Annotated in this window: 37 protein-coding genes, 1 tRNA gene and 1 pseudogene; 20 read left to right on the top strand and 19 right to left on the bottom strand. The window is 70.5% G+C overall.

Translation table 11 applies throughout. From position 1 onward, the window contains the following. The 3 genes from M3B01_RS07105 to M3B01_RS07095 all read left to right on the top strand — a co-directional run. A partial coding sequence (locus M3B01_RS07105; protein ID WP_259790605.1) for a class F sortase occupies positions 1-678 on the top strand: 678 nt, incomplete at its 5' end. An 88-nt stretch (positions 679-766) separates the two neighbouring features. Then, positions 767-1,300: an RNA polymerase sigma factor gene (locus M3B01_RS07100; protein WP_259790602.1), complete on the top strand. Its 534-nt coding sequence runs from the start codon at positions 767-769 to the stop codon at positions 1,298-1,300. Then, on the top strand, positions 1,293-2,147 hold the full coding sequence (locus tag M3B01_RS07095; RefSeq protein WP_259790599.1) for an anti-sigma factor: 855 nt from the start codon (positions 1,293-1,295) through the stop codon (positions 2,145-2,147). The genes M3B01_RS07100 and M3B01_RS07095 overlap by 8 nt, the downstream gene beginning before the upstream one ends. 40 nt (positions 2,148-2,187) lie before the next feature. On the opposite strand, the gene M3B01_RS07090 is transcribed toward M3B01_RS07095, so the two are convergent. The 5 genes from M3B01_RS07090 to M3B01_RS07070 all read right to left on the bottom strand — a co-directional run bounded on the left by M3B01_RS07090 (position 2,188) and on the right by M3B01_RS07070 (position 10,034). Then, positions 2,188-3,315, bottom strand: a complete 1,128-nt coding sequence (locus M3B01_RS07090) for a glycosyltransferase (RefSeq protein ID WP_259790597.1) — start codon at positions 3,313-3,315, stop codon at positions 2,188-2,190. A 10-nt stretch (positions 3,316-3,325) separates the two neighbouring features. Then, on the bottom strand, positions 3,326-4,474 hold the full coding sequence (locus tag M3B01_RS07085) for an NAD-dependent epimerase/dehydratase family protein (protein WP_259790595.1): 1,149 nt from the start codon (positions 4,472-4,474) through the stop codon (positions 3,326-3,328). A 500-nt stretch (positions 4,475-4,974) separates the two neighbouring features. Further along, positions 4,975-8,190 carry a glycoside hydrolase family 38 C-terminal domain-containing protein gene (locus tag M3B01_RS07080; RefSeq protein ID WP_259790593.1) on the bottom strand — a complete coding sequence of 1,072 codons (3,216 nt, stop codon included), beginning with the start codon at positions 8,188-8,190 and terminating at the stop codon, positions 4,975-4,977. A 163-nt stretch (positions 8,191-8,353) separates the two neighbouring features. Beyond that, positions 8,354-9,166 carry a serine hydrolase gene (locus M3B01_RS07075; RefSeq protein ID WP_259790591.1) on the bottom strand — a complete coding sequence of 271 codons (813 nt, stop codon included), beginning with the start codon at positions 9,164-9,166 and terminating at the stop codon, positions 8,354-8,356. Between the two features lie 25 nt (positions 9,167-9,191). Beyond that, positions 9,192-10,034, bottom strand: a complete 843-nt coding sequence (locus M3B01_RS07070; RefSeq protein ID WP_396123344.1) for a serine hydrolase domain-containing protein — start codon at positions 10,032-10,034, stop codon at positions 9,192-9,194. 174 nt (positions 10,035-10,208) lie between these two features. Between M3B01_RS07070 and M3B01_RS07065 the strand changes: the two genes are divergently transcribed. The 9 genes from M3B01_RS07065 (at position 10,209) to M3B01_RS07025 (ending at position 21,061) form a co-directional block, all read left to right on the top strand. Then, positions 10,209-10,982, top strand: a complete 774-nt coding sequence (locus M3B01_RS07065) for a L,D-transpeptidase family protein (RefSeq protein WP_259790587.1) — start codon at positions 10,209-10,211, stop codon at positions 10,980-10,982. A 227-nt stretch (positions 10,983-11,209) separates the two neighbouring features. Next, positions 11,210-11,923 (top strand): DUF3662 and FHA domain-containing protein, encoded by a 714-nt coding sequence (locus M3B01_RS07060; protein ID WP_259790584.1) that lies wholly within the window; start codon positions 11,210-11,212, stop codon positions 11,921-11,923. Positions 11,924-11,930: 7 nt separating this feature from the next. Then, positions 11,931-12,440: an FHA domain-containing protein gene (locus M3B01_RS07055; RefSeq protein ID WP_259790582.1), complete on the top strand. Its 510-nt coding sequence runs from the start codon at positions 11,931-11,933 to the stop codon at positions 12,438-12,440. Further along, entirely contained in the window at positions 12,437-13,834 is a 1,398-nt protein-coding gene (locus tag M3B01_RS07050) for a PP2C family serine/threonine-protein phosphatase (protein WP_259790579.1), read from the top strand. The genes M3B01_RS07055 and M3B01_RS07050 overlap by 4 nt, the downstream gene beginning before the upstream one ends. Next, complete coding sequence (locus M3B01_RS07045) at positions 13,834-15,213, top strand: FtsW/RodA/SpoVE family cell cycle protein (RefSeq protein ID WP_259790576.1); 1,380 nt, start codon at positions 13,834-13,836, stop codon at positions 15,211-15,213. The genes M3B01_RS07050 and M3B01_RS07045 overlap by 1 nt, the downstream gene beginning before the upstream one ends. Beyond that, complete coding sequence (locus tag M3B01_RS07040; protein ID WP_259790574.1) at positions 15,210-16,655, top strand: penicillin-binding protein 2; 1,446 nt, start codon at positions 15,210-15,212, stop codon at positions 16,653-16,655. The genes M3B01_RS07045 and M3B01_RS07040 overlap by 4 nt, the downstream gene beginning before the upstream one ends. Next, positions 16,652-18,148, top strand: a complete 1,497-nt coding sequence (locus M3B01_RS07035; RefSeq protein ID WP_259790571.1) for a serine/threonine-protein kinase — start codon at positions 16,652-16,654, stop codon at positions 18,146-18,148. The genes M3B01_RS07040 and M3B01_RS07035 overlap by 4 nt, the downstream gene beginning before the upstream one ends. Positions 18,149-18,159: 11 nt before the next feature. Continuing rightward, positions 18,160-20,391: a Stk1 family PASTA domain-containing Ser/Thr kinase gene (pknB, locus tag M3B01_RS07030; protein ID WP_259790568.1), complete on the top strand. Its 2,232-nt coding sequence runs from the start codon at positions 18,160-18,162 to the stop codon at positions 20,389-20,391. Next, positions 20,384-21,061, top strand: coding sequence for an aminodeoxychorismate/anthranilate synthase component II (locus M3B01_RS07025; protein WP_259790566.1), 678 nt, complete (start codon positions 20,384-20,386; stop codon positions 21,059-21,061). Before pknB ends, M3B01_RS07025 begins: the two co-directional genes overlap by 8 nt. 86 nt (positions 21,062-21,147) lie before the next feature. Here the strand turns inward: M3B01_RS07025 and M3B01_RS07020 are convergent, their stop codons facing one another. From M3B01_RS07020 to M3B01_RS07010, 3 genes are read right to left on the bottom strand one after another with little or no spacing between them, the layout of a single operon-like run. Next, positions 21,148-21,348, bottom strand: coding sequence for a hypothetical protein (locus M3B01_RS07020; RefSeq protein WP_259790563.1), 201 nt, complete (start codon positions 21,346-21,348; stop codon positions 21,148-21,150). Continuing rightward, positions 21,348-22,112 (bottom strand): class E sortase, encoded by a 765-nt coding sequence (locus tag M3B01_RS07015; RefSeq protein WP_259790560.1) that lies wholly within the window; start codon positions 22,110-22,112, stop codon positions 21,348-21,350. The genes M3B01_RS07020 and M3B01_RS07015 overlap by 1 nt, the downstream gene beginning before the upstream one ends. Beyond that, positions 22,109-23,014 (bottom strand): DUF881 domain-containing protein, encoded by a 906-nt coding sequence (locus M3B01_RS07010; RefSeq protein WP_259790558.1) that lies wholly within the window; start codon positions 23,012-23,014, stop codon positions 22,109-22,111. Before M3B01_RS07010 ends, M3B01_RS07015 begins: the two co-directional genes overlap by 4 nt. 114 nt (positions 23,015-23,128) lie before the next feature. On the opposite strand from M3B01_RS07010, the gene M3B01_RS07005 reads away from it, so the two are divergent. The 4 genes from M3B01_RS07005 (at position 23,129) to M3B01_RS06990 (ending at position 26,248) form a co-directional block, all read left to right on the top strand. Further along, positions 23,129-23,776 (top strand): cell division protein CrgA, encoded by a 648-nt coding sequence (locus M3B01_RS07005; RefSeq protein ID WP_259790555.1) that lies wholly within the window; start codon positions 23,129-23,131, stop codon positions 23,774-23,776. Positions 23,777-23,781: 5 nt separating this feature from the next. After that, positions 23,782-24,834: an SGNH/GDSL hydrolase family protein gene (locus M3B01_RS07000; RefSeq protein WP_259790552.1), complete on the top strand. Its 1,053-nt coding sequence runs from the start codon at positions 23,782-23,784 to the stop codon at positions 24,832-24,834. A 129-nt stretch (positions 24,835-24,963) separates the two neighbouring features. Beyond that, on the top strand, positions 24,964-26,064 hold the full coding sequence (locus M3B01_RS06995) for an LppM family (lipo)protein (RefSeq protein WP_259790549.1): 1,101 nt from the start codon (positions 24,964-24,966) through the stop codon (positions 26,062-26,064). A 108-nt stretch (positions 26,065-26,172) separates the two neighbouring features. Next, positions 26,173-26,248: transfer RNA gene (locus M3B01_RS06990), tRNA-Arg, on the top strand. Between the two features lie 432 nt (positions 26,249-26,680). On the opposite strand, the gene M3B01_RS06985 is transcribed toward M3B01_RS06990, so the two are convergent. Beyond that, entirely contained in the window at positions 26,681-27,478 is a 798-nt protein-coding gene (locus M3B01_RS06985; RefSeq protein WP_259790546.1) for an SDR family NAD(P)-dependent oxidoreductase, read from the bottom strand. Between the two features lie 87 nt (positions 27,479-27,565). Between M3B01_RS06985 and M3B01_RS06980 the strand changes: the two genes are divergently transcribed. After that, positions 27,566-28,117 carry a TetR/AcrR family transcriptional regulator gene (locus tag M3B01_RS06980; protein ID WP_259790543.1) on the top strand — a complete coding sequence of 184 codons (552 nt, stop codon included), beginning with the start codon at positions 27,566-27,568 and terminating at the stop codon, positions 28,115-28,117. A gap of 4 nt (positions 28,118-28,121) precedes the next feature. On the opposite strand, the gene M3B01_RS06975 is transcribed toward M3B01_RS06980, so the two are convergent. Genes M3B01_RS06975 through M3B01_RS06965 form a run of 3 tightly spaced genes read right to left on the bottom strand, consistent with a single transcriptional unit; the run spans position 28,122 to position 30,413 of the window. Continuing rightward, complete coding sequence (locus M3B01_RS06975) at positions 28,122-28,346, bottom strand: SDR family NAD(P)-dependent oxidoreductase (protein ID WP_259790541.1); 225 nt, start codon at positions 28,344-28,346, stop codon at positions 28,122-28,124. A gap of 26 nt (positions 28,347-28,372) precedes the next feature. Further along, a complete protein-coding gene (locus M3B01_RS06970; protein ID WP_259790538.1) occupies positions 28,373-29,650 on the bottom strand; it encodes a Gfo/Idh/MocA family protein in 1,278 nt (425 codons plus the stop codon). Next, positions 29,640-30,413 carry a ThuA domain-containing protein gene (locus M3B01_RS06965; protein ID WP_259790534.1) on the bottom strand — a complete coding sequence of 258 codons (774 nt, stop codon included), beginning with the start codon at positions 30,411-30,413 and terminating at the stop codon, positions 29,640-29,642. Before M3B01_RS06965 ends, M3B01_RS06970 begins: the two co-directional genes overlap by 11 nt. A gap of 582 nt (positions 30,414-30,995) precedes the next feature. Between M3B01_RS06965 and M3B01_RS06960 the strand changes: the two genes are divergently transcribed. Next, complete coding sequence (locus M3B01_RS06960) at positions 30,996-32,135, top strand: alpha/beta hydrolase family protein (RefSeq protein ID WP_259790533.1); 1,140 nt, start codon at positions 30,996-30,998, stop codon at positions 32,133-32,135. Between the two features lie 305 nt (positions 32,136-32,440). On the opposite strand, the gene M3B01_RS06955 is transcribed toward M3B01_RS06960, so the two are convergent. From M3B01_RS06955 to M3B01_RS06935, 5 genes are read right to left on the bottom strand one after another with little or no spacing between them, the layout of a single operon-like run. Beyond that, complete coding sequence (locus tag M3B01_RS06955) at positions 32,441-32,827, bottom strand: hypothetical protein (RefSeq protein ID WP_259790531.1); 387 nt, start codon at positions 32,825-32,827, stop codon at positions 32,441-32,443. Positions 32,828-32,839: 12 nt separating this feature from the next. Then, entirely contained in the window at positions 32,840-33,631 is a 792-nt protein-coding gene (locus M3B01_RS06950) for a histidine phosphatase family protein (RefSeq protein WP_259790529.1), read from the bottom strand. A 25-nt stretch (positions 33,632-33,656) separates the two neighbouring features. Further along, on the bottom strand, positions 33,657-35,363 hold the full coding sequence (locus M3B01_RS06945) for an FAD-binding oxidoreductase (RefSeq protein WP_259790528.1): 1,707 nt from the start codon (positions 35,361-35,363) through the stop codon (positions 33,657-33,659). Further along, positions 35,360-36,445: a lysophospholipid acyltransferase family protein gene (locus tag M3B01_RS06940; RefSeq protein ID WP_259790527.1), complete on the bottom strand. Its 1,086-nt coding sequence runs from the start codon at positions 36,443-36,445 to the stop codon at positions 35,360-35,362. Before M3B01_RS06940 ends, M3B01_RS06945 begins: the two co-directional genes overlap by 4 nt. A 1-nt stretch (position 36,446) precedes the next feature. Then, entirely contained in the window at positions 36,447-37,223 is a 777-nt protein-coding gene (locus M3B01_RS06935; protein ID WP_259790525.1) for an SDR family oxidoreductase, read from the bottom strand. A 253-nt stretch (positions 37,224-37,476) separates the two neighbouring features. Between M3B01_RS06935 and M3B01_RS06930 the strand changes: the two genes are divergently transcribed. Next, positions 37,477-39,759, top strand: coding sequence for an HAD-IB family hydrolase (locus M3B01_RS06930; RefSeq protein WP_259790523.1), 2,283 nt, complete (start codon positions 37,477-37,479; stop codon positions 39,757-39,759). 477 nt (positions 39,760-40,236) lie between these two features. Continuing rightward, positions 40,237-41,172 (top strand): endonuclease domain-containing protein, encoded by a 936-nt coding sequence (locus M3B01_RS06925; protein WP_259790521.1) that lies wholly within the window; start codon positions 40,237-40,239, stop codon positions 41,170-41,172. A 125-nt stretch (positions 41,173-41,297) separates the two neighbouring features. Here M3B01_RS06925 and M3B01_RS06920 read toward each other — a convergent pair whose 3' ends face one another. Both M3B01_RS06920 and M3B01_RS06915 read right to left on the bottom strand, forming a co-directional pair. Continuing rightward, a complete protein-coding gene (locus tag M3B01_RS06920; RefSeq protein WP_311203207.1) occupies positions 41,298-42,230 on the bottom strand; it encodes an amino acid ABC transporter ATP-binding protein in 933 nt (310 codons plus the stop codon). Continuing rightward, positions 42,230-42,619 (bottom strand): annotated as a pseudogene (locus M3B01_RS06915) (ABC transporter permease subunit); the annotation flags it as partial. The pseudogene M3B01_RS06915 and the gene M3B01_RS06920, both read right to left, overlap by 1 nt. Positions 42,620-42,666 lie beyond the last annotated feature (47 nt).

Raw genomic sequence — 42,666 nt, 5'->3', positions numbered from 1 at the left:
GCAGGGCTCGCCCTGATGGCGGGGATGGTGCTGCTGAGCGCCGGCTGCGCCCCACGGACCGAAGCCACCGAGACCCCGGGCCTTGAACCGACGGCTCCGGGTGTACGACCCGCCGTCGCTGCTCCGGTCGATCCGACCACCAGTCCCCAAGCCCCCACCGCCTCCGAGGCCACGACGACGGCCCCGACGGTTCCGATCGTCTCCACCACCACCGCTGCCGCCCGCAAGACACCAGAGCCGGTGAGCATCACCGTCCCCATCCTGGACGCGTCCCTCCCGGTCGAACCCACCGGGGTGCGCGCCGACGGCCAGATGGACATCCCCGAGGACGCGGCGATCGCCGCCTGGTACCGGTTCGGTGCTGCCCCCGGTGACCTGCAGGGCGACACCGTCATCGCGGCGCATGTCGGTTCGGTGCAGACCCCCGTCGGACCACTCGCCCGGCTGACGGACGTACGCGCCGGCGACGAGATCGTGGTGACCGACAGCGCAGGCGAACCCCACGCCTATCGGGCGGTCTCCGTGGAACGCGCCCCCAAGGACGGGCTGGGCCTCACCCCGTACTTCTCCCGCACCGGTCCGCAGCGCCTGGTGCTCATCACCTGCGGCGGCCGATGGCTCCCCGACCGCGGCCACTACGAGGACAACATCATCCTGGTCGCCGACGTCTCAGCGTGACCGCGTACCCTGTCCCACCAGCCCGACCACACACCCGCCGGCCGCCAGCGGCGATCATCGCCCGTCAGGACCACCCGAGGAGGAGCACTTGGACGCACAGTCGCTGCCGCAGCGCTTCGCCGCAGGTGACCCGGAGGCCATGGCCGAGGTGTACGCGGAGCACGGTCGCCTGGTCCACTCGCTGTGCCTGGGAGCCCTGCGGCATCGACAGGATGCCGAGGACGCCACCCAACAGGTCTTCACCCGTGCCTGGCGGACACGGGACACCTACGATCCCGCCCGGCCGCTGGGCGGATGGCTGACAGGGATCACCCGCCGGGTCATCGCCGACGCCCTGGCCGCTCGCGACCGGCAGCGCCGATCAGCGACGGCGGAGAGTACGTCCCTGGAACCGACGGCACCGGGAGGTCTCGCAGAGGATCTGGTGGACAGGGTGATCGTCCATGAGGCGCTCGAGCAGCTGGGCCCACCCCAGGATGAGATCCTGAGGATGGCGTTCGTCCAGGACCTGCCCCAGCGGCAGATCGCCGAGCGGCTGGACCTTCCGCTCGGAACCGTCAAGTCCCATATCCACCGGGGACTGGCCCGATTGCGCAGAAGCTTGGAGGTGCACGATGTCTGAGCGGTCCGACCACCCACGCCACGGCGACATCGGCCCCGGCGGCCGCGCCGACGGAACCCACCCGGACGAACTGCAGCTCACCGCGCTCGCCATCGGCGAGGAGGACGCATCCGTCCTCGCGCACGTCGGATCCTGCGCCGCCTGCCAGCAGGTCCTGGACTCCACCCGCCGCACTGTCGCCGCTCTGGAGGCCCCCGACCCGCTCCAGGCACCACCGCCGGAGCTGTGGGACCGTATCGCGGCCGACATCGATGCGGACGGCGATACGGACACCGACAGGGACAAGGACAGGGGCACCGTTAGGCACAGCGACAGGCACAGCGATATCGATGCCGGCTCCCGCACCTCCGTGATCGAGTTGCAGCCGCGCAGGCGCCGCTGGTTCGTGCCCGCCGCCGCGGCTGTCGCCGGACTGGTCATCGGCGCCACCGCCGTCGGGCTCGGCGGGCCGCTGCTGAGCCCGGGGCAGCAGCCCGTGGATCCACCGACCACGCCGCCACCCGTGGTCCTCGGCGACGCCCAGCTGGAGCCGGTGGCGTCCTCGGACCTCACCGGTCAGGCCGAACTGGTGCGTCATGCCGACGGATCGATGGAGCTGATCCTGGACGTGTCCTCCACCCCGGACCCCTCCGACGGGTACCTCGAGGTGTGGCTGCGCGACCAGGACGCCACTCGACTGATCTCCCTGGGGACCGTCACCCCCACCACTACCAGCGTCATGGTCCCTGAGGGGATCGACCTGGCGCAGTACCCGGTGCTGGACGTGTCCCACGAGCACTTCGACGGCGATCCGAGCCACAGCGGTGACACCCTCGCCGCGGGCCCGCTGCGACCGACCGAGGAGTGACCGCACCGGAAGACGGTGCTCCCGGCTGCCGGGACAGGGCTCAGACTCGGGGGCCGTGCTCCTCGATCGCCATCTCGTAGTAGCGCAGCAGGTCGTCCGAGGCGTTCTCCCAGGAGAACTGCTCGGCCTCGGCCCGGGCTGCGGTGCGGATCCGGGAGCGCAGGTCCGTATCGGCCAAACGCTCCAGTGCCCGGTCCAGGCTGGCCTCGTCACCGGAGTCGAACAGCAGGCCGTTCTCCCCGTCGGTGACCTGCTCCAGCGTGGGCCCGGAGCGGGCTGCCACCACCGGCAGGCCCGAGGCCATGCCCTCCAGGATCACCAGGCCCAGGGTCTCCGTGACCGAGGGGAACACGAAGGCATCCGCACTGGCGAAGGCACTGGCCAGCTCCTCGCCCTCCATGAACCCGGGGAACACGGTGGAAGTGCCGGCGAACATCTGCTCGAGCTCACCGCGGAACGGGCCGTCGCCCACGATCGCCAGGGCCACGTCGTCGCGCCGGTTCATCAAAGGCCGCAGCCTGTGGATCTCCTTCTCCGCAGCGAGCCTGCCCACGAACACCAGCAGCTTCTTCTCCGGATGCCCCTGGGTGAGCCTCTCCCGCATCTGTCGGGAGGCGAAGCGAGGGTGGAAGGTGTCGGTGTCCACCCCGCGGCGCACCACGTGCAGGTTGTGGATGCCCTGCTCCGTGAGCTCCTGCTTCATGGTCTCGGAGGTCGCGAGGTTGACGTCCGCCAGCGCGTGGTTGCGCTTGATCTGCCACCACACGGGCCGCTTGCCCCACGACCACGCCCGGTACAGGTCCAGGTAGCGCGGCAGGTGCGTGTGGTAGCTGGCCACCAGGGGGATGCGCTGCCGCTTGGCGGCGTAGGCGCCGGAGGAGGCCAGCAGCAGCGGCTGGGCGGCATGGACCACGTCAGGGTGGAAGCCGCGGATGATGCCGTCGACATTGGGGCTGGGCAGAGTGAAGCGCCGGTGCTTGTAGAACGGCAGCGTGACCGGCCGGATACCCACCACCCGGGCCCCGTGGTGCTCGGTGACTCCCAGGTCAGGAGCCACCACCATCACCTCGTGGCCCAGGTCGGTGAACCGTTCGACGGCGTGGCGGAGCCTTGTCACCACGCCGTCGACGGACGGCAGGAACGTCTCCGTGACGATCGCGATCTTCACGGACTCGCGGTCACTTCCAGGTGACGGTAGGCAGCACCAGCTCGCGCTTGACGCGATCGGTGTTGTTCTGGGCGATCTTCAGCACCTCGGTGAGGTGCTCGTCGGTCAGCAGGTGCGGCTCCAGGCCCAGGTCCAGCAGGTTGGTGTTGACCGCGTTGTAGTAGTGGTCGTACTTCTCCACACGCGGGTTCTCGAGGTGGTCGATCGCCACCTCGGTGCCCAGGTCCTTGGCGACCTTCTGCACCTTCTCGGCCAGCTCCTGCACGGAGAACTGCTCGGTGAACTGGTTGAACACCCGGAACTCACCGCGGTCGGCGGGGTTCTCGCAGGCGATCTCGATGCAGCGCACGGTGTCCTGGATGTTCAGGTAGCCGCGGGTCTGCGAGCCGTTACCGTACACGGTCAGGTCGTGGCCGATGGCGGCCTGGATGATGAACCGGTTCAGGGCCGTGCCGAACACGGCGTCGTAGTCGAAGCGGTTGACCAGGCGCGGGTCCAGGCGCGTCTCCTCGGTCTCCAGGCCGTAGACGACGCCCTGGTTGAGGTCGGTGGCGCGGATGCCCCAGATGCGGCAGGCGAACATGATGTTGTCGCTGTCGTGCACCTTGGTGAGGTGGTAGAACGAGCCGGGCTGCTTGGGGAACGGCAGGCGGTCCTTGCGGCCCTTGTGCTCGATCTCGATCCAGCCCTCCTCGATGTCGATGTTGGGCTGGCCGTACTCGCCCATGGTGCCCAGCTTCACCAGGTGGCAGTCGGGGGCGTAGTCCTTGATCGCCCACAGCACGTTGAGGGTGCCCTCGACGTTGTTGCGGTGGTTCTCGATCGCGTGCTCGCGGTCGATCATCGAGTAGGGGGCGCTGCGGTGCTCCGCGAAGTGCACGAAGGCCTCGGGCTGCAGCTCCTGGAACAGGCCGGAGACGGTCTCGTAGTCGGTGAGGTCGCCGATCTTCACGGCGATGTCCTTGCCGGAGACCTCCTTCCATGCCGCCACCCGCTCCTCGAGCGGCAGGATCGGGGTGACCGAGTTCGAGCCCAGCTCGTCGTCGATCTCACGGCGTACCAGGTTGTCCACGATCGTGACCTCGTGCCCCTTCTGGGAGAGGTACAGGGCAGTGGGCCAACCGCAGAATCCGTCTCCGCCGGCGACGACGATCTTCATCTCTCGAGTCCTCCAAGGGGTCGCGTCCGGCCCGGTGCATGCACATGGCCAGAATGGGGTGAACTGTGTGCCTGCTCCTAACGTATCTGGTCACCGTGCATCCAGGTGGGAGCAGGCTCAAAGAGGACCGAAGCGCAGGTGAACAGCCGAAGAACAAGCAGTGGCCAGCGGTGCAGCGCCAGTCACGCACGGGCCATGCGACGCCCGCACCAGCACCAGCACCAGCACCAGCACCAGCACCAGGCATGCCGGCTTTGCCCTGCTTCGCAAACTGCGGGACGAAATCAGCGCCTACGGACCGGTAAGGACGTTCACGCCTCACATACGTCCCACCAGCAGTCACACCCCGCCTGAACGAATGCGATGAGGATGAGCGGGCCTGGACAGCAGTCACGCCCCGCCTGCACAGGAATGTAGACGGGGCGTGCGGCGCGAGAAGGCGACCAGCCGGGCAGGGCCGCACAGCCCCAACAGGACTGCAAAGCCCCAGCGCGGACGGATCAGCCCTGGCGGGAGATGCGCAGCGTCTTTATCTCGAACGGACGGAAGTTCAGCCCGACCGCGCCCTTCTGGTCGGCGTCACCGCCCTCCCCGCGCTCGAACGCGGAGCGGAAGGCCGGGGCGTGCTCGTCGAAGGGGCGCTCTAACAGGTCCACCACGGCGACCTCGCCACCGGCGAGCGCCTCGTCGAGCATCACCGAGGCGACCGCTCTCGCGCCCTCGGACTCGTACAGGCGCACCACCAGGTCACCGGAGCGATCCTCGGCCAGCTTCACCGTCTCCACCAGCACGTTGGGCACATCCACGCTGACCAGCGGAGCGGCGATCGCCCGCGCCGCGGCGGCGGGAGCGTACCGCTCGGGCAGGTTGATCCGGTAGCCCTCCTCGACGGCCTCGCGCACCCCGGCGCCCGGGCGCACCGACACCCGCATGGTGTACTGGCCGTGGTCGGCCCTCGGATCGGGGTACTCGGGGGCCCGCACCAGGGTGAGGCGCGCGGTGGTGGTGGTGCCGCCGTCGTCCTCACGGACGGTGCGCAGCACATCGTGCCCGTAGGTGGAGTCGTTGGCGATCGCCACGCCGTAGTCCCCCTCGGCCACGTGCACCCAGCGGTGCGCGCAGGTCTCGAAGCGGGCGAAGTCCCAGCTGGTGTTCACCGGGACCGGTCGGTCCACGTGGCCGAACTGGATCTCGCTGCTCATCGAGGCGGCGCGCACGTCCAGGGGGAAGGCGAGCTTGAGGGCCTTCTTGCGCTCCTTCCAGTCCAGGTCGTTGACGATCTCCAGGGCCGTGTCGCCGGGGCGCAGCACGAAGGTCTTCACGATGGTGGAGCCCGCACCGGTCACGCCCCGGGTCTCGGCGCTGCCGGCATCCTCGGCCAGCGCCGTGCTGTAGGTGTAGGCCACCCGCACTCCGCCGTCGTCCTCACGGACCTGCACGTCGGTGGGTGCATCGAGGTCCCGCACCACGTGGCGGTAGAACTCGTCGATGTCCCAGGCGTCCCAGGCGTTGGGCGTGTCGCGGTGCAGCTGGAGCAGGGCGCCGCGGGCGCCGGGGGCGATGGACTCGCGCCCGGTGGCCCGGTCCTGCAGCGAGACGAGGGAGCCGGAGGCGTCCAGCACGGCCCGCAGGGACTCGTTCTCCACGGTGATCCGGTCGCCCTCGCGGACCACCACCACGGCCTCCTGCGCGGTCTCCACAGATCCTGCACCGTAGGCGGGCACGCCGCGACGGGCCACGGGTGCGGTGTTCACCAGCACCTGCCCGGCGCCCTCGCCCTCACGGGTCGGGCCGTCGACGGCGCGGTCGGGGTCGTCGGCCTCATCGGCGGCGGTCACCAGGGCCTCGGGGGCCGACGCATCGACCGTCGCGCCACCCAGTGCCGCCAGGGCCTCCTCGATGATCGCGCCGGCCCGCTCGGCGATCGCGGCATGGCTGCGCTCGGCGTCCCGGTGCACCCAGGCGATCGAGGAGCCCGGGAGGATGTCGTGGAACTGGTTCAGCAGCGCGTCCTCCCACATGGCCTCGAGCTGGTCATGGGGGTACTCGTGGCCCGTGCGGATCGCGGCCAGGGAGGCCAGGAACTCCGCCTCGTGCAGGAGGTGCTCACTGCGGCGGTTGCCCTGCTTGGTGCCGGGCTGGGCGGAGAAGGTGCCGCGGTGCAGCTCGAGGTACAGCTCGCCGTTCCAAACCGGGGCGTCGGGGTACTCGTCACGGGCCCGCTCGAAGAACTCCTGCGAGCTGCCGAACTCGACCTTCGGGGAGCCCTCGAGGTCAGCGGCGCGACGACCGGCGGCCATCATCTCGCGGGTGGGCCCGCCGCCGCCGTCGCCCCAGCCGAACAGGTCGATGCCGATGCTGGAGCGGCCCTTCTCCTTGAAGTTGCGCTCGAAGTAGGCCAGCTCCTCCCCCGAGAGCATGCCGTTGTAGGTGTCGGCCGGCGGGAAGTGGGTGAACACACTGGTGCCGTCGATCCCCTCCCAGCGGAAGGTGTGGTGGGGGAAGGTGTTGATCTGGTTCCAGGAGACCTTCTGGGTCAGGAAGAACTCGTGGCCGGCCAGGGCCGTGATCTGGGGCAGGGCCGCGGAGTAGCCGAAGGAGTCCGGCAGCCATGTCTCGCGGGTCTCCACCCCGAAGTTCTCCAGGAAGAAGCGCTTGCCGGCGATGAACTGACGGGCCATCGCCTCGGAGCCGGGCATGTTGGTGTCCGACTCCACCCACATGCCGCCCACCGGCATGAAGCGACCCTCGGCCACGCGCTCCTGGATGCGGGCGAACAGCTCGGGATAGCGGTCCTTGAGCCACTTGTACTGCTGAGCCGAGGAGGCGGAGAAGGTGATGTCGGGGTCGTTCTCGATCAGGGTGCACACGTTGGAGAAGGTGCGCGCTACCTTCCGCACCGTCTCGCGCACGGGCCACAGCCACGCCGAGTCGATGTGGGCGTGGCCGGTGGCCAGCACCGTCAGCGCGGAACTGCTGGCCGGTGAGTCCAGGGCCGGGCGCAGCACCTCCCGGGCCAGCTGGGCGGTGCCGGGCATGTCGTCCGGGTCGGCCGCATCGCAGGCCGCCTCCAGGGCGCGCAGGATCTCGTGGCGCCGCTGGCTCTTCTCCGGCAGGGAGACCATCAGGCCGCCGAGGGCGCGGAAGTCCTCGGCCAGTTCCCAGATCTGCACGTCCCGGCGGGCCAGGTGCAGCTCCTTGATCCGGTAGAGCTCCTCATCGGGGATGGTCGCGGGATCGCCCAGGGGCGTGGGGGCGAAGGCCCAGCCGCCGGAAACCATGGGGTTGGCGGCGCACTCGAGGTAGTAGTCGAGCTGCTCGCCGGGCTGGACCGGGAGGTAGCGGTTGTAGGGGTTGATCGCCTTGACCGGCACCCCGTCGGGGGTGAACACCAGCGCCTCGGCCTGGAAGCCGGGCTGGCCGGTGAAGTCGAGGTCCACGATCAGCTCGCAGGCGGAGGTGCCGTCCTCGGCCCACTCGGCCGGGACGGTGCCGGTGACGTGCAGCCAGGTGGTGGACCAGGCGCGGCCCAGGCGGGCGCCCAGCTCGATCGGCTCGTACTGCTGGGCGATGGCCTCGCGCGACGGGATCGGCTCCCCGGGGACGCGGTAGACGGAGATCTGCACCTCCGCCTGCTCCTGGTAGATCTTCGCGGCCAGGTTGTCCTGGGCGAAGCGGCGGATCCGGGACTCGGTGAGTTCCCTGTCGTCGAACATGGAGGGGCTCCTCGGGGCGGCGCAGCACCGCTGGGTCGTTGTGGGCTTCCGGACCATCGAGCCTACCCAGGGGGTGAGGCCCGCGTCACGGGGTGCAGGCCATGCTAAAGCGTTTCAGTGATCGGCGCACCCACCCGCTGGCATCGGCGACAGCGGTGGCGGCTCAGGCGCGTCCGTGCTCGGCCAGCACCGCGTCCGACAGCTGCGGCATCACGCGGCGGTGGGCATCGCAGAAGTCGTGGGAAGTGCCCGCCACCAGGGCCAGGTCAGCCACGGGGTCCACCCAGAACGCACTGCCGCGCATGCCGAAGTGGCCGAAGGTCTGCTCGCTGTTGTGAGCGCCGGTCCAGTGCGGGCTCTTGGTTCCGCGCACCTCGACGCCCAGCCCGAAGGGATTGGGGGTCTGCTTGCCGAAGCCGGGCATGATGCCCACCAGCTCCGGAAGCTGAGGGGTGGTCATCTGCCGATGCCACTCCGGCTCCAGCAGGGTGGGGCGCAGCATCTCGGCAGCGAACAGCGAGAGGTCCTCGAGCGTTCCCATGGCACCCACCGAGGCCGAGCCGGTCCACTCCAGGTGGTCCATCCCCAGCGGCCCGGCCACCCGCTCCGCCACCCAGTCCCCGAAGTCGCGGCGAACGGCGCGCTCCACGTGGCGGGACGCCTCGTCGATCCCGTAGTTGGAGTAGTGGCGCCGCTGGCCCGGGGGCTGGAGGGTGGTGGGTGATTCGTAGGTGCAGCCGGAGGCATGGGTGAGCAGGTGGCGCAGCGTGGAGCCCGGGGGGCCGGCCTCGTCGTCGAGGTGCACCCGCCCCTCCTGCAGGGCGATCGTGCAGGCCAGTCCGGTCACCGTCTTGGTGACCGAGCGCCAGGCCCGCACCAGCCGAAGGTCGCCGCGCTGGGCACGGACGCCCTCGGGGCCCAGCACCACTGCCGCGGCCTCGAAGCCGAACTCGTCCAGCAGGTCCAGCGCGCTCATCGGAGCACCCTCGGCCGGGCCGGCATCATGTCCCCTGGCCGAAGCGCTCCAGGACCGCGTCGGTGAGCGCGGGCCAGTTCTCCTGGTGGACGGCACCGAACGGCTCCTCCCCCAGGAAGGCTGCGGTCAGGGAACGCGCCGGGTCCACCCACAGGAAGGAGCCGGACTGGCCGAAGTGGCCGAAGGTCTGCGGGGAGGATCCTTTCCCCGTCCAGTGCGGCTGCTTGTCCCCGCGGATCTCGAAGCCGAGCCCCCAGTCGTTGTTCTTCTGCCTGCCGTAGCCGGGCAGGACGCCGGAGAGCCCCGGGAACTGCACGGTGGTGGCCTCGCGCCACAGCGCCTCCGGGATCAGGGTGGGCTCCAGCAGCTCGCGCCCCACGGCCAGCAGGTCGCGGATGCTGGCGCGGTACCCGGCCGCGGGACTGCCCTCGACGTCCAGGTCGGTCAGCTCCAGGCCCTGGACGACCGTCTGCTCGATCCATTCCGGGTAGTCGTACCCGGTGGCCTGCTCGACGTGGGCGGCGAGCACCTCGAAGCCGGTGTTGGAGTAGATGCGGCGCGCCCCGGGCTTGGACAGGACGTCCTCCCCCTCGAAGCCGTACCCGGCGGTATGGGCCAGCAGGTGTCGCACGGTGGCACCCTCAGGACCGGCGGGCTCGTCGAGGTCCACCAGGCCGCGGTCCACGGCCATCAGTGCGCCCAGCGCCGCGATCGGCTTGGAGACACTGGCCAGAGGGAAGACCGCACGCTCGTCGCCCTGGGTGTGGACAGTGCCGTCAGGGTCGCTCACCCCTAAGGCGACGGGGAAGTCGAAGGCGTCGGTGGGGATCTCGTCGGTGGCCACGCGCCCAGGATCCCATACCGCGATCCCGGTGATCGGAGCTCCCCCTCCCCACCCGGCTGACCTGCGTCGATGAGAGCGATCCGCACCGCTCACAGATTCTTCAATTTTATCTCTTGTTTACTCTTACTTGGGTAGTCCATGATGTCCATGCGGCGACCCCGCCGCCCCAAGGGATGCACATCACTCACAGGGGGAAGAATGTACGGCTTCACCATCGACGCCACGCCGGGACCGCTCGACGCCGCGGACGGACCGCCCATGGAGGTGCGGGACTCCGGGCTCCTCTCACCATCGCGGCGAAGCCTGCTGCTGGGGACGGGTGCGCTCACCCTGGGGGCGGCCCTGGCCGCCGGGGCCTCGCCCGCAAGCGCGGCGCCCGTGCTGCGCAAGGGATCCCGCGGCAGCGCCGTGACGGCACTCCAACGGGACCTCACCAACCTGAAGTACTGGCTGGGCACCGTCGACGGCAGCTTCGGCCACCTCACCCAGCAGGCGGTCTACGCGATCCAGAAGGCTGCCGGGCTGACCCGCGACGGCGTGGTGGGGCCCCGCACCTACGATGCGATCCGGCGCAAGGTGCAGCCCAGGCGCCGCATCACCAGCGGGACAGGCTTCGAGGTCAGCAAGAAATCCCAGCTGCTCATCGCCACCTCCGAGGGGAGGCTCTCCTACATCCTGAACACATCCACAGGCAGCGGGGAGCGCTACTACTCCGGGGGCCGGTGGAAGACGGCCACCACACCCACCGGCGACTTCCGGATGTACAGCCTGTACAGCCGGGGCTGGCAGAGCGGCCCGCTGGGGAACCTGTACCGTCCCGGCTATTACGACCGCGGCTGGGCCATCCATGGGTCGGGCAGCATCCCTCCCTACCCCGCCTCCCACGGCTGCTCCAGGATCTCCACCGCCGCCAGCGACATGCTGTGGACCAACAGCTGGTTCACCAAGAACAGGCGCGTGCTCATCTACTGATCGCACCCCCGGCGGAATCCTCCCGGTGCCGCGAGGGGGCCCGGCGCAGTGATGACGCTGCTGCCGGGCCCCTCCTCCTTTCTTTACCAGACCTGCACGAACCCCTTGCTGCTCCCGACCGTGCGCACCCCGTCGCCAGGGCCGCGTCGCGATACGATCGACCCGTTCACGAGGAAGCATGCTCCGCCGACCGGCGGTAGCGGGAGGCACGAGAGCGAAGGACCGCCGTGGGGATCTTGGATCGCATCGAGCGCACCCTGGACAGGGGCGTGACGAGCGTGTTCTCGCAGGGGCGGGGGCAGCTCAAGCCGCTGGACCTGGCCCAGGGCCTCAAGCGCGAGTGCGACGACCAGATCCAGGTGCTCGACCGCACGCGCACGCTGGCGCCGAACGTGTACAGCGTCTACCTCCACTCCGAGGACTTCGAGCGCTTCGCTTCCTGGCAGGACACCCTGGTCGAGGAGCTCGAGCGGGTGATCATCGAGCACGCCGACAAGCAGCGCTACATGTTCGTGGGCGGGGTGAGCGTGACGCTGGAGAACGACGACGAGGTGCGCCCCGGCCGCTTCGAGACCGAGTCCCGCACCGAGCGGGGCAACGCCGCGCCCGCCACCGATGCCGCCCAGTCCGGCTCCGCCGGTCATCCTCTGGTCGAGATCGACGGCCAGCAGTACCTGCTGACCGGCTCCGTCACCGTGATCGGCCGGGGCGGCGACGCCGACATCATCCTCGAGGACACGGGGGTCTCCCGTCACCACCTCGAGCTGCGCACCGAGGAGGACGGCACCCTGATCGCCACCGACCTCGGCTCGACCAACGGCACCTTCGTGGACGGCGAGCGGATCCGCACCCCCGTGGCCCTCCAGGACCGCTCCCTGGTCACGATCGGACGTACCCGACTGACCGTGCTGCGTCCCGACGCGGGCCCCTCCACGTGGTGAGCGGCGCATGAGCGAACTGACCATCGTCGCCCTGCGCCTGGGCTTCGTGCTGGCGCTGTGGGTGTTCGTGATCGCGGTGCTGCTGGTGCTGCGCAACGACCTGTTCGGCACCACCGTCGTCACCCGCTCCAGCAAGAACCCTCGGCGCGAGCAGCGACCCTCCGCCGATCCCGCGAACCCGGCGAACGTGGGCGCCATGCGCACCGATCCCACGGTCACCGTCACCTCCCTGGTGGTCACCGCCGGGCCCCTGCGCGGGACGTCCCTCACCCTGGGCTCCACACCCGTCCTCATCGGCCGTGCCCCCGAGTGCACCCTGGTGCTGGACGACGACTACGCCTCCAACCGGCACGCCCGCGTGTTCCAGCGCGATGGCGAGTGGATGGTGGAGGATCTGGGATCCACCAATGGCACGCTCGTGTCGGACCGTCGGATCGAGGGGGCCGTGGCCTTCCGACCCGGCGCCCAGGTGCGGATCGGCCGCACCGAGATCGAACTGAGACGAGGCCCGCGATGACCATCGCACTGCGGTACGCCGCCCGCTCGGACGTGGGCCTCGTGCGCTCGAACAACCAGGACTCCGGTTATGCCGGCAGCCACCTGCTGGCCGTGGCCGACGGCATGGGCGGGCATGCGGGAGGCGACGTCGCCTCCTCCGTGGCCATCGGCCGCCTGATGCGGCTGGACAGCGAGACCCCCGCCTCCGACATGGTCGCCGCCCTCGAGCAGACGGTGCTGGACGCCAACCAGGAGATCCTGCGGCGCGCCCGCGACGAACCGCAGCTGGCGGGCCTGGGCACCACCATCACCGCGCTGCTGCGCACCGAGGGCAAGTTCGCCCTCGCCCACATCGGGGACTCCCGCGCGTACCTACTGCGCGATGGCGAGACCACGCAGGTCACCAAGGACCACACCTTCGTGCAGCGACTGCTGGACGAGGGCAGGCTCACCGAGGAAGAGGCCGAGCGCCACCCCCAGCGCTCCGTGCTGATGCGGGTGCTGGGCGATGTCGACGCCGATCCCGAGCTCGACCTCTCCCTTCGTCCCGCCCACGTGGGCGACCGTTGGATGCTGTGCTCCGACGGCCTGTCCGGCCTGGTCTCCCTGGAGACCATCGGCCGCACGATGCAGGAGATCGAGGATCCGGACGAGTGCGCCGACGCCCTGGTGCAGATGGCGCTCAAGGGCGGCGGGCCGGACAACATCACCTGCATCATCGCCGATGTGCTGGACCTGGACCGGCTCCCGCGCGGCGTGGAGCCACCGTCCACCGCACCGCAGATCGTCGGGTCCGCGGCCCGCACCCGCCACCAGCCCACGGCCGCCTCCGGGCCCGCCGCGAAGGCCGCCGCGCTCACGCGAGGCGAGGCGGAGGCCCCCTACGCCGACGAGGACTTCTCCGAGGAGGAGCCCCCTCGTCGCAGCCCCTGGCCGGCCCTGGTGACCCTGGCGCTGCTGCTGGCCGTGGTGGCCGGAGCCCTGTGGTCGGCCTATGCCTGGTCGCAGAAGCAGTTCTTCGTGGGCACCGACGGCACCCACGTGGTGATCTACCAGGGGCTCGCCCAGGACCTGGGCCCGATCCCGCTGTCCAGCCCCGTCGAGGTGACGGACATCGAGCTGGAGCAGCTGCCGCCGATCATGCGCGACCAGGTGCAGCGCACCATCTCCACGCCGGACCGGGACGCGGCCGAGGAAGTCGTGATGCGCCTGCAGAACGCCGCCGAGCTCAACGCCCCCACCACCCCTCCCACCGGGACGGAGGAGCCCACCGAGACCGACAGCACCACCGGCACGCCCGACGGCGGGGCCTCTCCCTCCGAGCCCGCAGAGGAGGCTCCCGGCGGCGTCGAGCCCCTTCCCGAGCGGCCGGAGCGCACTGCCACGCCTCCGGACGAGGGCGAGCCGAGCTGATGGCGACCATCGTCTCGTACACCGCTCGGCCCCGCCGCCTCACCCAGGCACTGCTGCTGGCCTTCGCGGTGTCGGTGGGGGTGACGGCCTATGCCCTGGTGGGGCTGGGCCGTTTCGAGGAGCTGCCCGCCGACCTGATGCAGGTGGGCATCGGCGCCGCGGTCGTGGCCGTGCTGCTGCAGATCGCGGTGATGTGGCGCGCCCCGTACGCGGACCCCACCATCCTGCCGATCGTGGTGCTGCTGAACATGCTCGGGGTGGCGGTGATCGCCAGCATCGACTCCGCCAACACCCTGTACGGGCCGCGGGCCACCGCGATGGCGGACCGCCAGATGATCTGGTCGGTGCTCGGGGCTGCGCTGTGCATCGGCGTGCTGGTGGCGCTGCGCGATCACCGCTGGTTGCGCCGCTACACCTGGATCTTCGCGCTCACCGGGGCACTGCTGCTGCTGATGCCGCTGGTGCCGGGCCTGGGCAGCGAGCGCAACGGCTCCCGCATCTGGATCTCCATCGCCGGCAACAGCTTCCAGCCCGCCGAGCTCGCCAAGATCGCCTTCGCCGTCTTCTTCGCCGGCTACCTGGTGGCCCGCCGTGACACGCTGGCCCTGGCCGGGCCGAAGGTGCTGGGCATCCACCTGCCGCGCTGGTCGGACTTCGGACCGATCCTGGTGGCCTGGGGATTCGCGATGGCCGTGCTGGTGTTCCAGACGGACCTGGGCACCTCCCTGATGTTCTTCGGCCTGTTCGTGGTGATGCTGTACGTGGCCACGGACCGTCTGAGCTGGCTGGTGATCGGCGCGGTGATGTTCCTGCCGCCGGCGGTGTTCGCCGCCATCCAGATGGGGCACGTGCGCCGGCGCATCGACTGCTGGCTGGATCCGCTCTCGCGGGAGAACTTCGATGCCTGCGGTCAGGTCAACGCCGGCTTGTTCGGCCTGGCCAACGGCGGAATCACGGGTGCCGGCCTGGGCGACGGACGCCCGAACGTCGTCCCCCACGCGGAGTCCGACTTCATCTACACCTCCCTGGCGGAGGAGCTGGGCCTGGTGGGGGCCTTCGCCGTGCTGCTGCTGTACCTGCTGCTGGTGCAGCGCGCGATGCGCGCGGCCGTGGGCATCTCCGACGGCTTCGGCACCCTCCTGGCCGGCGGCCTGGGCTTCGTGATCGCCCTGCAGGTGTTCGTGGTGGTCGGCGGCATCACCCGGGTGATCCCGCTGACGGGCCTGACCCTGCCGTTCCTGGCAGCCGGGGGCAGCTCCCTTGTGTGCAACTGGATCATCGCCGGGATCCTGGTGCGGCTCTCGGATGCGGCCCGCCGTCCTGCGGCGCGCCAGGTCTCCGGCTCCACCACCGTCTCCCCCGCGGAGGTGATGGCGTGAACAAGCCGCTGCGTCACGTATGGCTCGTGGTGGGGATGCTGTTCCTGCTGCTGTTCACCTCCACCACCTACTTCCAGGTGGTGGCCCAGGGCCGTCTCAACGCCGATGGCCGCAACGCTCGCACCATCTACAACGAGTTCGGACGCCATCGCGGACCGATCGTGGTGGACGGCACCGCGATCGCCAGCTCGCAGGAGTCCGGCGACACCTACGGCTACCTGCGCACCTACGATCCCGGTGCCATGTACGCCCCGGTCACGGGCTACTACTCGGTGATCTACGGCTTCTCCGGGATCGAACGCGCGCTGAACGACACCCTCTCCGGTGACGCCGACGCCCTGTTCTACCAGCGCATCTCCGACATCCTGTCCGGGGAGCAGGGGCAGGGCGCCACGGTCGAGCTCACCCTGGACTCCCGGGCACAGCAGGTGGCCTGGGACGCCCTGGGCGATCAGCGCGGCGCCGTGGTGGCACTGGACCCCAGCACCGGCGCGGTGCTGGCCATGGTCTCCACCCCCAGCTACGACCCCAACCTCCTGGCCAGCCACAGCTCCTCTGAAGTGCAGGCCGCGTGGACGGCGCTGAACGAGGATCCTGCGCGACCCCTGACCAACCGGGCCACCGGCGGCGACCTGTACCCGCCCGGCTCTGTCTTCAAGCTGGTGGTGGCGGCCTCCGCACTGGACTCGGGGAAGTACACGCCGGAGACGGTGATCCCCGGTCCCGGCACCTACCAGCTGCCGAACTCCTCCTCCGTCATGAACAACCGCGCCGGTGGCGACCAGACCCCGTGCGGCCCGGACGACTCCTCCACCCTCACCGACGCCCTGCGGCAGTCCTGCAACACCTCCTTCGCCCTGCTGGGGCAGGAGCTGGGCGAGGACCAGCTGCGGGCCACCGCGGAGCAGTTCGGCTTCGGGCAGCGGATGGAGATACCACTGGCGGTGACCGCCTCGACGATGGGCACCGATCTGGACGGCGCCCAGCTGGCCACCACCTCGATCGGCCAGTACGAGACCCGCGTGACCCCGTTGCAGATGGCGATGGTGGCCTCCGCCTTCGCCAATGACGGCGTGGTGATGGAACCGCAGCTCGTGCAGTCCGTGCGCACCTCGGACCTGTCCTCGATCGCCGAGCTCACCCCGCGTGAGGTGGGCCAGCCGCTGAGCGCCTCGAACGCCTCCGAGATGCGCGGGATGATGATCGAGACGGTCGAGAACGGCACGGGCAGCGCAGCCCGGATCGAGGGCGCCGAGGTGGGCGGCAAGACGGGCACCGCCCAGTGGGGCGAGGGACGCGCACCCCACTCATGGTTCGTCGGGTACGCGCAGATGGGCGATCGCGAGGTCGCCGTCGCCGTGCTCGTCGAGGAGGGCGGGTACGGATCGCGGGTGGCTGCCCCGATCGCGAAGGAAGTCATGGAAGCGGTGATCTGGCGATGAAGACCAAGCAGGGCCTCGTCCTGGAGGGACGCTACGAGCTCGACTCCCTCATCGCCACCGGCGGCATGGGCGAGGTGTGGAAGGGCCACGACCAGGAACTGGACCGGCAGGTGGCCGTGAAGGTGCTGCGCGAGGAGTACGCCGGCGACGACGGCTTCCTCAAACGCTTCCGGGCCGAGGCGCGGCACACCGCCGCCCTCTCCCACGATGCGATCGCAGGGCTCTACGACTACGGCGAGCTGGACGGGCGTGCCTACATCGTGATGGAGCTGTGCCCGGGCAGGCCGCTGTCGGACATCATCGAGGAGAACCCGGGCGGGCTGCCGGAGCACCGGGTGATCCCCGTGCTGATCACCCTGGCGCGCGCCCTGGACGCCGCCCACGCCAAGGGCGTGGTGCACCGCGACGTGAAGCCCGAGAACGTGCTGGTGGACGAGAGCGACGACTGGTCGATGAAGATCACCGACTTCGGCATCGCCCGCAGTTCCGACCAGGCACGACTGACCAAGACCGGCCTGGTGATGGGAACCGCCCAGTACCTCTCCCCCGAGCAGGCGATGGGCAAGCAGGCCACCTCGCTCTCGGACATCTACGCCCTGGGGATCGTGGCCTACGAGATGCTGGCCGGGCACCGCCCGTTCACCGGCTCGAGCCAGGTCGAGATAGCGATGGCGCAGGTGAAGCAGCAACCGCCGGAGCTGCCCTCGCACATCCATCCGGATCTGCAGCGGCTGGTGATGATGACGCTGGCGAAGGCCCCCGCGAACCGGCCACGCTCGGCCGCTGCCGTGGCCCGGATCCTGGAGGCCATCCAGCGCGGAGCCGTACCGCGCTTCACCACCGGGGCCATCCCCACCCTCACCGCCGACCCGGCGGGCGCCGGAGGCTCGGGCGCCGCCGAGCGCTCCGCCGGATCGCCCGGCAGCGCCTCCCCCACGGGTACCCGCACGGCCGCGATGCCGCTGCCGATGTCGGGCCGCGGCCGGGGCGTGCGGCACCGTTCGGGGCCGTCGGCCCGCTCGGCCGCCTCCGGCCCCTCGGCGCTGTCGGCGTCCTCGGCGTCCACGGCTCCCCGACCCTCCTCGCGCTCCGAGCTCCCCCAGCCCGGTGGATCTGCAGTGCCCGGCGGGGCCGCGGTGCCTGCGGGGGCCGCCGCGCAGGGCGGGGAGGCAACGGGCCCGGCCCCGCGCGAGAGCGGCCGGGACGGTCATGACGGCCATGACCGTCGCTACGACGTCGTGGACACCGGGACCTCCGAGCGCACCGTGCGGGGCACCACCACCGGGGCCCGGATCGGTCCGCTGTCGGTGCCGGGGCTGGTGCTGCTGCTCCTGCTGATCGCGGTGATCGCGCTGGCCGTCGCCGGCGGGATGGGATGGCTACCGCTCGGTTCGGCCGGTGCCCCCCGAGGAGCGGCAGAGGGGCTGGAGTCAGCGCGTACCATGATCGAATCGGTCGTTGTCGGCCACGGCACGAGGGCGGTTTGGCATTGAGTGGAGATAACGTGGTCCTCGGAGGCCGCTACACCCTGGGAAGGGTGCTGGGACACGGAGGCATGGCCGAGGTGTTCCTGGCTGAGGACACCCGCCTGCACCGCACGGTCGCGGTGAAGGTGCTGCGGTCGGACCTCGCCCGGGACGACAGCTTCCAGGAGCGGTTCCGCCGGGAGGCGCAGAGCGCAGCCTCGCTGAACCATCCCTCGATCGTCGCCGTGTACGACACCGGCGAGGAGCACAGCACCTCCCTCACCGGTGCCGAGGTGACCATCCCGTACATCGTGATGGAGTACGTGGAAGGCAGCACCCTGCGCGCCTTCATCGATCCCGAGGACCCGATGGACGTCGCTCAGGCCAGCGAGGTGATGGCCGCGCTGCTGAGCGCCCTGGAGTACTCGCATCGCGCGGGGATCGTGCACCGCGACATCAAGCCCGGCAACGTGATGATCACCGAGTCCGGCCAGGTCAAGGTGATGGACTTCGGCATCGCCCGCGCGGTGGCCGATGCCACCAGCGCGATGACCGCCACCCAGGCCGTGATGGGCACCGCCCAGTACCTCTCCCCCGAGCAGGCGCGCGGCCAGATCGTCGATGCGCGCTCCGACATCTACTCCGCAGCCTGCGTGATGTACGAGATGCTCACCGGACGCCCACCGTTCACCGGTGACACCCCCGTGTCGATCGCATACCAGCACGTGCGGGAGATCCCGCACGCGCCCTCGCACTTCAACCCGGCGATCACCCCCGAGATGGACGCCGTGATCCTCACCGGCCTGGCCAAGGATCGCGAGCAGCGCTACGCCAGCGCGGTCGCGTTCGCCCGTGACATCGCGGCCGTGGTCTCCGGCAGGGCGCCGGTGCTCGTGGCCGGGGCGGTGCCCGCCGGGGCCGACGCCGAGGCCACCACCGTGCTGACCCCGATGGACGACACCACCGAGGCGCTGCCGGTGATGACCGGTGCCGGGATCGCCGGTGCGGGAGCCGTGGGAGCCGCGGCCGCCGGCCCGGTGCACGGCTCCGCCCTGGCCTCCGCGCAGACCGGCCCCATCACCGCGCAGAACGGTGCCGTCGTCCCGTCCGGCCCCGGCGAGGTCGAGGAAGAGCGGAAGCGCCGCACCCCGTGGTGGCTGATCGCCCTGGTGCTGCTGGCGGTGGCGGGCATTGTCGCAGCCCTGCTGTGGTTCCTGGACCCCTTCGGCTCCGACGGCCCTGAGACGGTCGCCGTCCCCGCGGTGGTGGGCGAGACCGAGGACGAGGCCCTGGGCCTGCTCGAGGACGTCGGCCTGAAGGGCGAGGTGGACTACCAGAACTCCGCCGAGGTGGACGAGGGCACCGTGATCAGCTCCGATCCGGCGCCGGAGGCGCAGGCCCCCGTCGACAGCACCGTCGTGCTCACCGTCTCCTCCGGCCCCCAGGCCGTGGAGGTGCCGGATCTGCGCGGCAAGTCGCGCGAGGAGGCCCGCGCTGAGCTCGAGGCCCTCGGCCTGACCATGGCCGTGGCGGCCGAGGAGGACGCCGCCAAGCTCGAGGCCGGTCAGATCATCCGCAGCAGCCCGCAGGCCGGAAGCACCGCACAGCCGGGCGACGAGGTCCAGGTGTGGGTCGCCACCGGGAACGTGGTGATGCCCAACCTCGACGGTCTGAACATCGAGGAGGCGACGCAGATGCTCGAGGATCTCGGGCTCACGGCCGACACCACCACGCGGGAGGACACGGAGAACGCCCCCGGCACCGTGCTCGAGCAGAGCGTCGCCCCCGGCCAGACGGTGGGCATCGGGACAGCGGTGACCCTGGTGGTCGCGAGCGAGGCCGGACCGGTGGCGGTGCCCAACGTCGTGGGCAGCACGTACGAGGAGGCGCAGCAGATCCTCCAGGATGCCGGAGGGTTCGGCGCGAACCCCCAGCGCGAGTACCACGACTCGGTGCCCGAGGGGTCGGTGATCCGCACCGAGCCCGCCGCGCAGGAGCAGGTGGAGCGCGGCTCCACCATCACGGTGGTCATCTCCCGCGGGCCCGAGCCGACGCCCGAGCCCACCACCGACCCCGGACCGACCACTGACCCGGAGCCCACCGAGGAGCCCAGCCCCACGGACGACCCCGGGGACGACCCGCCCACCGATTCGGCAGACGACAACAGCAAGGGTGGCGACAACCCGAACTCCAACAAGGGTGGCGACAACCCGAACTCCGGCCCCGGGAACAACAGCGGTCGGGGCAACGGCAGAGGCAACGGTGGCTGAGCCGGAGCCGGCCCGCACCGGGCCTTCCCCCACCCCGATCCTGGTGATCGACAATTACGACAGCTTCGTCTACACGATCGTGGGCTACCTCGAGCAGATGGGCGCGCACTGCACGGTGGTGCGCAACGACCAGGTGCCGCAGCACGAGGACGGCAGCATCGACCTGAGCGGCTTCGCCGGGGTGCTGGTCTCCCCCGGGCCGGGCAACCCCACCACCGCCGGCCGCTCCCTGGACGTGATCGGCACGTGTGCGGACGACCAGGTGCCGATGCTGGGCGTGTGCCTGGGGCACCAGGCCCTCGGGCAGTTCTACGGGGCCAGCGTGGAGCACGCCCCGGAGCTGATGCACGGCCGCACCAGCGAGCTGGTGCATGAGGGGCGCAGCGTGTTCGAGGGTGCGCCCAGTCCGATGACGGCCACCCGGTACCACTCCTTGACGGTGGTCCCGGAGACGATCCCCGAGCAGCTCGAGGTCACGGCCCGCACCGCGAGCGGCATCGTGATGGGCCTGGCGCACCGTGAGCTGCCGCTGCACGGGGTGCAGTTCCATCCCGAGTCGGTGCTCACTGAGAACGGCCATCTGATGCTGGCGCGGTTCCTGGAGCTGTGCGACGGGATCGACGCCGAGGAGCGCTCCTGCGGGCTGGCACCGCTGCTGACCACCGGCTGAGGCCGGCCGCGCCGCGGCACCCTGTGATCAGGCCCAGTCGCGCCGCGGTGTGCGTGATCGGGCCACTTCGTGGGGAGGTCCTGTGATCAGGCCGCGCCCGTTCCTGCGGGGCCGCCGCCACCTGGGGACGGCGATCCCACCAGACCGTCGTTGAACGGCATGTAGGGGGAGATGGCGGGGAACACCCAGCCGAACAGCACCACCACGAGGGCGGCCAGGATCACCAGCGTGATCAGGATCCGCACCCACAGCGGGCCGGGCAGGCGTCGGAACATCCAGGCGTACATCAGCCCTCCTGTCCGTCGGGTGCGAGGGCCTCGGGGATGCCGTCGGCACGGTCGGTCCAGTAGGCGAACTCGGCGTGCACGATGTACCGCTCGCGCGCCGAGTACATGGGGTGGCACGCAGTCAGGGTGAGCATCGCCTCGGTGGGCTCCACACCGGGCTGCCCGGGGGTGGGCGCGATGACCTCGACCGCATCGGGCATCACCACCAGCGACTCGGTCACCTCGTAGACGTAGAAGGCTTCGGCCGTCTCGATCACGATCGCATCGCCCTCCTCCAGGCGGGCGATGCCCTCGAAGGGGCGGCCGTAGGTGTTGCGGTGCCCGGCCACGGAGAAGTTGCCCACCTGGCCCGGCAGTGCCGTCTCGGGGTAGTGACCCACGCCCTTGACGTTGAGCACCTTCTCCAGGCTCACGCCCTCGGCCAGGGGCACTCGCTGCCGGTCGAACTCGGGCACGTGCATCGTGCCCCACACCATGGTGTCGCCCAGGGTGTCGGGCACCGGCGGAGGGCCGTCCTGGGGGGCGGCGATGGCCTGCTCCGCCTCGCCCCACTGCTGGTCGAGCTCGGCGACGATGGTGTCCTGCTCGCGGTCGGCGACCACATCCGTCCACCACAGCTGCCACACCAGGAACAGCAGCATCAGGGCGCCGAGGGTCAGGAGCAGTTCGCCGAGCACCCCGATCGCCCCGCCCAGCAGCGAGGTGCGCTTGGCCCTGTGCGCGCCTCGGGCCGTCCCGTCGGCGCGGCGGCGTCCCCGACTCATCCGGCCCTCGCCACGTCGATGGTGAGCGAGCCCTCGAAGGCCGGCAGGGTCACCTCGTCGATCGTCTCGGAGCGCTCCCCCAGGCCCACGTAGTCCACCCACTCGCGGTACAGCGCCACGCTCGGGGCACTGTCCAGCGCGGCCATGAGGGCGTCGGGGTCACCGATGGCGGTGATCACGAACGGGGGCGAGTACACGCGGCCCTCGAGCAGAAGCGTGTTGCCCGCGCAGCGGAAGGCGCTGCCGTTGATCACCCGCTGGTCCTGCAGCATCATCGCCTCGGCCCCACCGGCCCACAGGGCGTTGATGAAGGCCTCCATGTCCTGCTGGTGGACCACCAGGTCGTCAGGCGTGACGTCGGGGATGCTGCCCAGTGCGCTGGTGGGGGCGTCGGAGAGCGTGACCCGCACCCCGGGGCCGACGACGGAGCTGAGGCCCACCGCGTCGGCCACCAGCTGGGTGCGGTGCTCACTGCCGCCGCCCTTGCGGGTGAGCTCATCGATGCGGGCGCGCTTGTCGGCCGCGGAGTCGGCGAGGGATCCGATGGTGCGGTCGCGCTCGCGCAGCACCTCGGCCACGCTGCTGGGCTCGTCGCGGATCGACCCCCCGCCCGAGATGCGGGAGGTGGTCACGAACAGCACGCCGCAGGCCGCCATCACCAGGCCCACGCCCAGGCGCCCGGCGAACTCTCGCCGGGAGGCGGGGCCCTGTGCCCCCGGTGAGTCCGGCTGGACGGGCCCGGAGGTGCGCTCGCCCTGATCGGGAGTGGCGGTGCGGTCATCGGGGTCGGGAGCGGCGGTGCGCTCGCTACGAGGGTGAGCGGCTGTGCGCTGACCGGGGTCGGGAGCGGCGGTGCGGTCATCGGGATCGGGAGTGGCGGGGTCCGGGGGTCGTGGGTCCATGGTTCCCTCCCGCCTTTCGCGCAGTCGCCCGACGGCCATTACCCTAAGCCAAGGTCCGCTTCCGCGGATCACCGCGCTATGGCGCGGTCAGCAGGCGTGAGGGAGCATCGAGGAATGGCCAGGAGCAAGAGGAAGCGGTCCGCACGGGCGAAGGCGGCGCCGGCAGCTGCCACGCCCGGGACGGAGCACCTCGAGGAGCTCCCGGAGGACGACGAGGCCACGGGCACCGCGGACGAGGAGTCCGGCACGGCCGTCGACGGGGACGACGCGCCCGTCGGCAGGGACGACGCGCCCCGGGGGTCAACGCTCGAGGGCGATGACACCGACGGCGAGCGCAGCGAGGTCACCCCGGGCGCGCGCAGGCGTGCGAAGGCCAAGGGCGCTGCTGCGGGCTCGAAGGGGAAGGCCCCGGAGTCCGAGGACGCGACCGGCAAGGACCCGGCGCGCCGCAAGCGCTCCTCCACCAGCGCCGCCACCGGCGAGGTGGGCGAGAGGGCCAAGGACGCCTCGCGCTCCACCGCGGCGCGCAAGCCGGCGAGCAGCGAGGGTGCGCGCCGCGGCCGACGGGTCGCCGCTGCCTCGCAGATGAACCCGCAGTGGCTCGCTCCCACGGCGGTGGCCCTGCTGATCCTGGGCCTGGTGTACCTTGTGACCTACTACCTCTCCGCCGGCACCCTGCCGCTGCCGATCGGCGACTGGAACCTCGCGGCCGGGTTCGGCCTGATGATGATGGGCGGCGGCATGCTGATGTTCTGGAAGTGAACGACGTGGCAACAGCGTCCCCCAGCCCCGCTCCCCCGCCTGTCCCGCACCCCGCGGATCCACCTGCCGACGGGGCCGCGAGCACCGGTGCGGGAACCGCCGGCCCTGGTGGGCAGGCCCTTCATCCCTGGCATCGCTTCGTCGCCCTCGGCGATTCCTTCACCGAGGGCATCGGTGACCCTGATCCGATGGCACCCGGCGGGCACCGCGGCTGGGCGGACCGCGTGGCGGCGGAGCTGGGCCGCACCGTGCCGGACTTCAGCTACGCGAACCTGGCGATCCGGGGACGGCTGTACCGCCAGATCCTCGAGGAGCAGCTCGAGCCGGCCCTCGCCCTCGACGCGGATCTGATCAGCATCTTCGCAGGCGGCAACGACGTGATCCGGAGGGGCGACCCGGATGAGATCGCCTCGGCGATGGATGACGCCGTCGCGCAGCTCGCCGCCGGCGGTGCCACCGTGATTCTGTGGACCGGACCGGACGTGGGCGACACCCCGGTGTTCAACCTGATCCGAGGGCGGGTCGCGGTCTACAACGAGAACATCCGGGCGGTGGCGCGGCGCCACGGGGCAGCCGTGGTGGACCTGTGGTCGCTGCGCGCGCTCACCCATTCGGTGATGTGGGCGGAGGACCGCCTGCACTTCTCCCCCACCGGCCACCAGACCATCGCCGTGGAGGTGCTGGACACCCTGGGCGTCCCCCACGAGCTGGACCGGATCGAGCTCGGCGACGAGCTGGATGAGCCCCGGCCGCGCCGCGAGGCCCGGCACGAGGACCTGCAATGGGCCCGCGAGCATCTGGGGCCGTGGGTGGTGCGCCGCATCCGCGGGGTCTCCTCCGGGGACGGCATCGCCCCCAAGCGCCCCCAGCCGTCACCGGTGTTCGGCGAGGCCATGCCACCGGGCTCCTCCGCCGCCGACCCGGTGCGCGCCGCAGCCGACGCCGTCGGCACCGCTGCGGACACGGTGCGGGCCGCCGCCGCTGATGCCCTGTCGCGCGACGACGCCGCGTCGGGGAGCAGCTCCTCCTCGAATCCCGCGCCGGGCACGGACGACTGAACGCGTCCGAAGCCGGCGGGGCCCGCCCCGAGCCGTTGGCGGACCGATCCGGCCTCGAAGCTCCAGCGAGATGGGGAGTTCTCCCCAGGGCAGATCGACATTTGGGACGGTACGCTGGCCGTGTGGCCGATGCTGACCGCTCGGCGCGCCCACCACTCCTCCTCCACCCTCAGGGGCATCATGAACACCCTCTCGTGGCGTCGGCGACTGACCGCCGCTCTGCTCATCCCTTTCCTGCTCGTGCTGGCCGGCTGCCGCCTCCACGCCGACATCGAGGTCAACAGCGCCGAGGACGTCGTCACGACGATGGACATCGCCATACCGAAGTCCCTGATGGAGACGGAGTACAACTCCGCCGCCGAGATGTGCGAGGCCATGCGTGGCGAACAGCCCTCGATCGACGACGCGGTACCGGAGCCCTACGAGGAGGGTGACCTGTGGGGCTGCCGCATCACCGGTCAGGCCGACAGCTCCGATTACGACAGCTCCTTCCGGGTCACCGAGGAGGACGGCAAGCTCAACCTGGTGATGGATTTCGGCGACGAGGAGTTCACCGAGGAGGACCTGTCGCTGCTGGGCATCTCCGACATCGACTTCCACATGACCTTCAGCTTCCCGGGCAAGGTGCTGGAGTCCAAGGGCGGCACCATCGACGGCAACACCGTCACCTACACGGATATCTCGGAGTTCTTCCAGGGCGTGGACATCGTCGCCGAGGCCGGGGGCGGGTTCCCCTGGCTGATCGTGGTGATCGCCGTGGTGGTGCTGGGCTTCCTGCTGCTGCTTGCTCTCGCCCTAGGCGCCTTCCTGTTCATGCGCTCCCGGAAGAAGGGGAAGACCCCCGCCTCGGCGCCGGCCGGCTACGGCTCCTCCTCTGCGGCGGGCGCCCCGGCCGTCCCGCAGGCTTCGGGTGCCCCGGCCTCACCGGCGCCGGGCGCGCAGAGCTCCTCCCCCGTTCCCCCGTTCGCTGCCCACCAGGGCTCCCCCGCGGTGCCGCCGGCTCCGCAGGGCAGCCACCAGTGGAACGGCTCCGCTCAGCAGTCCCCGCCGGCGCAGGGGCAGTCCTGGGGCCAGGGTCAGCCCGGTCAGGGCCAGGCCGGTCCCGATCAGCAGTGGGGCCAGGCGCAGCCGGGACAGGATCAGCAGTGGAGCTGGCCGTCCCAGGACCCCCAGCAGCCGCCCCAGAACCCGCAGCAGCCGCCCCAGAACCCGCAGAACCCCAGCTGGTGACGGGCCCGGAGTTCTCGGCCTGACCGTCGTGTGAGGAGCTTCATGCACGCAGGATTGGCACCACCACCGCCAACCCACTAAACTCGTGCAGGTCGGCTTCACCGACGGGCGCCCGTAGCTTAACGGATAGAGCATCTGACTACGGATCAGAAGGTTGGGGGTTCGAATCCCTCCGGGCGCGCCAATGTCCTGAGTCGCGACATCGTTGACAGACGATGTCGCGGCTCAGGCTTTTTTGGACTGCCGCACGTTCAGGTGACAGTTCGGGGGTCAAGCCGCGAGGGCGACCGGGTTCATGATGGTCTCGTGCTCGATAGGCGTCAATCGGCCCAGGCGGGCCTGCCGGCGGCGTCGGTGGTAGGTCCGCTCTATCCAGGTGGGGCACCTCCCCGCGCAGGACCGACCCTGACATACCGACCCTGACACACAGACCGCCGGGTCAGGGCCTGTCCTGTTCACGGAGGTACTCTCAGTCCGCTGGCTGCACCGCACTCCATCCGATCCCGGGCGCACGTCCGTCGGACGCCCGTTCGAGGTCTACGAGGGGTGGCACCTTCGCTGGTGGCATCCTCGTTTGGTGACGCGCCCGTCGCTTCATCAGGCCGCGGCGCGATGCTCAGGCCGCCGACCAGCCGCCGTCCGAAGGCAGGATGACGCCGTTGAGGTTCGTGCCGTCGTCGCTCAGCAAGTACGCGATCGATGACGCCAGCTGGGCGGACTGAGCGACGCTCGGGATGAGCGCCATGCCGCGCTGAACGCGTGCGGCGCCGAGCTCGGAGGCGAACACCGACTCGATGTTCGTCCCGACGGCGCCCGGCGCGACGGCATTGATGCGTAGGCCCGAGTCGGCGTACATGAACGCGCTGTTCTTCGTCAGGCCGATGACGGCGTGCTTCGACGCCGTGTAGGCGGCGCCGGCGGCGGAGCCGCGCAGCCCGGCCTCGGAAGTGACGTTGACGATGGCTCCCGATCCAGCCTCGAGCATCGCCGGTATGACGGCCTTCATGAGCTTGAACGTCCCGGTGAGGTTGACCGAGATGACGCGGTCCCACACGTCCTGGTCAACCTCGTGCGCGGGCTGCATGCGGTCCATGATCCCGGCGACGTTCGCGAGCCCGTCGATGCGGTCGCCCGCGGCTCCGACGATCGCCGTGACCCCCGCGTCGTCGGTGATGTCTGCGACGATCGGCGTGATCTCTGCGTCGGGGAGCTCCGCCGCCAACGCGTCGAGGCGCTCCTGGTTGACATCGACGGCGACGACGTGTCCGCCCTCGCGCGCGATGCGCGATGCCGTGGCGCGGCCGATGCCGGAACCGGCACCCGTCACGACGGCGGTCCTGCCGGTGAAGCGGCCCTCCGTGATCCTCTCCTCCCAGCTCTGGAGCCGGGGTCCCTGCGTTGCGGCGTCGCTCATGACAGCCATCCTTTCCCTGCTGAGCCAGACGGTCCATCGTCTGACGGACAGCAACCGGACGATGCTGTCCGGTTATACGATAACCCTGTGTCAGACGAGAGGGAAGGGCCCCGTCCGAACCGCGGCCCTGCCGCCGCGGCGGACAATCGCCGCGCCCTCATCGCGGCCGCGCGGGAGGAGTTCGCCGCGGGCGGTCTCGAGGTCGCGTTCAGTGCCATCGCGCGGCGCGCGGGGGTCGGCCAGGGCAGCCTCTACCGCCACTTCCCGACGAAGATCGAGCTCGCCGCGGCCGTCTTCGAGGACAACATCGACGAGCTCGAGCGCGCCGGTAGCCTCGACGCGCTGTTCGACGCCATCGTCGCGCAAGCGCGCATGTCGGCAGCCTTCCTCGATGCCATCGTCTCGGCGCGCGACGTCCCGGCTGTGCGGCACATTGGCGAGCGGATGGCCGTGCTCGTCGGCGCGCTTCTCGCAGCTGACCAGGCGGCGGGCCGGGTGGACGAAACCATCGCGCGCGAGGACGTACTCCTCGTCGTCACAATGCTCGCCCGCACTGTCGCCGCGGCCGCGCCGGAGGAGCAGCACGAGGTGCTGACCCGTTCGCGCGCACTGTTCGCGCGCGCTCTCTCGCCGCGCTGATCCCTCAGCTCGCGAACTGCCCGGACGCCCAGTCGAGGAAGGCGTGCTGCGCGGAACGAATGAGGTGCGCCGGGGCGGCGGCTGCGTCCCTGTCCGCGATGATCACGCGCCCGCCGCGCTGGACCAGCGATGTCGCCAGCGCCCGGCCGACGCCGGAGGCGCCGCCGGTCACGATGCTCACCTCGGGGGTGGACGCGGGCCGGTTGAACCGGGCAGGGGTGAGGGCCATGGATGCTCCTTCGCAGTGCCCCGGTCCTAGCCCTGGGCCTCCTGCCAGGCGTCCAGCACGTCCCGCATGGAGGTCCAGGACTGCATCAGGGCGCGCGCCTCCGGGTGGGTCTCGGCGGCGATCGCCTGCTCCTTGGCCTCCCCCAGCAGCGGATCGATCTCGATGCGCGTCCCGTGGTCCACGGCGGCCACAGCCGCCTCGACCATCGCGAAGCTCAGCAGGTTCTCGTGGACCTCGCACATCGGGGTGCGCGCTTCGCGCAGGGCGGTGACGAACTCGATGAGCGAGGCGGCGATCTGATCCGGCTGCGAATCCGGGGCTGGCTGGTCGGCGATCCAGGCCTGAAGGCGCGCTGTCTCCTCCTCATCGGCGGTGGTGAGGACCGGCAGGCCGCTGCCGTCCCAGGTGGCGGTGCCGTGCTGGGCACCGATCCGCCATTCGCTGTTCCACCAGGTGGTGGCGCCGCGGGCGTTCCAGGTGCCGTTGTAGACGAACAGCGAGCCGTCGGACATCTCGAAGGTGGCCGTGACGGTGGCGTCGTGGTCGTACACGCTCCACTCGGGGCGAGCACCGCGGGCGGTGACCGCCACCGGGTCGGTGCCCAGCACGTACCGGGCCGTGTCGAAGGCATGGATGCCCATGTCGCGCAGCATCGGGTGCAGCTGGTGGCGGCGGTACCCCTCGTGCTCCTCGAACAGGGAGAAGAATGCACTGGTGATCGCCGTGGGTCCATGGTCGGCCACGAACTGGCGCAGCTGGCGCACCTGGGGGAAGAACCGGCGCGACTGGGACACCATGAACGGCACGCCGGTGATCTCCGCGTGGGCGACCAGGCTGATCGCCTCGGGCAGCGTCTCGGTGACGGGCTTCTCCCCCAGCACCGGGATGCCGGCGTGCAGGGCCCGCACGGTCACCGGATGGTGGGCCACGGGCACCGTGGGATTGATGAGGATGTCGGCCCCCACCTCGAGGGCGAGGTCGACACCGTCGGCTCCCACGGCGATCGAGCCGGGATCCGCAGCGCCGCAGCCGGCGATCACCCGCTGCGGCGCACCGTCGACCAGATCTGCGATGCCCACGAGCTCGGCGACGGGGCTGTCGACCACCTCGCGTGCCCACCAGTCGCCCATCAGACCGGCACCGACGATGACCACCCGCGCGGGGCGGTCGGCAGGGATCCGTGCGGCCTGTCGGGCACGGGCCTGCGCCTCGGCGCGCGCCTCCCCCGGGGCGGGGGTGCCGAGAGCCTCGTCTGCGCCGGGGGTGTGCACTCCGGGAGCGTGGGCGAGGACCTCAGATGACACGCGTGGTGCCCTCCTCGTCCGCAGCGCGGAACCAGTCGCGCTGGACGTTGTCGATCTTGACCGGTGCGGCTGGGCGGTTCTCCGGGCGGGCCCACACCACGGCGTTGGCCAGGACGCGGCGGATCTCCGCCTGCCGGTACACGGGGTACTCCTGATCGCCCGGGCTGAAGTAGAACATCTTGCCCTTGCCGCGGCGGAACACGCAGCCGGAGCGGAACACCTCGCCACCGGCGAAGGAGGAGACGAACACCAGCTCGTCCGGAGCGGGGATGTCGAACATCTCCCCGTACATCTCCTGCTCAGGGATCACGATCGGGTGGGGGACGCCACGGGCGATGGGGTGGGAGCCGTTGACGGTCCACACCCGCTCCTCCTCGCCCTCGTTGCGCCACAGCAGGTTGCAGGTGGTGCCCAGCAGCTTCTTGAACACCTTGGCGTAGTGGGCGGAGTGCAGGGCGATCAGGCCCATGCCCTCGTGCACGCGGCGCACCACACGCTCGGCGACCTCGTCAGGGACATCGCCGTGGGCCATGTGCCCCCACCAGGTCAGCACGTCGGTCTGGGCCAGGGCCTCCTCCGAGAGGGACTGCTCGATGTCGTCGAGCAGGGCGATCCGCACCTCGGCGTCGACACCGTCGGCGGCGAGGGTCTCACGCAGGCCGTCGGCGATCACGGTGTGCATGCCCTCGGGGTAGATCTCCTGGACCTTCGGGTCCACCTTCTCGTGCCGGTTCTCGCCGAACACGGCGATGCGCAGTGTCATCTCGATCCTCATGTCGTGACTGGTCAGCAGCGGTCGCAACGCCGGGAAGGGCTGGTCGCGACAACGATCCCCCCATCGTAGGGCCGATGCGGCAGGGTGGGGAGGGGCGCACGGAGGAGTCCCGCCGGCGGCTTCCTGTCCAGAGCACGAAGACCCGGATCGTGACACGGTTGTGATCTACGCCTCTCGATCCTGGGCTACGGTTCTTCGCAAGGTTCCCTCAACGGCGAGGGGACCTCTTCTTCTTCTCAACTCCACGGGCGCCTTCTTCTTCTCAACTCCACGGGCGCCGACATGATCTCGCTCCTCTTCCCAGCGCTGCGGGCGCCGAGAACGCCCCGGAGGCGGGCGGCCGAACCGGTACGAAAGTACCTCCCCCTGCGCTGCTGACCAGCACTTATGTCCCACCGCCACGACGTTTGGGCTATGAGTTACCCATCAGCAACACGCCGGTCCCACCTGGGAACGTTGCGCTCCCTCACAGGGGCACCTAAAAGTGGTCCGCGTCACGCGCGTGCCATAGATGTCAGTGCACCGGAACGTGAGTCCCTTGACGACGACCGCCCCTGATGAGGAGTCACCATGCCGCCCACGCACCACACCGACCCGATCACCAGCCCCACCGTTGATCGACCGGCGATCAGCCCCTCCCGCCGCTCCCTGCTGAAGGGCGCTGCCGCCCTGGCCCCGATGATCGCCGTCGGCGCCGCAGCTGCCGCGAGCGCGTCAGCACTGAGCGGGTTCCACAACGCAGCTGGACTGCGGATGATCGACGGTAGCCCCTGGATCCATCCCGACATCCGCTCGGTGGACTTCCGCTTCGACACCGGCGGCATGGTGAAGACCTTCCCGCCGTCGGTGAGGGTGACGGTGCCGCCCAGCTACGAGTCCAGCCCGGACCGGCACTACCCGGTGCTGGTGCTGCTGCACGGCCGCGGAGGCTTCTACCAGGACTGGACCAACCTCGGCGGCGTGATCGAGCAGACCGAGAAGCACGAGGTCATCGTGGTGATGCCCGACGGCGGCGCGGGAAGCTTCTACTCCAACGCCAACTTCCCGCTGCCCGGCCGCGAAGCCGCCTGGGAGACCTTCATCATGGACCAGGTGCTGCCGTTCGTGCACTCGAACTTCCGCACCCGCCCCGAGGCGATGGCCATCGGAGGACTCTCCATGGGCGGATGGGGTGCCTTGGCGCTGGGCCAGCGGTACTGGGGCCACTTCCGCTCGGTGAGCTCCTACTCCGGACCGGCCGACTGCAACCCGGCCACCGCGGACGGTGCCGCGGTCGCCGGCGCGATCTGGGTGTGCCCGGGCTTCGACGCGGAGAAGTACTTCGGCACCTCGAACCTTCCCGGGGCCACGTGGGGCCATCACCCGTACCCAAAGATCGCCAAGGGGTACAACCCGATGGACAACATCGAGACGTACCGAGGCAAGAGGGTGTTCCTGCGCACGGGCGATGGGCCGTGGGATGACCTGTTCGACGGCCTCCACGCCCGCGGCGACCTGCTGCGACAGTTCGAGGCGAAGCTCGGAGAGATCGGAGCGGACCTCATCGAGAACGTGGTGCACCCCAACCAGCGGCGCTTCGCCGACGCCCTCGCCGCCGCGGGGATCGACCACGACTTCGCCCTCATCGAGGGCGCCACCCACGAGTGGGGCCTGTGGAGGGACAACCTCGCCGAGGACCTTCCCGGCATGATGCAGGTGCTGAACGCCTGATACCGGTTGGGGCGGGCGGGCCGGCCATCTGGGCTGAGCACACAGCATGTCCTGACCGCCGAAGTACTGCCGTGACCGCGATCGGTGACCCACCGGGGTCCGCGCTCGCGCCTTAGAAGCCGGGCGCATCTGAGAACCATGTCCTGGTTCTCAGATGCGCCCGGCTCTCAGCACCCCCAGCGGTGCGCGCCAGACCAACCACCGGCGGTGCGCGCCAGACCAACCACCGGCGGTGGGTGCGGAGCAGCCGTGGTGGGTGCAACGCTAGCGGCGGTGGGTGCGCAGCAGCCGTGGTGGGTGCGACGCTAGCGGCGGTGGGTGCGCAGCAGCCGGCCGGTCCCCTGGAGGTGCCGCTGCAGGGCCTCGGCAGTCTCGGCATGCGCGCGCTCAGCGCGTCGGCGTCCGATGGTCCCTCCGAGGGCCAGGCCTGCGTCAGGCCCCCACCGGTACACCACATCGGTGGTATGCGCATCCTGGCGGGTCTCGATGATGCCGGTGAGGAAGAACTTCCGGCCGGCCAGTGCTCCCAGCAGCACGGTACGACCGCGGCTGCCGCACTCGTAGGCGAGGGAGCCGTCGTCCCGCACCCGCGGAACCCAGCCACGCGCATCGAAGAACGCGGCCACGTCGGCCCGCGCGGCCTGCTCATCGCCACGCATCACCATCAGCACCGAGGCAGTGCGCTCACTCATGGAACTCTCCGCTCACTCAGGATCGGAACCCGTGCCGGCAACGCCGGTGCTCACGCCCACGGCCGGCGTCGTGCTGGAGGCCTCGGCGCCCATGCCCGTGACCCCCGCGCCCGACGGATCCCGCCCAGACCCCACACGGCGCAGCTCGGCATTGCCCAGATGGGGAACGGAACGGTGCTCGTAGGGATCCATGCCCTCCCCCACGGCCAGCATGATCTGCAGGACATCACCATGGGCGACCAGCACCACCGGTGCGCTCTCGGCGATCCGATCGGCATCGCGCAGCACCTCGCACGCCCGGCGCGCGACCTCGGACACGGGCTCCACCCCATGGGCGGACTCGCGCCGGGCCAGGTCATCAGCCCAGACCAGGTCGTACGCACTGGCCGGTCCCTCGTCGTGAGTGCCGAAGCCGCGCTCCCGCAGCCGTTCGTCCAGCCGGGGCTCGTGCGCGCCGAGAGCAACGCAGAACTCCTGGGCCGTCTGATGCGCACGGGCGAAGTCGCTGGCCAGCACGACCACCTCGGGCCCGATGCCCCTGCCCTCGGCCTTTCGTGCCGCATCCCGGGCCTGGCGCCTGCCGCGCTCGGTCAGCCCCACCTCGATCAGGGCGCGGGGGCCGACGGCCGAGACGATCACGCCCTCGACGTTGGCCACCGACTCGCCGTGCCGCAGCACCCAGATGCCGTGGGCGGGGCCGGACTGGTCCCCTGCCGCACGCTCGGCAGCAGACCCGGACGGGTCCACGGCCGCGAGCTCCGCAGCAGACCCGGACGGATCGGGGAGCTCTCGAGCGTCAGCCACGTCGCACCGTGAAGGCGCCCGGCCCTCAGGGCTCGAGCACCTTGCCGGGGTTGAGGTTGCGGCCGGGATCGTTGTCGGCGAACAGCCCGCGCACCACGCGCGCACCGACCTCCCCGATGTCCTCGACCATCCACGGCCGGTGCTCGGTGCCCACACCGTGGTGGTGGGACACCGGGGAGTCCAGGTCCGCGAAGGTCTGCTGCACGGCGTTCTTGGCGTCGTAGTACTTCGCCAGCGCCGTGGAGTCCTCCGTGTACGGCAGCGCGAAGGTGAAGTACAGGCAGGCACCCCCGTGGTAGCTGTGCGACATGTGGCAGAACATGAAGCCCTGGGAGTCGTGCTCGGCCAGCACCCCGTAGTAGGCGTCGTAGACCTTGGAGTGGACCTCGTTGAGGTTCGACCAGCTGGCGCCGGTCTCGCAGACGTCGCCGAACACCTTGTAGTTCAGCAGGAAGTCGCGCAGGTACGGGGTGTCGAACTTCTTCTGGTCGTACACCGCGCCGGGGCCCGCGCCCAGGCTGATGCCGCCATTGCTCGCCACGATCTTCTTGACGATCGCCTTCTCCCGCTCGACGGTCTGCTTGGTGCCCTCGAAGCACACGTAGGAGATGCACATCTCCTGTGTGGTGTCCCAGCCCTTGGAGCGCAGGTAGGCGAACAGGCCGTCCTGCACCTTGGCCATCACCTTGGACTTGGTGGACTCGGGCGCCTTGACCAGGGCCAGGCTGAAGCGGGTCTCGGGCCCGTCGGAGAGCCGGGCGAAGGTGGGGTGCACCTCGGAGCGGGCGATCGCGTGCATGCCGCGGATTCCGTGCTCCCAGTCCGGGAACATGTAGGCGATGACCTGGCGCACCGGCGGGGTGCGGTGCACCTGGACGGTGCACTCGGAGATCACGCCCAGGCGGCCCTCGCTGCCCATGATCATCTCGTGCACGCTGGGGCCGCTGTCCCGCCCGGGCACGGCCTTGGTGCGGATGATCCCCTCGGGGTGGACCACGCGCATGCCGCGCACGATCTGCTCGATGTCGCCGTACTTGTCGGACTGCATTCCAGTGGAGCGAGTGGCCGCCCAGCCGCCCAGCGTGGAGTAGGTGAAGGAGTCCGGGAAGTGGCCCATGGTCCACCCCAGTTCGTTCAGCTGCTCCTCCAGATCAGGGCCGTACACGCCGGCCTCCACCCGGGCCAGGCCCGCGGTGTCGTCGATCTCCAGGACCTTCCGCATGCGCCCCAGGTTCATGGTGAGGATCGGGCGCTGCTCGGCGACGTCCGGGGTGACCGAGCCGGAGATGCAGGAGCCGCCGCCGTAGGGGATCAGCACCAGGTCCTGCTCCAGCACGATCCGCAGCACCGCGGCGATCTCCTCCTCGCTGCCGGGGTAGACCACCGCGTCCACCAGGCGCTCGAAGTGGCCGTTGCGGGCGCGGAACAGGTCAGGCAGGGAGCGGCCGAAGGAGTGGATGACGCGGAACTCGTCGTCGTCCAGCAGGTTCTCCGGGCCCACCACGTCCACCAGGGCGGCGCGGGTGTCCTCGCCCAGGCGACCGGGCGGCACGGTGTGCTCGCTCAGCTCGGGGATGACAGGGTCGGGCATGGTGTGCAGGTCCATGCCGATCACGTCCTGTGCCAGCGGTGCGAAGCCGGGCTTGTTGCGCCAGTTGAAGGTGACGTCGTCCAGGCCCCAGCCCCACCACCGGTGCCGCTTGACGTCCTTGGCACTCAGCGGAGAGTTCATGCCGGTCCTTCCTCGCCCTGGGCGGCGCCGCCCAGGACTTCCTCGTAGTGGTCGTCGTACAGGTCCTTGACGCGCTCATGGATGCGGGTGGAGAACTCCACCGCAGTCTCGCCCTCGTCGGCGATCATCGGGTCGCCGAACACCACGGTGACCGGCGGACGGCCGGGCGCGGGCCAGTTGCGGCCCTTGGGCATCGCCTCGTAGGCGCCGACGATGGCGGCCGGGATCACCGGCACGCCCACGCTGATGGCGAGCGCCGCGCCACCGGGCTTGAAGTCCTTCATCCGCCCGTCCTTCTGGCGACCCCCCTCGGGGAACACCAGGATCGGCACGCCCGAGCGCAGCAGGTTCCGGGAGGTGCCGGAGTGCTTGCGGGAGCCGCCGCGGTCGATCGGGAAGGCGTTGAACATCCAGCGCACGAAGAAGCGGCGGTACCAGACGTTGAAGAAGTAGTCGGCAGCAACGCCTGTGGAGAGGAACTTCGCCTGGCTCCACGGGAGGCTGAGCGCGATCATCGGCGCGTCGACGTGGCTGGTGTGGTTGGCGACCAGCACGTACGGGCCGCGCACGGTGCGCACGCGGCGGGCCACCACCGACTTCGGGGTGACGGCGCTTCGCACCACGGCCTTGAAGATCACGCGCTGCAGGACGAAGCGCACCGCCGACCGCCAATGGGAGCGGTACTTGGCGAGGTCCCCCTCGGGCTCGTCCCAGCCCTCGGCACGGGAGCGGGCCGACAGGGACGGCACCGGGAGGGCACGCTGCTCCTCGGCGGCCTTCGCCTGCACCTTGGCGGCCTTCGCCTCCGCCCTGGCCTCGGCCTTCGCGGCCTTCTCATCAGCCTTGGCCTCGGCCTTCGACGCCTTCTCCTCAGCCCTGGCGGCCTTCTCGTCAGTCTTGGCGGTCCTGTCGCGGGCGAGCATCTCGCGCACGGTGCGCTCGAAGGCGGACTGCTCGCGCGCGGAGCTGTCGTCCGCGGACTGCTCGGGGCCGCCCACGGCGGCATCCTCCGTGCCCTCGGGCAGGGCGTCCCCGGGGGTCGGGTCGTCGCCGGGGGTGCGGCCGTCGGCCTCGTTCCTCATCTCAGCGCTCCCGGTTGCGACGGTGGGACAGCAGGGCACTGAGCCTGGCCACGAGCCCGCGGGGGGTGCTGCGCAGCACCGCGGCGATCAGCTTCCAGCGGGTGCTCGGGATGCTCACGGGCTTGCCGCGGGCCACGTCCGCCAGGCACTCCTCCACCAGGCGGTCCGCATCCAGCCACAGGAAGTCAGGGATCGAGGAGCCCTTGATGCCGGCGCGGGAGTGGAACTCGGTGTGCACCCAGCCAGGCATCAGTGCGGTGACGGTGACGCCCGTGCCTGCCAGCTGCACGCCCAGGGACTCGGAGTAGTTGCCCACCCAGGCCTTGATGGCGGAGTAGTTGTTCTGGGTGATCAGGGCGTTGACGGACCCCACGTTGATGATCCAGCCGCGGCCGCGCGCGCTCATGGCCCGGCCCGCCGCGCCGCCCAGCTTGAGGACGGCCCGCACCATCACCTCGAAGCCGCGGTCGTGCTCGCCCAGGTCCTCCTCCAGCAGGCTCGCGCGCACGGAGAAGCCTGCGTTGTTCACGAGCACGTCGACCGGATCAGCGCCGGCGGCGAGGCGGTCGGCCACGCGCTGCTGGGCGTCGCGGTCCACGAGGTCGGCGACCATCGTCTCCACCTCCACCCCGTGCTCGGCGCGCAGCTGTGCGGCGAACTCCTCGAGGCGTGCGGAATCGCGCGCGACCAGGACGAGGGGGACGCCGCGCTTGGCGAAAGCAGTGGCGAAAGCGGCCCCGATGCCCGCGGTGCCGCCGGTGATCAGGGCCCTGTGCATGGCGGCTACGATACACTAGCGAGGCCCTGACCAGGGCATGACGACAAGCCGCTGACCAGCACGGGAACAGCGCAGAACCGCCCCGGGGGCCATCTCGGGAGCACGGCGGGCCTGCGCTGCGACCGCAGCCGATCAGCACAGGAACGCCTGTTCGCGGTGAAATCGCCTGGGCAGGCGGATCCGCTCCGGGCACCCCGTCCCGGCACGGGATCGACCGCGCCCGCACCGCCGAACCCGTCCATCGAGGGATCCCATGAACAACACCACTCCCGCCCCCGACGAGAGCGTCGAGAGCACCTCTCCGCACGCCGGCGATGCTCGCACCGGGGGTCGTCGGATCCTCTTGACCGGCGTCACCGGCTTCCTGGGACAGGCGGTGCTGCAGTGCCTGCTGGAGACCACCGAGGACGTGCACGTCACCGCCGTGGTGCGCCCCAAGGGCAGCGTCAGCGGGCAGGCCCGCCTCGAGCAGCTGCTGCGCAAGCCCGTGTTCTCCACCTGGGCCGAGAAGGTCGGCAAGGACGAGGTCAGGGAGATCTTCGCCGCGCGGGTGTCGGCCCTGGAGGGCGACCTCACCGACCTGCCGGCCCTGACCGAGCCGTACGACGTGGTGATCCACTCCGCGTCCTCGGTCTCCTTCGATCCGCCGATCGACGAGGCCTTCCGCACCAACGTGGGCGGGGCCCGCAACCTGTACGAGGCGCTGCTGGCCTCCGGGCAGGACCCGCACGTCATCCACGTCTCCACCGCGTACGTGGGCGGCATCTCCAAGGGCCTGCGCCAGGAGGGGCGCCTGGTCCACGACGTCGACTGGCGCCGCGAGTACGAGGCCGCTCAGGATGCCCGCGCCCGCGTCGAGGCGGAGTCGCGTCGGCCCGAGACGCTGCGCGCCCAGATGCGCACCGCCCGCCTGCGCGACGGCCGCATGGGCCCCAAGGCCGTGGCCGCCGCCGCCGAGACCGCCCGCCGCGCCTGGGTGGACGAGCGCCTGGTCGACTTCGGCCGCACCCGCGCCCAGTCCGTGGGCTGGACCGACATCTACACCTTCACCAAGGCCATGGCCGAGCGCGTGGCGGAGGACCTGTGGGCGGGCGCCGGCCACCGGGTCTCCTTCGTGCGCCCCTCCATCATCGAGTCCGCCCTGCACAGCCCCTACCCCGGGTGGATCGACGGCTACAAGGTGGCCGATCCGCTGATCATGGCGTACGGCCGCGGCATGCTGCAGGAGTTCCCGGGCCTGGCCGATTCCATCCTGGACATCATCCCGGTGGACTTCGTGGTCAACGTGATCGTGGCCCTGGCCACCCAGGACGTCTCCCGCCGCGGCGACGACGCCTATTTCCAGGTGGTCTCCGGCGCCTCGAACCCGCTGCCGTTCCACGAGATGGTCTCCGCCGTGCGCGAGTACTTCGTGACCAAGCCCCTGGAGGACGAGAAGGGCCGCCCGATCGTGGTGCCCGAGTGGAGCTTCCCGGCCGTGGAGATGGTCGAGCAGCGCTTCCGCGCCAAGGAGATCGCCGCCAAGGCCGGTCAGAAGGCCGTGGCCTACCTGCCGGCCTCCCGCCGCACCCGCGAGTGGACCTCCAGCCTGCACAAGGCCACCACCGGGCTCACCACGCTGCGCAAGTACATCGAGCTGTACCGCCAGTACACCAAGACCGAGATGGTGTTCGACGACGCGAACACCCGGGCCCTGCGCAAGGAGCTCCCGGCGCAGTTCCTGGAGAAGCACGACTTCGACGTCACCGAGATCAACTGGCGCGACTACTTCCAGCAGCTGCACCTGCCCGCGGTCACCGAGCTCACCAAGGCGTACTCCCGCGCCAAGGCCGCCCAGCGCAAGCGGGCCGAGCGCCCCACCCCGGAGCTGTCCAGCGACCCGGCGGCCCTGGCCGTGTTCGACCTGGACGGCACGGTGATCGCCACCAACATCGTCCAGCAGTACTTCGCGGTGGTGCGCGCCACCCGCCCGCGCCGCGTGTGGCCGGCGGAGATCGGCGGACTGCTCACCTCCCTGCCCGGTTACCTGCGCGCCGAGCAGCGTGACCGCTCCGAGCTGATCCGCCTGGTCAACCGCCGGTACGAGGGCTATCGCGAGCAGGACCTGCGGGAGCTGATGAACGGTGAGCTGGGCCGGAAGATCCGCGCCTCCATCCGCCCCGAGGCGCTCGAGGTGATCGAGCGCCACCGCGCCGCCGGGCACCGCACCGTGCTGGTCACCGGCGCCCTGGACGTGCTGGTCGAGCCCCTGGCCGACCTGTTCGACGACGTGGTGGCCACCCACATGGACGCCGGGGCCGACGGCGTGATGACCGGCTACCTCGCCACTCCCCCGCTGGTGGACGAGGCCCGCGCCAACTGGCTGCGCAAGTACGCCGACCGCCACGGCGCGGACCTGAAGGCCTCCTACGGCTACGGCGACTCCCACGCCGATGCCGCGTGGCTGTCCCTGGTGGGCTCCCCCACCGCGATCTCCCCGGACCTGGGGCTGTTCTCGGTGGCCAAGAAGAACCGCTGGCGCATCACCGACTGGTGAGGCGGGGTCTGCAGGTCATCCGCCTGCCTGCAGGTCATCCGCCCGCCTGCAGGCCAGCCTGCCCGCAGGGTTGCGCTTCCCTGTCCTTGCCACCAGCCGTGCCTTCACGCCTGCCCGCAGCGCTGCCCTGCCCCTGCCCCGCCCAACCGGTGCCCGATTTCTCCCGTTTCGCAATCGGTGGGACGGAATCGCCGATTCCGGGGCAGTAATGCGCTTCGCGCCTCACTGGAGTCCCACCGTCAGTCAGCAGCCCGGCCAGAAAGACCATCACCCAGCTCACCCAGCAGCCGGCTCGTCCGCACCCAGCCCACCCAGCACCCTCCCCACCCAGCACTCGGCTCATCAGCATCCCACCCGGCTCACCCAGCATCCCGCCCGCCCCCAGTAACGCAACCACGACGTTCCTCCCCACCCCCGGTTCTCCACACGTCGGCGCCACACACACCATCGGCTCTGGTGAACGACCACCCTTGGGCCATGTTCCTTCCCAGCAGACTGGTGGTCCCGATGGGAGCGCGCGCTCCGTTCCGGCCACGTCCAGCACCGCGCGGCACCCATCGCGTGGCGGACGCCGATCTCGGCGTGGCCACCAGCTCCGCCCTGCTAGACGAGGGACTCACCCACGCCCAGATCCGTACCGCCGTGCGGCGCGGGCACCTGCGCAGCATCGCGCCCGGCTGGTACGCGAAGACCGGCGCGAACCCGAAGGTCGTCAAGGCACTGACCGCAGGCGCCCGCCTCACCTGCGTTGATGCGGCGGCACTGCACGGTCTATGGGTTCCTCCCCGGGAACGGGATGACGACCTGCACATCTACCGTCCCCGCTTGGGCAGTGCGTGCCCGCAGTGGGCAGCAGCGCACGGATCGGGCCTGCGGGCGTGGCCTGAAACGGACGCCATCGCCTCCCTCCGACTGGCCCTGGCGCACGCGATCCGCTGCGTGGATGGGGAATCGGCGGCGGTGCTCCTCGAGTCCGCGATCGAGAAGGGGCTGCTGTCCATCGCGCAGGTCCAGGCCCTGCTGGATGACGCCCCACGTCGGCATCGTCAGCGCATCGGCGGGATCTCCGCAGCCAGCGGTTCCGGCTCGGAGACGCGGGTGGTGCGCGCGCTGCGCCGACGCGGCCATGATGTGGAGCAGCAGGTGTATGTGGAGGGGGCCGGATTCGTCGACGCGTACGTCAGCGGGCTCTTCCTGGAGATCGATGGGCGCACGCACCACAGTTCACCGGAATCGTTCAACGAGGATCGCCGGCGGGATCTGGCGATGCGTCGGCACGGACTGCAGATCCTGCGGCTGAGCTACTCCCAGGTGTGGCACAGCTGGCGCTCGACCGAGGAGGCGCTTCTGGAGACCGTTGCCCAGGTGGGCAGACAGGGCCGACGGCGGGTGGCGCAGCTGCTGGCCGCCTGAGGGCTGAGCGAGGTCGCGGGCTTGGCAGGTGACGAACAACGGGACGATTTCGTCGCTGGAGCGCTGAAACTGTCAGCGACGCCTCATATGCATCCCGTCGTTCGCCATAGAGCCGAGTCATGACATCACAGCACCGAGGCGATGAACTCCCGCAGCCGATCGGAGCGGGGCGCGTCGACGACCTGCTGGGGCGGGCCCTGCTCCACGATCTGCCCGTCGTCCATGAACACCACCTGGTCGGCCACCTCGCGGGCGAAGCCCATCTCGTGGGTGACCACCACCATCGTCATCCCCTCCCGCGCCAGGTCCTTCAGCACGGCGAGCACCTCGGAGACCAGCTCCGGGTCCAGGGCACTGGTGGGCTCGTCGAACAGCATCAGCTCGGGCTTCATCGCCATGGCACGGGCGATGGCCACGCGCTGCTGCTGCCCGCCGGAGAGCTCGGCCGGGTAGTGATCGGCACGATCGGCCAGTCCCACGCGGCCCAGCAGGTCGCGCGCATCGCTCTCGGCCTGCGCCCGCGGCGTGCCCAGCACCTGCATCGGCGCCTCGATCACGTTGCCGAGAGCCGTGAGGTGGGGGAACAGGTGGAAGCGCTGGAACACCATGCCGATGCGGGAGCGCTGGGCGGCGATCTGCTTGTTCGACAGTCGCTGCCAGCGGCCGTCGGCCAGCGGCTCGGACTGGTAGCCCTGCAGCTCGCCGCCGATCCGCACCTCACCGGCGGTCGGGCTCTCCAGCTGGTTGATGCAGCGCAGCAGGGTGGACTTGCCCGAGCCCGAGGGGCCGACCAGCACACACACCTCCCCCGGCGCCACCTCCAGGGAGCAGCCCTTCAGGACGTGCAGGTCACCGAAGCTCTTGTGCAGGTCGGTGATCGCGACCAGCGGGGTGGGGGCGGGCGCGGCGTCGGCGCGGTTCCCGGTGGGGGCGGGCGAGGCGTCGGCGCGGGCCCCGGTAGGAGCGGGGGAGACATCGGCGCGGGCCCCGGTAGGAACGGGCGCGGCGTCAGCGCGGTTCGCCGTAGGAGCGGGGGCGTTGCGGGGATCGTGGGTCATCACAGCTCCACCTCCGGGAGCGGGTCGTTCGGGGTGGTGCCGGCGCGGTTCACGGCGGCCTGCCGGGCGCCGCGGCCGCCGTGGCGCGCAGGGGTGCGGTCGTCGAAGCCGCGACCGAAGTACTTCTCCAGGTAATGCTGGCCCACCATCAGCACGCTGGTGATCGCGAGGTACCACAGTGCGGCCACGATCAGCAGCGGGATCGGGGTGAACAGCTTGTTGGCGATGGCGTTGGTGGCGAAGGTGAGATCCAGGGTGAACGGGACCGCCAGCACCAGCGAGGTGGTCTTCAGCATGCCGATGGTCTCGTTGCCCAGGGGCGGCACGATCACCCGCATCGCCTGGGGCACGATGATCCTGCGCAGGATCTTCGCCTCGCTCATGCCCAGGGGGGCCTGTCAATCTGTCTGTGTAAGCGGGGTTGTCACAGGTAGGG

This window comes from Brachybacterium sp. p3-SID957 (genome assembly GCF_025144775.1).
In the GTDB taxonomy this organism is placed as follows: Bacteria; Actinomycetota; Actinomycetes; order Actinomycetales; family Dermabacteraceae; genus Brachybacterium; species Brachybacterium epidermidis.
The sequence above is the reverse complement of the archived record's forward strand: the minus strand, read 5'-3'. Positions and strand labels throughout refer to the sequence as shown.

Excerpts from the sequence above, each read along its gene's own strand:
- M3B01_RS07020 (WP_259790563.1), bottom strand. The coding sequence starts at position 21,348 with ATGTACGCCTGGATGTTCCGACGCCTGCCCGGCCCGCTGTGGGTGCGG.
- M3B01_RS06955 (WP_259790531.1), bottom strand. The coding sequence starts at position 32,827 with ATGAGTGAGCGCACTGCCTCGGTGCTGATGGTGATGCGTGGCGATGAG.
- M3B01_RS06925 (WP_259790521.1), top strand. The coding sequence starts at position 40,237 with ATGTTCCTTCCCAGCAGACTGGTGGTCCCGATGGGAGCGCGCGCTCCG.
- M3B01_RS06935 (WP_259790525.1), bottom strand. The coding sequence starts at position 37,223 with ATGCACAGGGCCCTGATCACCGGCGGCACCGCGGGCATCGGGGCCGCT.
- M3B01_RS06965 (WP_259790534.1), bottom strand. The coding sequence starts at position 30,413 with ATGACACTGCGCATCGCCGTGTTCGGCGAGAACCGGCACGAGAAGGTG.
- M3B01_RS07005 (WP_259790555.1), top strand. The coding sequence starts at position 23,129 with ATGGCCAGGAGCAAGAGGAAGCGGTCCGCACGGGCGAAGGCGGCGCCG.
- M3B01_RS06920 (WP_311203207.1), bottom strand. The coding sequence starts at position 42,230 with ATGACCCACGATCCCCGCAACGCCCCCGCTCCTACGGCGAACCGCGCT.
- M3B01_RS07075 (WP_259790591.1), bottom strand. The coding sequence starts at position 9,166 with ATGAGCGCGCTGGACCTGCTGGACGAGTTCGGCTTCGAGGCCGCGGCA.
- M3B01_RS06975 (WP_259790541.1), bottom strand. The coding sequence starts at position 28,346 with ATGGCCCTCACCCCTGCCCGGTTCAACCGGCCCGCGTCCACCCCCGAG.
- M3B01_RS07055 (WP_259790582.1), top strand. The coding sequence starts at position 11,931 with ATGAGCGAACTGACCATCGTCGCCCTGCGCCTGGGCTTCGTGCTGGCG.
- M3B01_RS06940 (WP_259790527.1), bottom strand. The coding sequence starts at position 36,445 with ATGAGGAACGAGGCCGACGGCCGCACCCCCGGCGACGACCCGACCCCC.
- M3B01_RS06945 (WP_259790528.1), bottom strand. The coding sequence starts at position 35,363 with ATGAACTCTCCGCTGAGTGCCAAGGACGTCAAGCGGCACCGGTGGTGG.
- M3B01_RS07035 (WP_259790571.1), top strand. The coding sequence starts at position 16,652 with ATGAAGACCAAGCAGGGCCTCGTCCTGGAGGGACGCTACGAGCTCGAC.
- M3B01_RS07085 (WP_259790595.1), bottom strand. The coding sequence starts at position 4,474 with ATGAAGATCGTCGTCGCCGGCGGAGACGGATTCTGCGGTTGGCCCACT.
- M3B01_RS07045 (WP_259790576.1), top strand. The coding sequence starts at position 13,834 with ATGGCGACCATCGTCTCGTACACCGCTCGGCCCCGCCGCCTCACCCAG.
- M3B01_RS07065 (WP_259790587.1), top strand. The coding sequence starts at position 10,209 with ATGTACGGCTTCACCATCGACGCCACGCCGGGACCGCTCGACGCCGCG.
- M3B01_RS07010 (WP_259790558.1), bottom strand. The coding sequence starts at position 23,014 with ATGGACCCACGACCCCCGGACCCCGCCACTCCCGATCCCGATGACCGC.
- M3B01_RS07080 (WP_259790593.1), bottom strand. The coding sequence starts at position 8,190 with ATGTTCGACGACAGGGAACTCACCGAGTCCCGGATCCGCCGCTTCGCC.
- M3B01_RS07095 (WP_259790599.1), top strand. The coding sequence starts at position 1,293 with ATGTCTGAGCGGTCCGACCACCCACGCCACGGCGACATCGGCCCCGGC.
- M3B01_RS06930 (WP_259790523.1), top strand. The coding sequence starts at position 37,477 with ATGAACAACACCACTCCCGCCCCCGACGAGAGCGTCGAGAGCACCTCT.
- M3B01_RS06995 (WP_259790549.1), top strand. The coding sequence starts at position 24,964 with ATGCTGACCGCTCGGCGCGCCCACCACTCCTCCTCCACCCTCAGGGGC.
- M3B01_RS07050 (WP_259790579.1), top strand. The coding sequence starts at position 12,437 with ATGACCATCGCACTGCGGTACGCCGCCCGCTCGGACGTGGGCCTCGTG.
- M3B01_RS06985 (WP_259790546.1), bottom strand. The coding sequence starts at position 27,478 with ATGAGCGACGCCGCAACGCAGGGACCCCGGCTCCAGAGCTGGGAGGAG.
- M3B01_RS06960 (WP_259790533.1), top strand. The coding sequence starts at position 30,996 with ATGCCGCCCACGCACCACACCGACCCGATCACCAGCCCCACCGTTGAT.
- M3B01_RS07015 (WP_259790560.1), bottom strand. The coding sequence starts at position 22,112 with ATGAGTCGGGGACGCCGCCGCGCCGACGGGACGGCCCGAGGCGCGCAC.